Origin of the sequence: Duganella sp. OV510 (assembly GCF_900100205.1) — a bacterium.
Taxonomy (GTDB): Bacteria; Pseudomonadota; Gammaproteobacteria; order Burkholderiales; family Burkholderiaceae_D; genus Rugamonas.
On record NZ_FNEQ01000007.1, the window covers coordinates 57672 to 114879 of the forward strand.

Below are 57208 nucleotides of genomic sequence, written 5' to 3' on the forward strand. Positions count from 1 at the left end.
GGTCGAAGTCGGTATTGCCCAGGCCGCGAATGTAGAAGCGCGGGAACGCACGGCCGTAGTCCGACTCGATGTTCAGCGATGGCGTGCGGCCGGACAGGATACGGATATCGCCGGCGCCGGCGGTCAGCGTGTCCAGCTTGTCGCCCTTGATGGTGGCGATCGACATCGGCACGTCCTTGATGTTTTCCGCGCGGCGCTGTGCCGTCACGATCACGGTTTCCAGCTGGTCTTTATTGGTGGCGGTGGTGTCCTGGGCATGTGCCAGTGGAAAAGCGCTGGCGACAGCCACTGCGATCAGCGATGACCGCACGGTGATACTGCGTTGCTTGCTCATATGTCCTGCTCCCGTAAATTTAAGTGGTGACCTGTGGTTTTTGTTATATCGATATACACATTACCAATCATGCTAGCACGGAAAAAAATGCAGGAAAGTGAACTTTTGACGGTCTTGATTCATATCTATTTTGTATAAATAGCTAAGAAAAAACGAATTTGTCGTACATATTGGCGCTGGTGCATAGTCATGGATCGGCCTGAACAGGCTTGGTGACGGGCGTTGTCTATGAAACCAGGTGATCGGATGCGCGCGGTATTTTGTCCAGCGGGACAAAAAAGCAACGGCATAAAAATTTTTAATTCGGCGCGGCTTGTTGTTGCGTTGCGACATGCATCACGAAACCAGGCTAACGTTTAGCAATTGCGAAATTCACAATTTTTTAGCAAGTTGTCAGCACTTATTGCATGAAATCAGGGATTTAGAGGAATAATACGGCCGGTAACTACATGCTATAGCCAATAAAAATATACAATAACGATCTTCCAGGAGCCTATTCATGAAACTTTCACAACTTAGTTTGACGGTTGCAGCACTGTTTATCGCTGCCAGCGCGTCCGCGGCTGCTCCAAAACTGGGCATCGTGTATGACGCAGGCGGCAAGTTCGACAAGTCGTTCAATCAGTCCGCTTTCGAAGGCGCCACGCGCTTCAAAAAAGAGACCAACATCAATTTCATCGAGGTGCAAGCCTCCAGCGACACCCAGGCTGAACAGGTGATGCGCGGCCTCGCCCGCAAGAATCTCGACCTGATCGCCGCCATCGGCTTTGCCCAGCAGGCCGCCGTACAGAAGGTCGCCAAAGAATTCCCGAAAGTCCACTTCGTGCTGATCGACGGCGTGGCGCAAGGCGCCAACGTCAATTCCATCACGTTCAAGGAAGAAGAAGGTTCCTACCTGGCGGGCGTGGCTGCGGCCATGGCGTCGAAGTCGAAGAAACTCGGCTTCATCGGCGGTGTCGACATCCCGCTGATCCGCACCTTCGCCTGCGGCTACACGCAGGGCGCCAAGGCGGTGAACCCGAAAGTTGACGTGACCTCGAACATGGTCGGCACCTCGTCGGATTCGTGGAACAACCCGGCCAAGGGCGGTGAGCTGGCCCGTTCGCAATTCGACCGCGGCGTCGATGTGGTGTTTGCCGTGGCCGGCGGTTCGGGCCTGGGAACGCTGCAAACCGCCAAGGAAAAAGGCAAGCTGGCGATCGGCGTCGATTCCAACCAGAACAGCCTGTACCCAGGCAGCATCCTGACCTCGATGGTCAAGCGCGTCGACAACGCCGTGTATGACTCCTTCATGCAGATGAAGAACGGCACCTGGAAGGCAGGCGTCACCGCCAAGGGCCTGAAGGAAGGCGGCGTGGATTGGGCGCTCGACGAGAACAACCGCAAGTTGATCACGCCGGAAATCGAGAAGCGCGTGCTGGGTGCACGCAAGGATATTATCGATGGCAAGATCAAGGTCATCGACATCCGTTCGGGCGCAGCCTGCCCGGTCTAATACCTGTTTGAACATAGAGCGCGCCGCCGGGGATTGCCCCCTGCGGCGCGTTTTACTTAATTAAAAAACGATCCTATGCAGCCAGCAGTAGAATTTCGCGGCATCTCCAAGCATTTCGGAGCTGTGAAAGCGAACACGGACGTCAGCTTCGCCATCGCCAAGGGTTCCATCCATGGCCTGGTGGGCGAGAATGGCGCCGGTAAATCGACCCTGATGAGCATCCTGTACGGATACTACCGCGCCGACGGCGGGGAGATCCTGCTGGATGGCCAGGCGCGCCGCATCCACAACAGCCAGGAGGCGATTGCGCTCGGCATCGGCATGGTGCACCAGCACTTCATGCTGGTCGAGAACATGACCGTGCTCGATAACGTCATGCTGGGCAGCGAAGGCGGCTTCAAGCTGAATAAAAACCGTGCGCGCGTCGAGCAGGAACTGCGCGACATCTGCGTCCGCTACCGCCTGGATGTCGATCCGCTGGCCACCATCCATGACCTGTCGGTAGGTGCGCAGCAGCGCGTCGAAATCCTCAAGCAGATCTACCGCAGCGCCAACATCCTGATCCTGGACGAGCCGACCGCCGTGCTGACCGCGCAGGAAACCGCGTCGCTGTTCGAGATCCTGCGCCTGTTCAAGGAACAGGGCAAGACCATCATCCTGATCACCCACAAGCTGCAAGAGATCCTCGACATCACCGACACCGTCACCGTGATGCGCGGCGGCCGCGTGATTGGCGCCGTGCCGACTGCCGGCACCACCAAGGAAGACCTGGCCAATATGATGGTCGGCCGTCCAATTGAAAACAACCTGCCGCGCGCGCCGTACAATCCGGGCGCGCCGGTGATGCACGTCGAGAACCTGCAACTGCTGGACGACCAGGGCGTCAAGCTGCTGGCCGATATCGGCTTCACGCTGCGCGCCGGCGAGATCGTCGCGGTGGCCGGCGTCTCCGGCAACGGCCAGAGCGAGTTGATGGAAATCCTGTCGGGCATGCGCCTGCCGACTTCCGGCAAACTGGATTTCCTCGGCAAGCCGCTGCCCTTCGACGACCGCACCGACGCCGACGGCCTGCCGCGCACCTTCCGCGAGTTAGGTATTGGCCACGTCCCGGAAGACCGCCTGCGCGATGGCGTGGTCAAGGCCTTCTCGGTCATGCACAACACCATCTTCGGCTACCAGGACAAGCTGAAAAACAAATGGGGCCTGCTGGACTTCAAGGCCATCGCCGGCCGCTGCGCGGAATTGATGCGCAACTTCGACGTCCGCCCGAACAACCACGACCTGCGTATCGGCCTGCTCTCCGGCGGCAACCAGCAGAAGGTGGTGATCGCGCGCGAAGTGCTGGCGCAGCCGAAGCTGATGCTGGTCGGCCAGCCGACGCGCGGCGTCGACATCGGCACCATCGAGAGCATCCATACGCAGCTGCTCAAGCTGCGCGATGAAGGCGTGGCCATCCTGCTGGTCTCCGTGGAGCTGGAAGAAGTGCGTGCGCTGGCGGACCGTATCCTGGTCATGTGCGGCGGCCGCATCACCGGCGAACTGAAAATTGAAGAATTCGACACCACCCGCATCGGGCTGCTGATGGGGGGCATGCATAAATCATGAATAAAGACCTGCCACGCTGGGCAACCGCGTTTGTAATGCCCGTTCTGAACCTGCTGTCGGCACTGCTGGTGACCGCGCTGGTGATCCATCTGCTGGGCGAAAGCCCGACCGAATCGCTGGCGATCCTGGTCAACAGCGCCGTCGTCAATCCGGAGGGCCTGAGCTACACGCTGTTCTACGCCTCGACCTTCATCTTCACCGGTCTGGCGGTATCGATCGCCATGCAGGCCGGCCTGTTCAATATCGGCGCCGAAGGCCAGATGTATTTTGCGGGCCTGGGCCTGACCCTGGCCATGCTGGCCTTTGACAGCTCGCTGTCGCCATGGCTGCTGATCCCTGTCGGCATGCTGGGCGCGGCGCTGTTTGGCGCGCTGTGGGCTTTCGTGCCAGGCTACCTGCAAGCCAAGCGCGGCAGCCACGTGGTGGTCACCACCATCATGTTCAACTACATCGCCGCCTCGCTGATGAACACCGTGATCGTCAAGCTGGTACCGCCGGGCGAACAGAATCCGGCCAGCCGCGCCTTCAGCGCCGCCGCCGAGATGCCGCGCCTGAACGAGTGGTTCCCTGTCCTGGGCGAGACGCCGCTGAACATCAGCTTCTTCATCGCCATCCTCGCGCTGGTGATCTACGGCGTGGTGGTATCCCGTTCGGCATGGGGCTACAAGCTGCGCGCCACGGGCCTGAACAAGCACGCCGCGCACTACGCCGGCATCCGCATCAGCAAGATGATCATCATCGTCATGCTGATCTCGGGCGCGCTGGCCGGCCTCGGCTCGGTCAACTCCATCATGGGCTCGACCCACTACCTGTCGCTGAACTTCGTCGGCGGCGCCGGCTTCATCGGCATCGCGATTGCGCTGATGGGCCGCCAGCACCCGGTCGGCATTTTCCTGTCGGCGGTGCTGTTCGGCGCGCTGACGCAGGGTGGCTTCGACCTGTCGCTGGAGAAGCAGAACATTCCGCCGGAAACCGTGATCCTGATTCAGGGCTTGATTATCCTGTTCTGCGGCGCGATGGAAAACCTGTACGCGCCGGTCATCGCCAAAGCGCTGAAATTCAAGAAGTGAGGACGATATGACTTTAGACGACCTGCATATCGGCAGCATCCTGGTATCCACCGTGCGCAACGCGCCGGTGCTGATTTTCGCCGGCATGGCCGGCCTGTTCGCCGAACGCTCCGGCGTGATCGACATCGGCCTGGAAGGCAAGATCCTGGCGTCGGCCTTCGTCTCGGCGGCGGTGGCCTACACCACGCAGAATCCATGGAACGGCGTGATGGCCGGCATCCTGGTGTCGGTGCTGCTGGCAACGCTGCAAGCCTATGTGGCGATTACCCAGAAGGGCAATCAGCTGGTGGCCGGCATCGCCATCAACATCGCCATGAGCGGCCTGACTTTCGTCGTGGCGCAGTACATCTTCCAGCAGGGCGGCCGTACGCCGGACCTGGGCTCGGCGCGCTTGTTCGACGTGGTACTGCCTGGCTCCGCCGCAGTGGAGCACATTCCCTTCATCGGCTGGCTGTACGCGCACCTGATCGGCGGCCACTCGGTGCTGGTGTACCTGGCTTTCCTGCTGGTGCCGCTGGTGCACTGGGTGATCTACCACAGCCGCTTCGGCCTGCGCCTGCGCGCCTGCGGCGAGAACCCGCATGCGGCCGATGCGGCCGGCGTCAACGTCGAGCGCCAGCGCTATATGGCGATGATCATTGCCGGCGTGCTGTGCTCCTTCTCGGGCGCCTACCTGTCGATCGTGCAGAGCGGCTTCTTCCTGCGCGACATGTCGGCCGGCGCCGGCTACCTGGCGCTGACCGCCATGGTGTTCGGTAACTGGCGTCCGCTGTACACCTTCCTCGGCTGCCTGATGTTCGGCTTCTTCGGTGCGGTGCAGATCCAGATCGAAGGCGTGGAACTGCCAGTGATCGGCCGCGTGCCGGGCGCGCTGATCCAGATGGTGCCATACGTGCTGACGGTGATCGTGCTGGCAGGCCTGATGGCCAAGTCGGTGGCGCCAAAAGCGCTCGGCACGCCGTTCGTCAAGTCGCGTTAAAAACTCTTCATATAGGACAGCAGGTCGGCGACCTGCTGTTCATCCTTGATTCCCCAGAAGCGCATGCTGGTGCCTGGCACGACGTCGTGCGGCGCGCGCAGATATGCCGCCAGGTTCTTCTCGGTCCACACCAGGCCCGACTTCTTCATCGCTTCCGAATACTTGTAATCTTTCGTCGACGCCGCCTTGCGGCCGATGATGGCGTTCAGCTGCGGGCCGTAACCCGCACTCGCATACGGTCCCACCGCGTGGCAGGAAGCGCAGCGCTGGAACAGCCGGGCGCCGTTCTTCGGATCACCGGCGGCGTGGGCCTGGCTCGCGGCCAGCAGTGCAATCAACAACAGTCTTTTCATAACAAATGTAGCGCCGCGTATTGCAGCAGCATGATGGTTTTACCGTCGGCGATCTCGCCCGAGGCGATCATCTGGAGCGCGCGTTCAAACGGCAGCTCCAGCACCTCGATATCCTCGCCCTCTTCCGCAATGCCGCCACCCTGGCCGGCGCGCGAGGCGGCATCGTATTCCGCCACGAAGAAGTATAGGCGCTCTGTCACCGAACCGGGGCTCATAAAGGCTTCAAACACCTTGCGCACGTCACTGACGCGGTAGCCGGTCTCCTCTTCCACCTCGGCCTTGATGCGCTCCTCCGGGCTGGCCTGGTCCAGCAGACCGGCCGCCGTCTCGATCAGGAAGCCGTCATGGCCATTGCCATACGTCGGGAAGCGGAACTGCCGCACCAGCAGCACCGTGCGCTGCGCGCGGTTGTACAGCAGGATGGTGGCGCCGTTGCCGCGATCATAGGTTTCACGCGTCTGGCGCTGCCAGCTGCCGTCGCTGCGGCGATAGTCGAAGGTAGTCTTCTTTAGCAGGAACCAGTCGTCGGACAAGGTTTCTACCTGGTGGATGCGGACTCGGTCTTCGGGCATGGCGCTCTCCTGGTTGCGTTTTTTTACGATATCATGCAATATCGTGCAACATCAAGATAATTCGTGCATATGCTGACACGCCAACGCAAGGAACTACTGCTCGCCCGCCTGAAGCGGGACGGGCAGATCGTCGCCCGCTCGCTCAGCGAGGAACTGGGCTTGTCCGAGGACACCATCCGCCGCGACCTGCGCGAGCTGGCTGCCGAAGGCCTGCTGCAGCGGGTGCACGGCGGCGCGTTGCCGCTAGACCCGCCGCTGCCCCCCTCGCCGGCGCTGGGCAACTTCAGCGAGCGCCAACAGATCTCCAGCGACGCCAAGCCGGCCATCGCGCGCGCGGCTGCTGCCATGATCACCCCCGGCCAGGTGGTGTTCATCGACGGCGGCACCACCGCCGTGCAACTGGCGCGCGCGCTGCCGCCGACATTGCGCTGCACAGTGGTGACGCACAGCCCATCGGTGGCGGTGGAGCTGGCCGAGCATCCGCTGGTGGAAGTGATCCTGATCGGCGGCCGGCTGTTCAAGCACTCGATCGTGGCGATGGGGCCGGCGGCGCTGGAGGCCATCGCGCAGATCCGCACCGACATCTACTTCATGGGCGTGTGCAGCCTGCATCCGGAGTCCGGTATCAGCACAGGCGATTTCGACGAGGCTGGAGTCAAGCGCGCCATCAGCAATATGGCGCAACGCACGGTGGTGCTGGCGTCGCCGGAAAAGCTGGATACCGCCTCTCCGTATCAGATTGCACCGCTGTCGCAAGTCAGCGCCATCATTGTCAACGGCGATGCGCCGGAAACGCTGCTGGCGCGCTATCGTGAACTCGGTATCGACGTCACCAAGGCTTAACATTTGTATGGCAAACTGACTGGATGACGAAGTCTCACGCTTTAAGAAATACCTGGCGCATGCTGTTGCTGGCTTCATGGTTGACGGCTGCAAGCTGCGGCGCCGTGACGCGCGTGGTGTATCCCCTCACCAGCCTCGATGACGCCGACAGCCGCTACGAATACGACTGGGCTGTGTTGCGCGCGGCCTTGCAGAAAACCGAGCCACGTTATGGGCCGTTCGAGTTGCGCCAGTCGACGCAGGCGATGTCGCCTGCACGCGTGGCGCAGGAATTGATGATGCCCGGAGGCCGCATCAACGTCTTCGCGCGCGCCACCTCGCCGGAACTTGAGCAGCAATTCCTGCCGGTGCGGCTGCCGATCGACAAAGGCTTGCTGGGCTACCGCATGTTCCTGGTACGCGAAGAAGACCTGCCGCGCTTTGCCGCAGTGCGCACACTGGACGACCTGCGCAAGCTGCGCGCCGGTCAGGGCAAGGCGTGGATCGATGTACCACTGCTGCGTGGCGCCGGTTTTACGGTGGTGGAAGGAACCAGCTATCCGGGCCTGTTCGCAATGCTGAACGCCGGACGCTTCGACTGGTTCTCGCGTGGCATCGACGAGGCGCAGCGCGAATTGCAGGAGCGCCGGACGGCCTTCCCGCAGATGACCATCGAGCCGACCTTGCTGCTGCAATATCCGCTGCCGCTGTATTTCTTCCTGCGGCGCGACGCCGAGGGCAAGCTGCTGGCGCAGCGCATTGCCGACGGTATGGAGATAATGATTAAGGACGGCTCGCTCAACACCCTGTTCCAGCAATACAAGGGAGAGAGCATCAAAGCCGGCGGGCTGGCGAAACGGCGCGTGCTGCACCTGGATAATCCGCACCTGACGCCAGAGACACCGCTGTCACGCGGCGAACTCTGGTTCAATCCCATTAGCGGGAAGTGATTACGGCCAGATAGCCTTCAGCACGGCGGCCAGGTGGTAGCCGCCCTGGATCAGCTGCGCCTTGGCGGCGGCCGACGATGGCACCGGATAGTTGTCCGGAATCGCCAGCGGCCACACATTGTAGACTTCACCCTTCTTGCTGGTCTGCTGCGCCATCGCGCCTGGCACCACGTCGGTATAGGCCAGCTTGGCCACGGTCAGCGTCTGGTCGGCCCACTGGTATGGCCAGGTGACTGGATCGCCGCTATTTGGCGCGATTACCGGCTTGCCATCAATGACCATCTGCGCGAACTGCTCCGGCGTGCGTGCGCCGATACGGCGGAACGCGTAGTTGACTACCGTGGTGTCCCAGTACGAGTGAAATGCGCGCGTGGTCTGCGCCGGACGCGCAGGCGTCGCCGGCGTGGATGCCGGCTTGTCTTCCACCGGGCCAGCTGGAATCAGCGCCGAACTCTTGGCCGTCAGCTTGATGTCGTCCAGTTGCAGGTTGTTGCCGCCAGAGGTGCCGAAGGCTTCCTTGTCATCCAGCTGCTTCTGCGTCGGCACCATGAAGCCGCCGCTCTTGGCCACATAGCCTTCGCCCACGTGCAGCGGCTGTGCGATGTCGCCGGTCAAATGGGTCAGCATCAGCAGCGCCTGGCGTGGCGTGAAGTTGTGCGGATTGGTGGTGGCGTCGCCCTTCCCTTGCAGCACCGCGATGCACTGCTTCAGCGTCTGCACGATGTCGTGGCCATGGGTGCCGACAGCCTTGTCCTCGTAATGCGACAGCTGGAACGGCACGTCGGTGTAGTGGTACTCGCTGTGCAGCGGATTGGCAGTGGTGTACGCCACCATCTCTTCCGTTTGCGGGCCGCAGTAAGTGCCTTTTACGCAGTCGGCCCAGGAGGCGACACCGGCCAGGCTCTCGCCCGGCAGCAGCAAGGCCTGCACTTGCTTTTCAGCGTTCGAGCCCTTGATCAGCTGGTCGGCAATCGCGCCAACCGCGCGGTGGCCGTCATTGCCCCAGGCATGGGCGTTGATGGAGACGAAGGCGCTGCTCAGCGCCAGGATACATGCAAGCTTTTTCATTCAGGACTACCTTTCGCTGGCTTTGGATATTGTTTGTTGATGTCGAGCGGCTGTGCATACGACGAGTTCCAGGTCTGCTCCTGCAATGCCGCCAGGCGCTGCGCCATCTTCTCGTTGCGCATCACCACTTCCAGGTTGCGCGACAGGTCGAAGTAGCCACCGCTCCAGTTGCTGGTGCCCACCCACGCCACCTGGTTGTCGATCACCATGGTCTTGCTGTGGATGACGCGCGCGAACGGAATAAAGCCGGTCGACGCCACCGGCAGCGTCACCACGCGGATTTCCACGTTCGGCAGGATAGCCAGCGATTTCAGATAGACCTGCGCCGGCTGTTCCAGGTTCCAGTTGGAGACCATCAGCTTGATCTTGACGCCACGGTTGGCGGCGGCGCGCACCGCGTTGTCGATCACCGCATAGTAAGGACGCGTGCCTTTCGGGCCATAGCTCAGCGGCGCATAGTCCAGCAGCTGGATGCGCACTTCACTCTTGGCCTGCGCCAGCAGCGCCGGCAGGCCAGCCTCGGAGTCACCCACGCCGGCCGGATTGTATTGGTGGGGGCTGGACAGCAGAAAAGCGTTTTGCTGGATGTCCGGCGCAGTAGTAGCGGTGTTCAGGGCCGGCGCAACCTGGCCGGCTGATGTCAGCGCCTGCGCGCGCCAGTCCTGGTTGAAGATGGCCAGCACCTGGCCCACCACTTTTGGATCGGTGATGCGCAAGCCGGTTTCATGGATATGCTCAAACGAGCGCCAGTCGAAATTCTGGCTGCCGATGAAGGCGGTCGCGCCATCCACCACCAGGTACTTGGCGTGGATGATGCCGTTGCCGGTCAGCTTGTTGAAATCGAGGACGCGGAACTCCAGGTTCGGAATCGCTTTCAGGCGCTCGATGGTCGGCTTCTCCGACAGGCCGACGCCCTTCTGGTCCAGCAGGAAGCGGATCTTCACACCGCGCTTGCCGGCAGCTTCCAGGTGCTCGACCACCTTGTCGAACACGCTGCCCTGCCGGATCACCGCATAGAACTGGCCGATGACGATTTCGCTTTTGGCGTTATCAAACAGCTCGGTCCACACTTGCGCGGCGCTGCGCAGGTCATCGCTGTGCAGCGGCGTTTCGACCGGTGCGGTCTGCACCAGCTCATAGCCGGGAATCGAAAACTCGGCATGTGCCGGTGCGGCCAGCACGCCAGCCGCCATCAGGGCGGAAACTAAAATACGGCGCATCATCAATCCTTTTGCACATTGTTGTAGCGAACCTGTGGCGCGGCCGCGCCGGCAGGCCTCTTGTCCTGCTCGCGCTTGACCAGATACTGCGTCAGCGCGTCGATATCGCGGATATTGGTCGGCGCGCGGTTGGCGCCCTTCTTGAAGGTCGGGAAGCCGTCGCCGCCTTCGGCCAGGAAGTTGTTGGTCACCACGCGGTAAGAGGTGTTCATGTCCAGCCGCACGCCATTCAGCTTGACGCTGTCCGGCACCAGCTTCAGCCCTTCCGGCTTGAACTCATCCCACTCGTAGCTGAAGCCATCCGACACCTGCAGCAGGCCGCGCTTCTGGTCACGGCCGCCGATCCACTGTTCTTCCAGAAGTTCGACGATCTGCGATCCGCGCAGGTTCATCGCCACCAGCGTGTTCCCGAATGGCAGCACCGCCATTGCGTGCCCCAGCGTCACCACATTGCCCGGCGCCGTCTCCAGATCCTGGCGGATGCCACCCGGATTCTGCAACGCGATCTGCGCGCCGAACGGACGACCGGCGGCCAGCATCGAATCGGCCACCAGGTCGCCCAGCGCGGATTCGCGCTTGTGGTCCTTGTCGCGCTTCACGCTCGGCACCGAAATGCTGGCCACCGGACGCGCCAGCGCGGCGAGGCTGCTGGCGCGGGCTTTCTTCAGGTAGTCGTCCAGCGCAGGGTCGGCCGGCCATTTGCCCGGCACCATGACTTCCTGCTGGGCGCTGACATCGCGCACGCTATTGCTGGCGGTATCCACCGACAGCTTGATGCGGCCCATGACGTGGCCGCCCATGTCGGACTGCGTCACCAGGCGGCCATCCACCTTGCACATATAGCCCTGGTGCGAGTGGCCGCTGATGACCAGGCGGATGGCCGGATCGAGACGCTTGACCACGTCGACAATCGGCCCTTGCAGATTGGCGCAATCCTGCTGATCGAATTTATCGGTGGTGCGGCCGCCCTGATGGATCAACACCACGAACACGCCCACGCCTTCCTTGCGCAGTTCCGGCAGCTGGCGGTTGATGGCGTCCGCCTCGTCGACAAATTCCAGGCCGGCGATGCCGGAAGCCAGCGCCGATTCCGCCGTCTCGCGCAGCACGGTGCCAATGAAGCCGATCTTCACGCCGTGCGCGGTTTCGATTTTATACGCCGGCAGCACCGGCTTGCGGGTGGCCATGTCGATCACGTTCGCCGCCAGGTACTGGAACTGCGCCCCCTGGTAAGGGCCGTCAAATTTGCAGGCCTTGTCGGCGCGCGGCGACATGCAGCCGCCCTTCTGCTGGCGCAGCAGTTCGATGCGGCCCTGGTCGAATTCGTGATTGCCGACCGAGGTGGCGCGCATGCCCAGCAGGTTCATCGCGCCGATGGTCGGCTCGTCGGCCCACATCGAAGAGATGGCCGGACTGGCGCCGACCAGGTCACCGGCGCCGACCAGCAGCAGCTCGGGATCTTCCTTGCGCCACGCCTGCAACGCCGCTCCCAGCGTATCGATGCCGCCGGCGGTGATGACGCGCTCGCCGCCGCCCTTGGCGCTGTCCCAGGTGTATTTGCTGGCTTCCAGGTTGCCGTGGAAATCGTTCAGCGCCACCAGCTGGATCTCGGTCACGCCAGGCGGCAACGGCTGCTTCGGTCCCAGTGCGCAACCGCCCAACAAGGCAGCCAGCACCAGGCCGGCAAGCGGGCTCAAATGTTTAGTCATTGCTGTAAATTGCTGTGGTGAATCGGTCATTGTACCGTCCAAACCGCCTTGCGCAGAGCGGAAAATAATACGTTACAAAATGCGGCGCCAAATGAAAAACACCCTATAAGTACAGGACTTATAGGGTGTTGTGCGTGCATCAGAGGCGGGCCGCAACCCGCCGCGATGAACGATTAGAAGTCAACCGACAGGGTCGCCGAGACGAAGCGTGGCGCGCCCAGGTAGTAACGCTGGGTGTCGAACGTGGTCGTCAGGCCAGGTACCGCGTTGGCGTTCTTGACCGTGGTCGAGGACGGGTTGCGGTATTGCTTGTCGGTGATGTTGCTCAGGTTGACGGTCAGCTTCGGACGCTTGACCCAGCCAAAGTTCGCGAAGGTGTAGCCGCCATCGATACCGAAGGTGGTGTAGCCTGGTGCGACTTCGTCGTTCAGCATCGAAGCCTGCTGTTTGCCGGTAGCGCGTGCCTTCAGACGGGCCCAGAAAGCGCCGTCCTGATACTCGACCGACAGACCAGCTTTGCGGCGTGGCGCGTTGATCATTTCCTTGCCGGCGGTTGGCAGGTACACGCCATTACCAATCAGCATGTTCTCCTTGATCTCGCTATCCATGAAGCCCAGCGAGCCGTAGAACGCCCAGCCGTTGATCGGCGTATTACCAATTTCAACTTCCAGACCTTTGTTGGAGACTTTACCGACGTTGGTATAGCTCGAAGCCTGGGTGATCGGATCGAAGGTGGTTGCCTGACGGTTTTTGAAGTCGACGAAGAAGGCAGTCACGGTAGCGATGAAATTGCTGTCCTGGTGACGGTAGCCGATGTCGGTGTTCCACGACGATTCTTCTTTAACGTCGCCGACGAAGTTCGCCACGCCGTTGGTCACTTTCACGCTGGTGCCGATGTTACCGAACACGAAGTTAGGTGGTGCTTTCACGTTCTTGGCGACCGACATGAACAGTTGGTCGTCGTTGGTGATGCGGTAACGGGCGCCGAACTGCGGCAGGATGTCGTTGTAGTTCTTCACCAGGTTGTATGGCTTGACGGTGTTGTTTTCGTCGCCGTAGTTGGTGAAGTCACGTTTCACGCGCGGGTTACGCACACCGACGTTGATCTTCAGCTTGTCATCCATGAAGCTCATGGTGTCTTGCAGGAAGAACTGATAAGCGGTCGAAACCGACATCCAGTCGCGGCTGGTGGCATAGTGACCGTTAGGACGCAGGATGCGGTCGTCTTCCAGGTATTCGTCGGCGGTCGAACCATCGTTACCCAGGCGCAGCATCGGGCCGGTTTGCTGGTGGCGAGCGCGCTCGTACCAGAAGCCACCCAGGATTTCGTGGTTGTCCACGGTCCAGGTCAGCGACGAGGTAACACCAGGACGGAAGGTCTTGGTCACGCTGGCGCTGGCAACCAGGATGGTGTCGGCGGTGTCGCCGTCGCCGTTCAGGTCGACCTTGCCGGTGCGGGTACCGGTGCTTGGATCGTAGAAGGCGCTTTCCGACTGGGCGCGCTGTTGTACGCCGCCGTTACCGAAGCCGTACCAGATGTATGGCAGGATCTTCAGGTCCAGGTTGTCGTTCAGACGGAATTTCGCGGTAGCCGAAGCAATCGCGTTTTTGAATGGGTTGATGCCCAGCTTGTAGTAAGCCGGCGACTGGGTGGTTTCAACTTGCGCGCCAGGGCCTGGGGTCAGGTGGCCTTTGAACGTCTCGGCGAAGTCGAAGTAATAACCGTTCTTGTTGATTTCCGACAGGGTCAGGTTATTGATGTTGTTGTTGACGGCTTCGTTATACAGCAAGGTTGCCTTGATGTAGTTGAAGCGGTCCCAGTTGTAGTCGAAGCCGACGTCGACGTGATCGCGCTTGGCGCGGCCTGGGCCTTTCCATTTGTCTGCTTCAGCGTGCGACGCCGAGATGAACATCTTCGAGCGGTTGTCCGACAGCAGGCCGGTATCGTAGCGCACGAAGGTTTTCAGCATGCTCAGCTGACCAACGGTCTGCATGACGCGGAAGCGCTGCTTGTCTTCTGGCGAGCAGGTGTTGATACCAAAATTGCCGCCGGTGGCGCCGACTTGTGGCGAATCCGCATCGGTCGAACCCTGGGTCACGAACTGCGAGCAGGTGTTCTCCTGGTCCACATACTCTTGTGGGTAGATCGCGAAGTTACCGGAGTCGTTGACTGGCACGCCGTTGATGGTGGCGCCGATCTGGTCCGAGTTGAAGCCGCGCAGCGTCATGCCGCCACCGAACAGGCCGGTTGCGTCGTAGTTGTAGCTGTTAACTGCTGGCAGCATTTCCAGTGCTTCATAAGCATTGCCGGTTGGGCGCTGCTTTTCCAATTCTTCCGCAGTAATGGTCGAACGTGCTTTTGGCGCGTCTTCCGTTACCATCAGGCCCATACCCAGTTTTTTACCGGTGATGACCACCTCAGCCTTGCCTGGAGTGGCGGTAGCTGCCTCCTGTGCAAAAGCGGCACCTGCCGACAGCGCGGCCAAGTGAGCCGCTACGGCGATGACGCTCAAGCGCAAGACCGGAGATTGTTTGGATTGCATTAAAAACCCCTTAGAGTGTTATTGTGAAAACCGTAACGAGAACTACTGAAATCGTGTGTGAAGAGCAACTTTTCCTCTGCACCAAAGCGAGAGTGTAAATGCCTTAAATGACACTGGTATGACATTAAAAGTTGTCAAATTGCTCTAACTGCCAATAACTATTGCATGTCGCCATACCCGCGACAAATACGTTTTTACTAAGCAATTAAGTGGAAAAACATATAAATGAACGTGGAATGATTGCAGATTTACAATTTCCACAGGTCGCAGAGGCGTAATTTCGGCGGAATTATAAGAGAGTCAGGTGCCGATGAATTTCGTTCATGGCAAGTATTGATGATTAAATCTAGAAATGTAGTAAAACTGCCACAGAAATGTAGTGGAACTTTGACAAAAAGCAAAGCCGGCGCAAAAGCGCCGGCTTTTTTTTGCGGAAAAACTTTATTTATCGTTTGGATTGCGCAACAGCGCCAGCGATATCCGCTTCAAATTTGGTGAATTTACCGTCCAGCGCTTTCAAAAGACGCTGTTTGTCGGCATCAGCCAGGAAAGAATAACGAATACTGTCGTATGACAGTTTTTTCACCTCCGCGTAATCCGGCTGGTAGCGCGCTGCGTACAACACATATTCGCCAGATAAATTGTTGCGGGAAACGCCAGCGTCGTCAGTAGACAACACATATGGCACGCCATATTTGCGGAACAGCGTTACCGGATGGGCCTGGTCCTTGATGCCGAGGATGAAGTCATTGCTGCTCAGGTTCACCTCGACCGGGATCTTCTGATCACGCATTTTTTTCATGATGGCCAGCGGATTGCTCTCATGCGCAATGTCCATGCCGTGGCCGATGCGGCTGGCGCCGGCGACCTCAATGGCATCCTTGATATGGAAGGTCAGGCCCTCCGGCTCCACCATGCCCAGCGACAGCTCGCCGGCGTGCAGCGCCAGCTTCACCTGCGGGTATTTGGATTTCAGGAATTTGAACATCTGCATGTGCAGCGCGTAATCGCGCATCGACACATGCACGCTTTCCTGGCCGACGATGTTGACGCCGACGATCTTCGGATTCGAGGTCGCCAGCTTGAAACTGGAAACGATCTGCGAGTACACCTGCGACGGCGACAGAAAGCGCAGCGCGAACGGCTGGTAGCGCAGCGTGAAGTTGGCGTCATCCAGGCCGACGCTGACCGTGTCCACATTCTTCAGGTAGGAGCCGATCCAGCCCTGGAAGGCCTGGTCTTTTTCCAGCTTGGCCGACAGCGCGGCGAAGTCGGTGTCGGTAACGCCGGTGGACAGCGCTTTCTTGTCGAAGTCCGCATCCTGCGCGATCGGCGCGATCTCGTAGATGGTTTCGATGTAGCTGACGTTCTCCTGGACCGCGCGCTGCTTCAGGCGCTGCAAGCCGTCCACCGCGTTGGTCGATGCCACCGGGTTGAAGTAGGCGAAGGTGTCGAAGAACTGGCGGTCCGGCGGCGACTGGATCGCGCTGTGGTTGTAGAAGTCCTTGTCCGACCAGCGTTGCAGCAGGTTGGCCAGGAAGGTGTTGTCTTGCAGCGTATCGACGCCGGACAGGCAGGCGCGCTCCGCCAGCGGCTTGGCCTGTTCCTCTTTGGTCAGCGTCTTGCTGGTGTCGATCTGGTAATTGCTCTTGTTGACGCAATAGCCTTCCTTGTCCACCCACTGCAGGTACTGCTCGGCGTAGATTGCGCCCGAGTAGTGGTGGTGCAGGTCGCCGCCCTTCGGCATCAGCGTGAAGAACATCGTCAGTTCGGCCAGTTTCGGCTCCTTGCCCGTCGCGACCAGCGCGGCGAAGTGGCGCTTCGTGGCTTCCTCGTTGGCATTGGCGGCGTGTGCCTGCGGCATGGCGCAGAACACGGCGGCGGCCAGTGCAACGGCTTTCAGGCTGGCGATGTTTTTCTTCATGGTGGGTCCTTGGTTAATTCATTTCACGGGCATGCACCTGACGGCCTGCCGCATACGTCGCCGCGATGGCACGGTCGTCACCCAGCAGCGCCAATGCGAACAGCAGCTCTTCCAGGCTGTTGCTGCGCGAGGTACGGCGCTGCAGCAGCGGCGTCGCCTGCGGATCGATGACGATGAAGTCCGCCTCCGTCCCGGCAGCGAAATTGCCGATGGTGCCTTCGAGCTGCATGCTGCGCGCGGCGCCCAGCGTGGCCAGGTAGAACATGCGCAAAGCCGGCAGGTAACTGCCCTTCAAGCGCGCTACTTTATAGGCTTCATTCATCGTTTGCAACATGGAGAACGAAGTGCCGCCACCGACGTCGGTGGCCAGCGACAGCAGCACGCCGGCATCGTCGGCACGCTCGAAGTCGAACAGGCCGCTGCCGAGGAACAGGTTGGAGGTCGGACAGATGGCGGCGGCCGACTGGGTTTCCGCCATGCGGCGGCGGTCGTGTTCATTCAGCCAGATGCAATGGCCGTACATGGCGCGCGGGCGCATCATGCCATAGCTGTCGTAGACGTCGATGTAGCTGCGCGAGTTGGGGAACAGTTCGCGCACCCACGCGCATTCGGCTTCGTTTTCCGATACATGGGTCTGGATATAGGTGTCCGGGTAGGCGGCCGCCAGTTCGCCGGCCAGTTGCAGCTGGCGTTCGGTGGATGTCGGCGCGAAGCGCGGCGTGATGGCGTACAGCGAGCGGCCGCGCTTGTGCCAGCGCTGGATCAGCGCTTCGGTGTCGCGTGCGCTGGTTTCAGCGGTGTCGCGCAGGAAGTCGGGGCAGTTCCGGTCCATCATCACCTTGCCGGCCACCATGCGCAGGCCGCGCTGTTCGCTGGCGGCAAAGAAGGTGTTCACCGATTGTGGATGCACGGTGCAGTAGACCATGGCGGTGGTGGTGCCGCAGCGTAGCAGTTCGTCGAGGAAGAAGTCGGCCACGCTGGCGGCGTGCGTGCTGTCCTCGAACTGGCGCTCGGATGGGAAAGTGTAGGTCTCCAGCCATGGCAGCAGGCCTTCCGACGGCGAGGCGATCATGTCGGTCTGCGGGTAGTGGATATGCGTGTCGATAAAGCCCGGCATCAGCAGCTTGCCGCTGTAGTCGTGCACCACGGCGCCAGGCGGCAGCGTAGCGTGCAAGGTGGCGTAATCGCCCGCGGCTTTGACTTTGCCGTCTTCGACGATCAGCAGGCCATCTTCGTGCCAGTCGTGCGACTGCTCGTTGAAGGCCGGATCGGCGAGAAAGTGCAGCAAGCTGCCACGATAGGCTTGCAGGTTGGTGGTCATATTGGTCTTTCTTGAATCTGAATGCGTAGTTTAGCTTGCGACGGCCAGCCGTGCCGGCGCGTTGAGTGCAGCGATTTGCTGCTGTTCCCACACCATCAACAGCTGCGCGCACACGGAGGCGGCGATGGCGGCGGGGAGCTTGCTGGAGATGCCCGGCAGGCCGATCGGGCAGACCATGTTGTCAATCCGGTCTTGCGGTAGCCCGCGCGCGGCCATGCGGCGCTCGAATTGTACCCGTTTGGTGTGGGAGCCGATAAGCCCGAACCAGCCGACGTCTTCTCTTGCCAGGATGGCTTCGGTCAGGCGCTGGTCCAGTGCGTGGCTGTGGGTCATGACCAGATAGCTGGCGTCTTTGGGCGCCGCGCCCACGCAGGCTTCCGGCATATCGGTGGCTTCCACGGTGACGTTGGCCGGCAGGTCCACAGGGAACATGTCTTCGCGCTCATCGACCCAGGTGACGGTACACGGCAATTCACCGAGCAGACGGACGATGGCCGCACCGACGTGTCCCGCACCGAACAACACCAGATGCGCACGCGGCGCCAGACAGGGATCGACCAGCCAGCGCCGCCCATCCGCATCGCGCAGCACATGCGTCCCGCGCTCGCGGTCGACGGTCGGCACCGACGCCGACGCCACGCCCATCACGCGCTCACTGCCGCTGCCGCCGGCGACATCGCTGCGCGGTCCGCGCTGCCCGTATGAGACGCCTTCGCCAGCCTTGCCGGGGGCGGCGACTACGCCGTCGGCGCCGAGCAGCAGGGGGGCGGCTGGGCCGTCGGCGCCGAGCAGCAGGGCTGTGGCTGGGCCGTCGATGGCGCTCAAGCGCCAGCTGTCTTCGCGTTGGCGCGTACGCAGGCCGGCCAGGACGGCGGCCAGTTCAGCGCCGACCAGCTCAAACGCCAGGTGCACCACGCCACCGCAACACTGGCCCAGCGTTGGCCCCAGCGCATAGCGCTCCAGCCGCGCCGTCGCAATGCATGCCGCAGCCGCATCGCCCGCAGCCACGTCCTTGCTGGCCGCGCCTTGCAGCATCTCGCGCGCCAACTCCACTGCGCATAGCTCCAGATGCCCGCCGCCGATCGTATCGTGCTGGCCGCGCGCCGTCACCAGCATCTTGGCACCGGGCTCGCGCGGGCCGGAGCCCTCCACGATCGCCACAGTCACCAATACTGCCGGTTCCACCACCCGCGCTGTCAGCCACGCATTCATCACGCCATCACTTCCACAATCGACACCGCCCGCAAGATCTCCTCGCTGGTGGCCGGTGCATTCAACGGCGGATTGAAACGATGCCCGCCCACCGCCGAAATCGCATCGCGAATCGCGAAAAATACAGAAAACGGCAACAACAGCGGCGGCTCCCCCACCGCCTTCGAGCGATGAATACTGTCCTCCACATTGCCGTTATCAAACAAGCGAACGCGGAAATCCTCCGGACAATCCGAAATTCCCGGAATCTTGTAAGTGGAAGGCGCATGCGTCATCAGCTTGCCGGCTGCGTTCCACCACAACTGCTCCGTGGTCAGCCAGCCCATGCCTTGAATGAAAGCGCCCTCCACCTGACCGATATCGATGGCCGGATTCAGCGAACGGCCCGCATCATACAACGCATCGGCACGCAACAGTTTCCACTCGCCAGTCAGCGTATCCACCACCACCTCGGAAACCGCCGCCCCATACGCATAGTACGAGAACGGATGCCCGCTCATCGTCTTCGGGTCCCAATGCAAGCCAGGCGTCGCATAAAATCCATCGGACCACAACTGTACACGTGCCAGATAAGCCTTCTGAACCAGCTCCGCGAACAATACAGTGTGCCCGTTCACGTGCACATGGTTATCCAGGAAGCGCACCGGTTGTCCATCTTCATCGCCATACAGCTTGACCGCATACGCCGCCAGACGCTCGCGGATCTGCCGCGCCGCATCCTGCGCCGCCTTGCCATTCAAATCCGCGCCGGTGGAAGCCGCCGTGGCCGAAGTATTTGCCACCTTGCTGGTATCCGTCGCCGTAATGCGCACATGCGATAGATCCAGGCCCAGTTCATGCGCCACCACCTGCATCACCTTGGTGTTGATACCCTGCCCCATCTCCGTGCCGCCATGATTGACCAGCACCGAGCCGTCGACATACACATGCACCAGCGCGCCCGCCTGATTCAGGTGCGTGACATTGAACGCGATGCCGAACTTCAGCGGCGTGAACGCAATCCCCTTCTTCAGCACCGGACTGCTTGCATTGAACGCTTCAATCGCCTTGCGGCGTGCGCGATACGCGCTGGTCTGCTCCAGCTCCGCAGTCAGCTTCTCGATCACATTGTCGACAATCACCTGGCCATACGGCGTCACATTGCGTTCGCTGGTGCCATAAAAATTCAATCGGCGGATATCCAGCGCATCCTGCCCCAGGTTGCGCGCAATCTCGTCGATGATGTACTCGATCGCAATCGCACCTTGCGGACCGCCGAAGCCACGGAATGCCGTATTCGACTGCGTATTCGTCTTGCCGCAACCAGCGCGGATATCCACGTCCGACAGATAGTAGGTGTTATCGAAGTGGCACACCGCGCGTGTCGCGACAGGTCCAGACAAGTCAGCCGAAAAGCCGGCGCGCAAGGTCATGTCAACGCGCGCCGCCAGGATCTTGCCGTTGTTGTCGTAGCCAACCTCATATTCATAGTAGAAGCAATGACGCTTGCCGGTAACCAGCATGTCATCATCCCGATCCGCGCGCAGCTTAACGGGGCGGCGCAACTTTGACGCCGCGATACCAGCCGAAGCCGCCCACAAAGCCGACTGCGACTCCTTGCCGCCAAAGCCGCCGCCCATGCGGCGGCACTCCACCTGCACCTTGTGCGAATGCACGCCGATGGCATGCGCCACCACATGCTGCATCTCGCTCGGGTGTTGCGTCGAGCATTGCACCAGCAAGCCGTTATCCTCCTTCGGAATCGCGTAGGCGATCTGGCCCTCCAGATAGAACTGTTCCTGGCCGCCGACAAACAGCTGGCCCTTGACCACGTGCGGTGCGGCTGCGAATGCGGCTTCATAGTCGCCGCGCTTCAACTGCATCGGCGGCAGCACATACGAACCGGCGGCCTTGGCCTCCTGCGGAGTCAAGATAGCCGGCAGTTCTTCGTACGTGATGGCGGCGCGGCGCGCGGCACGGCGCGCGTGATCGTGCGTGTCCGCCACCACGATGAAAATCGGCTGGCCGACGTACAACACCTCACCGGCTGACAGAATCGGATCGTCATGAATGATCGGCCCGCAATCATTGGTGCCGATGATATCGGCAGCCGTGTAAACCGCCACCACGCCAGGCGCGCCGCGCACCGCCGCCAGATCCATCGCCGTAATCCGCGCATGCGCCTTCGAGGACAAGCCTAGTGCAGCGTGCAGCGTACCTTGCAGTTCGGGGATATCGTCCGTGTAGGTGGCCTGCCCCAGCACATGCAGTTCGGCCGATTCATGCGCGCGCGATACGCCCACGGATTTCCATGCCGAGCCGGCAATCGCGGATGGCGCAACAGGTTCGTTCATGATGGCTCCTTTCAGGCGCGGCAAGCGAAGGCGTTGACGGCGTCCGCCGCAAGTGGCGCATCGGCGCGCGTCTCCAGCCAGAATCGGCGCAACAGGTTCTGCGCCGTCTGCATGCGATAGGTGCTCGATGCACGCATGTCGGACAGCGGTGCGAAGTCTTGCTGCAACTGATCCATCGCCACGCGCAGATTGGCCTCGTTCCAGCGCAAGCCGGTCAGCGACGCTTCCGCACGCGGCGCGCGGCGTGGCGTCGCCGCCATGCCACCAAACGCAATGCGCGCCTCCTTCACTGTATCGCCGTCCAGCGTGAACGCGAATGCCGCGCACACCGCAGAGATATCCTGGTCGAAGCGCTTGGCCAGTTTATAGGTACGGAATTGTACTTCCGCGCGCGGAAGCGGCACGCGCACGGCGGCGACGAATTCGTCGGCCTGCAAATCCTTTTTCTGATAGTCGAGATAGAAGGCTTCCAGCGCCAGCACGCGGCGGCCGGAGGGACCTTGCAGCACCACTTCGCTGCCCAACGCGATCATCCATGGCATCGAATCACCGATCGGCGAACCGTTGGCGATATTGCCGCCCAGCGTACCGGCATTACGAATCGGCAGCGATGCGAAGCGCTGCCATAAATCGCTCAGCTCCGCCGGATACAGTTCGCACAAGGCTCCATAGGCATCGTTCAGTGACACGCCGGCGCCAATTTCCAGCATGCCGTCATGCTGCTGCACGCTTTGCAGGGCGGTGACATGGCCGAGGTAAATGATGTCACCCAGCTCGCGCATCTGCTTGGTCACCCACAGGCCGATGTCGGTGGAACCAGCCAACAGCGTGGCTTTCGGATGCGCGGCGCGCAACGCCACCAGTTCTTCCAGCGTGCGCGGTGCGTGGAACGATTGTCCTTGCGCGGTGTAAGTCGAACCGGCTTCGCGCTGCAAAGCCTGCAACTGCCCCGTCAGCGCGGCGCGGTCGAACGCCACCTTCGGCAACTCCGTCATGCGCTGCGCCGCGTCGATGATCGGGCGGTAGCCGGTGCAGCGGCACAGGTTACCGGACAGGCAGTCGTCGATCTCCTTGCGCTGCGCCGGCTGGCCATCCTTGTCGAGGTACATGCCCCACAAGGACATCACAAAGCCCGGCGTACAGAAACCGCATTGCGAGCCATGACATTCCACCATCGCCTGCTGCACAGGATGTAGCGCGCCATCCGGCTGCTGCATGTCCTCCACTGTGAACAGCGCCTTGCCGTCCAGCGTAGGTGCGAACTGGATGCAGGAATTCACCGCCTTCATCTCCAGCTGGCCGGCCGCATTCAGGCTGCCGACAACCACCGTGCAAGCGCCGCAATCGCCCTCGGCGCAACCTTCCTTGGTGCCGGTGCAATGCAAGTCCTCGCGCAGGTGCTGCAGCACGGTGCGGGTCGGCGCGGCGTTGTGGATTTCCTGGACAGCGCCACGGAAGTAAAAGCGTATCGGGTCGGACATCAGAATCTCATTCAGCAAATGGGTGAAGCTTGCGCCAGTGTTCGGCGATATCAATGCGGCGGGTGATCCAGACCTTGTCGTGGCTTTGCACATAATCGAGGAAACGCGCCAGCGCCGCCGCGCGCGCCGGCCGGCCGACGATGCGGCAATGCAGGCCGATGGACAGCATCTTCGGCTGATTCAGTCCGTTCGGATCGCCCTCGGCATACAGCACGTCGAACGCATCTTTCAGGTAATCGAAGAACTGCGTGCCCGAGTTGAAGCCCTGCGCGGCGGCGAAGCGCATGTCGTTGGTGTCCAGCGTGTACGGTACGATCAGCTGCGGCGCGCTGGCCGGCTGGCCGTCGGCGCCAGTGAAATTAACCTGCTGCCAGAATGGCAAATCGTCGCCGTAGTGATCGGCGTCGTAGCGGAAGCCGCCGTGCTCCATCACCAGTTTGCGGGTCTGCGGCGAATCGCGGCCTGTGTACCAGCCTTGCGGCGCGCTGCCGGTCAGTTCGCGGATGATGTCCACCGCTTCCTTCATGTGGGCGCGCTCGGTGGCTTCGTCCATATTCTGATAGCTGATCCAGCGCAGTCCGTGGCAGGCGATTTCATGGCCGAGCTGCTGGAAAGCCGCCACCGCTTCCGGATTGCGCTTGAGCGCCATCGACACGCCAAACACGGTCAGCGGCAGCTTGCGTTCCTCGAACATGCGCAGCAAACGCCACAGGCCAGCACGTGAACCATATTCGTACAGCGACTCCATGCTCAGGTGGCGATTGCTGAACGAGGCCGCGCCGATGATCTCGGACAGGAAGGTCTCCGAACCCGCATCGCCGTGCAGCACGCTGTTTTCGCCGCCTTCTTCGTAATTCAAGACGAATTGCAGGGCGACGCGGGCCTGGTTGGGCCACTGCGCGTGCGGCGGCTTCGGGCCGTAGCCGATCATGTCGCGCGGGTAGTTGTCGTAGGTGGTCATGGCGCTGGCAAGCCTATGGGGAATATAACGCTAATCATATATGCCCAGATCCGTGGCGGTATATGATTTGCACAATAGATACCTGTTACAAGCAAATATAGGACCAATCATGGGCAAACTCAGTACGCACGTTCTTGACATCACCCAGGGCAAGCCGGGCGCCGGCGTCAAAGTGGCTTTGTATGCAGTGGGAGCGGACGGCCGCGCGCTGCTGAAAACCGACGTGACCAACGCCGATGGCCGCTGTTCCGCCCCGCTGCTGGAAGGCGATGCACTAAAACAGGGCAAGTATGAACTGGTATTCAGCGCCGGCGATTACTTTGCCGCAGAGGGCGTGGCGCTGCCGGAGCCGCGCTTTATCGACGAGGTAACGCTGGCGTTCGGCGTCGCCCACGCGGATCAGAATTACCATGTGCCGCTGGTGGTGTCGCCGTGGGCCTATTCAACTTACCGGGGAAGCTGAAATGATAAGATGCGGGCACTATGACTGAAACCCTGGCCGCATCCTTACTTCAACAAGCCGTCGAACTGCACCAGCAGGGACGGCTGCAGCCGGCGCAGGCGCTGTACCGGCAAGTCCTCGAACTCAATCCCCAACAGTTTGATGCGCTGCATCTGCTGGGCGTGATCGCGCGCCAGCAGGGCGACGCCGCCGGCGCCATCGAACTGATTTCGCGCGCGATTGCCATCAGCGACGGCCAGGCCAACGCCCATTGCAACCTCGGTGTGGCCTTGCTGGACGTCGGTCAGGCTGGCGAAGCGCTGGCCAGCCATGAGCGCGCGCTGGCTTTGAATCCATCGTATGCGCTGGCTTGGAGCAATCGCGGCAACGCGCTGCGCCGGCTTGGCCGCCTGGATGACGCGCTGGACAGCTACCAGCGCGCGCTGGCCATCCAGCCGCAATACGCTGAGGCCCATTGCAATCGCGCCATCGTGCTGCAAGACCAGGGCCGTTATCTCGACGCGCTCGGTGCGGCCGAGGATGCGCTCAACCTCAAGGACCGCTACGCCGATGCATGGCTGGCGCGCGGCCACGCGCTGCACTGCCTGCGCCACCTGCCGGAAGCGGTGGAGAGCTTCGACCGCGCCATCCACCTGCGTCCCGACTGGGCGCAGGCCTACGGCGCGCAAGGCGCCTCGCTACAACGGCTGGGCGAATTTGCGGCGGCGCTGGACAGCTACGACCAGGCGCTGAAACACCAGCCGGATTACGCGCTGGCGCACTACCAGCGCGGCAACGCGCTGCGTTCGCTGGACCGGCGCGAGGAAGCCATCGCCGCTTATCGCGCCGCGCTGGCGCATGGCGATAATCCGGAAACCATCGCCTTCGCGCTGGCCTCGGTCGGCGAAGGTGAAACGCCGGCCTCGCTGCCGAACGATTACGTGCGCTCGCTGTTCGACCAGTATGCCAATTACTTCGATCAGCATCTGACCGAAGTACTGGGCTATAAAACGCCGGCCGTGCTGGATGCGCTGCTGCGTCACGTCGCCCCCTCGTCCGAGCTGTCAACGGTAGACCTGGGCTGCGGCACCGGCTTGTGCGCGCCCTATCTGCGCGCCTACTCGCGCAAGCTGTACGGCATCGACCTGTCGCAGCAGATGCTGGACAAGGCGGCCGAACGCGGCCTCTATGACGAACTGGCGTGCGCCGACCTGCTGGCCTATCTGCATGGCCGCGACGCCGCCTTCGACCTGGCGGTGGCCGCCGACGTCTTCGTCTACATCGGCGACCTGGCGCCAGTATTCCGCGCAGTGCATGCGACGCTACGTCCGGGCGGCCGCTTCTGCTTCTCGGTCGAAGCCGGCGAAGGCGCAGACTACATGCTGCGTCCGTCCAACCGCTACGCTCACACGCTGGAATACCTGCAACGCCTGGCAACGCAAACCGGCTTCAAGGTACTGGCCACGCAAGCACTCGACGCGCGCGAAGAAAACGGCGCGCCGATAGCCGCACATGCGCTGGTGCTATGCAAATAGATCACATCTTCATCCGCGCCACCGTCGGCGCACCGGAAGCCGAAGCGCTGCGTGCCTTCGGCCTGACCGAAGGCAGCGGCAACGTGCATCCCGGCCAAGGCACGGCCAACCGCCGCTTCTTCTTCGCCAACGCTTTCCTTGAACTGCTGTGGATAGCCGACGAAACGGAAGTCAGCAGCCCGCTGACCGCGCCGACCAGGCTGCACCAGCGACTTGCTGCCGGCAGCGACGCTTCCCCATTCGGCATCTGCTTCCGAGGCGCGGATGTCGTGCCGTTCCCGGTATTCGATTACCAACCGGGCTATCTGCCGTCAGGCATGCGCATCACCATCGCCAGCGACGCACCACTGTCTGAACCGATGTGGTTCCACCTCGCCGGAAGCAAAGGTCTGCCGCCGGCACCCGATCATGCGGCGGCCCTGAAGCGCATCACCGCCATACGCTGCATACAAGCATCCGTCGCCGCGTTATCGTCGACAGCCCGGGCGAGCGGCATTTCTTTCACTGAAGGTAAAGACCACCTGCTGGAAATCAGCTTTGACGACGAAGCGCGCGGCATTGTCCACGACTTCCGCCCTGCCCTGCCACTCATCTTTAAACTATGACCGCCGCCATCAAGCAATTTATTAGAGATGCAGCTCTGCACCGTGACGCAATCGGCGAATCGCCGTGCCAGGTGCGCAGCTTCCGGCGCGGGAACGCACTTTATTTTCTGAAAACCTCACCGGCGATATATGCCAACACGACGTACAGCGTGCTGCGCGAGGCAGCGGTATTGCAATGGCTCTCCGGTAAAGTGAACGTGCCGGAAGTGATGCTCACCGCTCAGGATACGCAACAGGAATACATGATCACCCGCGCCGCGCCCGGCGTACCGTTAGCCGAACATCTCGATGACGAACAGCGCGCGCTGGCGCTGTTCCGGGAAGCGCTGCGACAACTGCAAGCCATCGACATCACCGACTGCCCATTCGATTCCAGCGCCGCCGTCCGCCTACGCGAACTGGAATTCCTGATCAGCGAGGGACTGATCGACGCAGACTACGATTTCGACGCCTGGCCCGGACTACACACGCCGCAAGACCTGCTGGCCCGTCTGCACGCCACCATACCGGACGAAGACCTGGTGTTCTCGCACGGCGACCTCGGCGACAGCAACGTCTTTGTCCACAACAACGAACTCTATTTCATCGACCTCGGCCGAGGCGGCAAGGCCGACCGCTGGCTCGACATCGCCTTCGCCCACCGCAACCTGCGCGACGACGTCTCCGAAGCAATCGCCACCCAACTCCTCCCCACCGACGCCCCCACCAAGCGCACATTCTTCGAACAACTCGACGAACTGTTCTAAAAAGCCGCAGAGTTGCATGCAACGCATCATTGGCTTAGAATTTGAGCTATCGCTTTCTGCTGGCGCCTGACCGGGTTGCCATTTCCCCTTGGATACCGTTCCCCTTTGGGTGCAATTTCTTGCACTCTTCTTCCTGATTCTCTGTTCTGCCTTCTTTGCGATGGCCGAAACCGCCCTGATGGCGGCCAACAAGTATCGCCTGCGCCATGAGGCCAAGCGCGGCAGCCGTAAAGCCATCACTACGCTGTGGCTGCTCGATCGCACCGACAAGCTGCTGTCGCTGGTGCTGATCGCCAATACGCTGTTCAACGCCGCTGCTACCGCGCTGGTGACGTCGATCGCCATCCAGTCCTTCGGCCACGACGACAACGTGATCACCGTCTCCACCGGCGCGGTCGCCTTCCTGCTGATCGTGTTCGCCGAGATTTCACCCAAGGTCATCGGCGCCACCTTCCCGGAAAAAATCGCCCTGCCGACCAGCATGGTGCTGAAGCCGCTGATGTCGCTGGCCAAGCCGATGATCTGGTTCGTCAACCTGTTCGTGTCGCAATTGCTGAAGGTGTTCGGCATCAAGGCTGGCGCGCACAACCACGATCCGCGCCTGTCGCCGGAAGAGCTGCGCTCGATCGTGCTGGAAGGCGGCAACTTCATCCCGCAAAAGCACAAGAGCATCCTGCTCAACCTGTTCGACCTGGAAACCATCTCGGTCGAGGACATCATGACGCCACGCTCGCAGATCGAGGCGCTGAACCTGGAAATGCCGGTCGACGAAATCAAGCGCGAGCTGACCACCTGCTACCACAACAAGCTGCCAGTCTACGAAGGCGAGATCAACCGCATCGTCGGCATCCTGCATGTGCGCAAGGCGGTCGCCCTGCTGAACCAGGAAGAGGAACTGACCACCGAGCACTTCCGCGAACTGCTGACCACACCGTATTTCATCCCGCAAGACACGCGCCTGTTCACCCAATTGCAATACTTCCAGGAGAACAAGGAACGCCTGGGCATCATCGTCGATGAGTACGGCGAGGTGCAGGGCCTGGTCACGCTGGACGACATCATTGAAGAGATGATCGGCGAATTCACCACCTCGACGCCAAGCGCCTCCAAGGCGGAAAGCTTCGGCTGGGACGCCAATGGCGAATGCCTGCTGGACGGCACCACGCCACTGCGCGACGTCAACAAGCGCCTCGGCCTCGGCTTCCCGCTCGACGGTCCCAAGACCCTGAACGGCATGCTGCTGGAACTGTTGCGAGAAATTCCAGACGCGCCGATCAGCCTCAAGGTCGACCAGTGCATCGTGGAAGTCGTGCAGGTGCACGACCAGGCCATCAAAGTCGTCAAACTGCGGCGCGCCGGCAACAAAGCCACGGCGTAAAAGCCGGCAAACGCGTGGGCGCACGCAACAGAGCGGAGTACACTGCTGATAACGGCTTTACAAACGTAATGCCGGGGAGCATCATTTACTGAGCAGCCCTCCTCCAACCTGACCAGACGTTTCTATGGCAACTGTCCTACCGAACGCAGTCTCAGGCGCCCCGATGCCGGGGCTGGCGCGGGCGTTGATGCAAGCCGGGCGGCTCACCGCCGTCCAGGCCGATGCCTTGCAAAAAAAGTCAGTTGCCGAGAAGCAGGCGTTCATCGATGTGCTGCTGTCCAGCGGTGCGATCGAATCCCGCGCGCTGGCCGCCTTCTGTGCTGAAACCTTTGCCTATCCCTTAATGGACGTCAATGCGCTGAATATCGATGCGTTGCCGCCCAAAATCATTGACAACAAACTGATGCAGTCGCAGCGCGTGATCGCCCTGGCCAAGCGCGGCAACAAGATGTCGGTGGCGATTTCCGATCCGACCAACACGCAGGCGCTAGACCAGATCAAGTTCCAGACCGAATCCACCGTCGAGCCGGTCATCGTCGCCCACGACGCGCTGCTGCAACTGCTGGCCCGTCTCAACAAGAGCAGCGAGCAAAGCATCGCCGACCTGGCCGGCGACGAGGGCGATATCCAGTTCGCCGAGGAAGAGGAAGCCCCCACGCCAGGCGCCGAAGCCGCCGCCAATGAAGTCGAGGATGCGCCGGTGGTGCGTTTCCTCAACAAGATGCTGATGGACGCAGTCAACCTGGGCGCCTCCGACCTGCACTTCGAGCCGTTTGAAAAGTTCTACCGCATCCGCTTCCGCGTCGATGGCGTACTGATCGAACATGCGCAGCCGCCGATCTCGATCAAGGAAAAGCTGGTCTCGCGCATCAAGGTGCTGGCCAAGCTGGACATCTCGGAAAAGCGCGTGCCGCAGGACGGCCGCATGCGCCTGATTGTCTCGCCGACCAAGACCATCGACCTGCGCATCTCGACGCTGCCGACGCTGTTCGGCGAAAAAACCGTGATGCGGATACTCGACGCCACGCAGGCACAGATGGGCATCGACTCGCTCGGCTACGATCCCGATCAGAAGGAATTGCTGCTGGACGCCATCCAGCGCCCCTACGGCATGGTGCTGGTGACCGGGCCGACCGGCTCGGGCAAGACGGTGTCGCTGTACACCTGCCTCAACATCCTCAACAAGCCAGGCATCAACATCTCCACCGCCGAAGACCCGGCCGAGATCAACCTGCCCGGCGTCAACCAGGTCAACGTCAACGACAAGGCCGGCCTGACCTTCCCGGTGGCGCTAAAGTCCTTCCTGCGCCAGGACCCGGACATCATCATGGTCGGCGAGATCCGCGACCTGGAAACCGCCGACATCGCCATCAAGGCGGCGCAGACCGGCCACATGGTGTTCTCCACGCTGCACACCAATGACGCGCCGTCCACCCTGACGCGGCTGATGAACATGGGCGTGGCGCCATTCAACATCGCCTCGTCGGTGATCCTGATTACCGCGCAGCGGCTGGCGCGCCGGCTATGCAGTTGCAAGCAAGCAGTCGACATCGCGCCCGAGCTGCTGGTCAAGGCCGGCTTTACGGAGGAAGAAACCGATGGTAGCTGGAAGCCTTACGGCCCGGTCGGTTGCGAGCGCTGCAACGGCGGCGGCTACAAGGGCCGGGTCGGCATCTACCAGATCATGCCGATCACGCCGGCAATCGAGGCGCTGATACTGGCCCACGGCAATGCGATGCAGATCGCCGCCCAGTCCGAGGCGGAGGGTGTGAAGTCGCTGCGCCAGTCAGGACTGGTCAAGGTCAAGGCTGGGCTGACCAGCCTTGAAGAAGTGCTGGGTTGCACCAACGAATAGGACAGCGAACATGGCGATATCGCGCAACGCGGGCAACCAGGTCAAGGAATCAGTGTTTGCCTGGGAAGGCAAGGACAAGACCGGCAAAACCGTCCGCGGCGAGTTGCGCGCCGGCGGCGAGGCGGTGGTCAATGTCACGCTGCGCCGCCAGGGCATCCTGGTCACCAAGGTCAAAAAGAAAGCCTACCGCTCCGGCAAAAGAGTCACCGACAAGGACATCACGCTGTTCACCCGCCAACTGGCGACCATGATGAAAGCCGGCGTGCCGCTGCTGCAATCGTTCGACATCGTCGGCAAGGGCCACGCCAATCCGTCGGTATCCAAGCTGGTGATGGACTTGCGCGCCGATATCGAGACTGGCACCAGCCTGAACCAGGCGTTCCGCAAGTTCCCGCTGTACTTCGATCCGCTGTTCTGCAACCTGGTGGGCGCCGGCGAACAGGCCGGCATCCTGGAAGACCTGCTGACGCGGCTGGCGATCTACAAGGAAAAGACGCAGGCCATGAAGGCCAAGATCAAGTCGGCGCTGACTTATCCGGTGTCGATCCTGGCGGTGGCCTTCCTGGTGACGGCAGTGATCATGATCTGGGTGGTGCCAGCCTTCAAGGAGGTGTTCACCAGCTTTGGCGCCAACCTGCCGGCGCCGACGTTGTTTGTCATGGCGCTGTCGGAATTTTTCGTGCAGTGGTGGTACGTGATTTTCGGCGGCCTCGGCGCGGCCATCTATTTCTTCTTCCGCGCCTGGCAACGCTCGCTGAAAATGCAACGCTTCATGGACAAGCTGCTGCTCAAGCTGCCCGTCTTCGGCGAGGTGATACGCAAGGCCACCATCGCCCGCTGGACGCGCACATTGGCGACCATGTTTGCCGCCGGCGTTCCGCTGGTGGAATCGCTGGACTCGGTGGGCGGCGCGGCCGGCAACGCGGTGTACCTGGACGCCACGCGCAAGATCCAGACCGAAGTCAGCACCGGCACCAGCCTGACCGTGGCCATGCAGAACGCCGATGTATTCCCCAACATGGTCACGCAGATGGTCTCCATCGGCGAGGAATCCGGCTCGCTGGACGCCATGCTGGGCAAGGTGGCCGACTTCTACGAGGACGAGGTGGACGAGGCGGTGGCCTCGCTTTCGTCGCTGATGGAGCCAGCCATCATGGTCATCCTCGGCGTGCTGATCGGCGGCCTGGTGGTGGCCATGTACCTGCCGATCTTCAAGCTCGGCTCGGTGGTCTAGGAACGGCGCAGCCAGGCCGCGATCCGGTGACGCCAGCCCGTGTGGCGCGGCGTCTGGTAGCACACCTCGCCGGGCACCTTGAGGATCACTTCCGTGCCCTGCTGCGGCAGGCTGCGCACTTGCAGGCTGCCAGCCATGCCAGCGGCGCGCGGGTTCAGCGCTGCCAGCTTGGGCGGCAGCTCGATCATGCCCTTGCCGTCGTCGCGCACATGCAGCGACAGGAATTCGCAGCCGTAGACCAGCTCCAGTTCGATCTCGCTGGCCTGCGCATGCTGGAAGGCGTTGTACAGCGCTTCGCGGACGATGGCGTAGATTTCCTCGGCACGGTCGCCGTTGACCGGCGCCGGGTCGCCGCTGATGACCATGTGGAATGGCGTGTCGAACTGTTCCTGTAGCGATTGGCCGGCGGCCGCAAACGCCTGGCTCAGCTTGTCACCGTAGACTACCGGCACGCGCAACGCCAGGATCTGGTGGCGGCCTTCGGCCAACACCTCGTCGGCCTGATCCAGTATCTGCTCGATGGCGGCGCGCTCCGCGCTGTCGGCCGCCAGCCGGTGACCAACGCTCTGAAAACGCAAGATCATGCCCTGCATGCTTTGCAGCAGCGTATCGTGCAAACTGACAGCCACGCGTTCGCGTTCGGCCAGCAATTGCAGGCGGGTTTGGTAGGCGCGCTGTAGCCGGCGCAGGCAAAGCCGGAACGCCGCGCCAAGCGCCAGGCACACCAGCAACAGCCCGAGCAGCCAACATAACGGTGTCTGGAAAAACGACGACAAGGAGCGCTCCGAGCGGAAAAACAGAGCTATCACCTTGCCATTGTTCCAATGTTCTGGCTATCTCCCCGACGAGGGAGTGCAATCGGAAAAAGCGACCGCAACGCTGTGCGAATGCTTTAATATGGCCCCGTGATGACTCAAGCCTGACAACCATGCTGCAAACCACCCTGTTGTTCGCCCCTGCCGGCGACCTCGCCATCAGCCTGATCGCCGGCATCTTCGGCCTGCTGTTTGGCAGCTTCCTCAACGTGGTGATCCACCGCCTGCCGATCATGATGCAGCGCGAGTCCGACAACTACGTGGCAGAGGAATCCGGCAAGCCGCCGCCGCACACCGGACGCTACAACCTGATGGCGCCGCGTTCGGCCTGCCCGCACTGTCAGCACCAGATCACCGCGATGGAGAATATCCCGGTCATCAGCTGGCTCGCGCTGCGCGGCCAGTGCAGCCACTGCAAGGCGAAGATTTCAGCGCGCTATCCGCTGGTGGAACTGCTGACCGGCGCGTTGTCGGCGCTGGTGGTCTGGCGCTTCGGCAGCGGCTATGCCGGGCTGGCAGCACTGTTCTTCCTGTATTCGCTGATCGCCATGACTTTCATCGACGCCGACACCCAACTGCTGCCGGACGACCTGACCTATCCGCTGCTGTGGGCCGGCCTGCTGGTCAACATCAACGGCACCTTTGTGCCGCTGCAGGATGCGGTGATCGGCGCGGCGGCCGGCTACCTGGTGCTGTGGTCGGTGTACTGGCTGTTCAAGCTGGCGACCGGCAAGGAAGGCATGGGATATGGCGACTTCAAGCTGCTGGCCGGCCTGGGTGCGTGGATGGGCTGGACCATGCTGCCGGCCATTGTGCTGCTGTCGTCGCTGGTGGGTGCGGTGGTCGGCATCGGCCTGATCGTGTTTGCCAAACGCGCGCGCAACAATCCTATTCCGTTCGGCCCTTACCTGGCGGCGGCCGGCCTGATCGCCCTGCTGTACAGCGGGCCGCTGCTGGACCTGACCATGAGCCTGGGCCGCCCATGAGCAAGCCGCCCTTCGCCATCGGCCTGACCGGCGGCATCGGCAGCGGCAAGAGCACCGTGGCCGATATGTTCGCGGCGCGCGGCGCCACCATCGTCGATACCGACCTGATCGCCCACAGCATGACCGCGCCGGACGGACCGGCGATGCCGGCCATCCTGCGCGAGTTCGGCGCCGAATTCGCCGACGCCAACGGCGCCATGGACCGCGCCCGCATGCGCGCGCTGGTGTTCACCGACGCTGGCGCCAAGGCGCGGCTGGAAGCCATCCTGCATCCGCGCATCCGCGATGCCGCACTGGCCGCCGGCGCGGCCGCCAACGGCAGTTATGTGATCTACGCGGTGCCGCTGCTGATCGAATCCGGAACGTGGCGTGCGCGGGTGACCCGTGTGCTGGCGGTAGACTGTCGCGAGGAAGTGCAAATTGCCCGCGTGATGGCGCGTAACAATTTGCCGGAAACACAGGTCCGCGCCATCATGGCGGCGCAGGTGAGCCGCGAGCAAAGGCTGGCGGCGGCGGACGATGTCATTGTCAATAATGCAGGAATCGCAGATTTGGCAGCCCAGGTCGAGCGTTTACACACGCTATATCTGCAAATTCGCTGGTAATTTCGCGGATTAGGGCAATAATGCCTTCGCAACGTTTGTAATTTTGCTTGGCTTGCTTCAAAATCACGAGAATTAATTGCTGCATGTCCATCTATAAGGGATGTTATTTTGATCGTCTACGAATATCCTTTCAACGAGCGCATCCGCACGTTGTTGCGCCTGGAGGATTTGTACGAGAAATTCAAGTTCTTTGTGCATCAAGAACATCCGATGCAGCACCATGTTGCGCTGTCCACCATCTTTGATATGCTGGAAGTGGCCGGCCGCGCCGACCTGAAATCCGACCTGCTGCAAGAACTGGAGCGCCAGCGCCAGACGCTGCTGGGCTACCGCATGAATCCCAACGTGGAACCGCAGATGCTGGACGCCATCCTGGCAGAAGTCGACAGCGTCAGCAGCGCGCTGGTCGCGGCCCAGGGCAAGACCGGGCAGAATGTACGCGAGAACGAGTGGCTGATGAGCATCCGCGGCCGCACCATCATTCCTGGCGGCGCCTGCGAATTCGACCTGCCGTCGTATTACGCCTGGCAGCAGCGCCCGGCCGAGGCACGCTTCAACGACATCATCAACTGGTTCACGCCGCTGGCGCCGCTGTTTGACGCGCTGGCCCTGGTGCTGCGCCTGCTGCGCGATTCAGGCGGCCCGGTGAAGATGATTGCGGTGGCGGGCAGCTATCAGCAGATGCTGCAGGGGAAGGTGTATCAGATGCTGCGCCTGACGCTGGATGCGTCGCAGGGCGCGATCCCGGAGATTTCCGCCAACAAGTACATGCTGTGGGTGCGCTTCACCTCGCAGGGCGGCGACCTGAAACCCAAGCCGCTGGAAGATGATGTACCATTCGAGCTCACCCTCTGTAACTTCTGACGAATCTCATGACCACTGTAGTTGAATGCCCGACCTGCTCCGCCAAGGTGGAGTGGAAGCCGGAAAACAAGTTTCGCCCGTTCTGCTCGGAACGCTGCAAGAAGATCGACCTCGGCGCCTGGGCCGAGGAAAAGTATGCGATTCCGGCGGCCCCGCCGAAAGATCCGAACGACGAAGAGTAAGCCTCACATCACCTTCACCGCTTTGCCGATGTACAGCACCGGGCCGGTCGGCTTGCCGGTCGGCGAGCCCGTGACCGGTTCCAGTGTGATTTCAAACAGCTGATCTGGCTGCACCGGCGGCAATTTATCCAGCGCCAGCTTCAGCGAACGATTCGACTGCACCAGTCCCAGCGACACCGGCCCGCTCCAGCCCGGTGCCTTGGTCCAGAATTGCAGCGCCTTGCGCTCCGGCACGACGGTATCGTGCAGCGGTGTCAGCGTCAGTTGGCGCTTCATGCTGGTCTGCACCACCCAGCCGGCGCCCCGGTCCTGCGGCGCCGCCAGCACCACCATGTAGGCGGTCTCCGGTGCGGAAGGGCGCGACACCAGCAACAGGGCCAGCACCATACTGGCCGCCACCGCGCCCCCTGTCAGACCGCGCCACAGGCGCAAATCGTCCCACCAGCGATGCCAGCGTTTCACCGGCACCGGCACTGTCGCGCCGCGCAATGCCGCCGTCGCAGGACGCGCCTGCACACTGGCGGCGATGCGCAGCCACAATCCGGTTGAGGGCTCGGCAGGCGCTGCAAGCGACGTCAGCGGCAGCAAGCGGCGTTCCCATCCTTCCACCTCGGCGCGCAGCAGTGGTTCGCGCGTCAGCCGTTGCTCGACCTCTTGCCGCGCCGCTGCCGGCAGCGTACCCAGCACATACTCGCCAGCCAGCTGCTGTAATTGATCCGGTGTTTCATTCATCCCATGCACTCCCGCAATGCGGCGAGGCCGCGCTTGAGCCAGGCCTTGACCGAGCCCAGCGGCGCCTTCAGGCGCTCCGCGATTTCGCTATGGCTGCAGCCGTCGACATACGCACAGATGATGCTGTTGCGCTTGGCGCTATCGAGATGCGCCAGGCAATCATGCAATCGGCCCATGCTGGCCTGTAGTTCAAACTGTTCGGCCACCGTATCGGCCTGCGCTTCCTGCAGCGCATCGAGCGCGTCGCCGTCCACCGCGATTTCGCGCTCGCTGCCGCGCAAGGCGTTCAGTGCCTGATGCCGCACCACGCTGTAGACCCAGCCCCGGCCAGCGCCACGCCCGGCGTCAAAGCTCGCCGCCTTTTGCCAGATGCTGACGAAGGCATCGTGCAGCACATCTTCCGCCACATCGCGGCGGCGCACGATGCGCAGCGCCACGCCAAGCAAATGCCGCCCGTCGTGCTGGTACAGGCGATGCAGGGCCTGCTGGTCGCCTTGGGCACAGGCGGCCAGCACGGCATCGTAGTCGAACAAGTCGGCGCTGTCGGGCATCAGCCGATTATAGCCGTACTCATGCGGCCTTCCAGAAGATATAGTCGGCCTGGTACTGAACTTTTTCCTTGCTGCCAGCGTTGGCTGCGGCGCAGGCGCTGGCCGGGGCCACGCCGCCCTTGGTGGCGACGCGCTGGATGTAGGCCACGCCAAACATGGCGCCGCTGCCTACCGATGGGTTGGCCCGGACCAGTTGATGTGGAATATTGCCAGCCCCGGCGGGCGCCACCGCGAGCTGGGTGGCGGTGACCTTGGAGCCGTCATTGCTTTCCCAGGTGGCCGGTGGGCCGAAGTATTTTCCAACAGCTTTGCCGCTGCGGTCATTCAGCACCGCGTCCGGTCCGATGAAGGTCCATTCAAACTGGCCGGCAGCATCCTTCCTGGCCTTGCATTCATAGGTAATATCACCGGCGCCGACGGTTTCCATGGCAACCCGATGGCCGGCAGGCACCTGCACGGCTTGCGCCAGCGTCTGCTGGTCGAACTGCGGCCCGCTGGCGCAGGCGGAAAGCATCACGAGGACGGCGGCGGCAACGACGGTATGGGTGATTTGCATGACTGGCTCCTGATAGTTGGAAGGGATCAGCAAGCGAAAATCGCTGCTGATGCCTGTACTACCCGCCAGCGCGCCGTTTGGATGCAGCGCGATGAAAAAATATTTAGTAGCGTACCTGCTCCAGCCATTCCAGCAAGGGAATGGTGGCTGGCAGCAGCGGTTCCACGCCCACCGTGCCTTGCCAGGCGAAAGCCTGCCCTTCGAGGCTTTGCGGCTCTCCAGACCAGTCGCGGCTGATGAAGAAATGCAGCCGCACATGCGCGTGCGGATAGACGTATTCCACACCGCACCACTCTTCCGCGCTGTGGATACGCAAGCCCAGTTCTTCCACAAACTCGCGCTTCAAGGCTTCCAGTATCGTCTCGCCCGGATCGACTTTACCGCCGGGGAACTCCCAGTAACCATCATATGGCTTGCCGGCCGGGCGCTGGCCCAGCAGCACGTCGCCATTCGGCTTGACCAGAATGCCGACCGCGACATCAACAGGCTTCTGCGTCATGCCAGCTTCCCCGCGTAATCCTTGGCGAACTGCCACGCCACACGGCCCGAACGCGAACCGCGCTGCAAGGCCCAGCGCAAGGCGTCGGCGCGCGCCGCCTCGATCTGCGCCTCGCTGCAGCCCAGCGTCGACAGCCAGTGCGCCACGATGGTCAGGTAATCATCCTGCTTGAACGGATAGAAGGTCAGCCACAGGCCAAAGCGCTCGGACAGCGAAATCTTCTCCTCCACCGTTTCGCCCGGATGCAGGTCGCCGTTTTCGTCGTGCTTGTAGCTCATGTTGTCGGACATGCGCTCCGGCAGCAGGTGACGGCGGTTCGAGGTCGCGTAGATCAGCACATTGTCCGACTGCGCCGAGATGCTGCCGTCCAGCGCCACCTTCAGCGCCTTGTAGCCGCTCTCGCCTTCCTCAAACGACAGGTCGTCGCAGAAGATGATGAAACGCTCCGGCCGGCCCGCGACCAGGTCGACGATGTCCGGCAACTCGGCCAGGTCGACCTTGTCCACCTCGATCAGGCGCAAGCCATCCCTGGCGAACTGGTTCAGGCAAGCTTTGATCAAAGACGATTTGCCCGTGCCACGCGCGCCGGTCAGCAGCACATTGTTGGCCGGCTTGCCCGCCACGAACTGACGGGTGTTCTGCTCGATCTGCTCTTTCTGCGGGCCGATGTGCTGCAAGTCGTCCAGCGCGATATTGGACACATGCGCCACCGCCTGCAGGTAGCTGGCGCCGTTGACACGCGGGCGCCAGCGGAAGGCGAACCCGCGCTCCCACTCCGGCTGCGGCGCGGCCGGCGGCAGGATGGCTTCCACGCGCGCCAGCAGCGCCTCGGCGCGCGCCAGGAATTGTTCGAGGGCGGCCGACATCTCAGGAACGGTAGTCGGCGTTGATCGACACGTAATCGTGCGACAGGTCGCAGGTGTACACGGTGGCCGTGGCCGCGCCGCGCGCCAGCTTGACGCGCACGGTGATCTCGGCCTGCTTCATCACACGCTGGCCATCTTCTTCCTTGTAGTCCGGATTGCGGCCGCCGTTCTTGGCCACCCATACATCATCCAGGTACAGGTTCAGCTTCGATACATCCAGGTCGTCGACGCCGGCGTAGCCGATGGCAGCCAGGATGCGGCCCAGGTTAGGGTCGGACGCGAAGAAGGCGGTCTTGACCAGTGGCGAGTGGCCGATCGAATAAGCGATCTTGCGGCACTCTTCCACGCTGCCGCCCTCTTCCACGATGATGCTCATGAACTTGGTCGCGCCCTCGCCGTCGCGCACGATGGCTTGCGCCAGGAACAGCGACAGTTCGGTGACGGCGTCGCGCAGCTGCGCGTATTCCGGCTGCTCGACCGAAGTGATCTCCAGCGCGCCGGCGCCGGTGGCGATCAGCATGAAGGAATCGTTGGTCGACGTATCGCCGTCGATGGTGATGCAGTTGAACGAGTGGTTGGCGGCGTGCCTGACCAGCTCATCGAGCACCGGCTGCGCCACCTTGGCGTCCAGCGCCAGATAGCCCAGCATGGTTGCCATGTTCGGCTTGATCATGCCGGCGCCTTTGGAAATGCCGGTCATGGTCACGCTGTGGCCGCCAATGGTGACGGTGCGCGAGCCGGCTTTCGGCTGCGTGTCGGTGGTCATGATAGCTTCGGCGGCGTTGTACCAGTTGTCGGCCTTCAGGCCGGCGATGGCTTGCGGCAGGCCGGCGATCACTTTGGCGGCCGGCAGCGGCTCCAGGATCACGCCGGTCGAGAACGGCAGGATCTGCGCCGCGTCCACGCCCAGCTGCGCCGCCAGCGCCACGCAGGTTTCGTTGGCCAGCGACAGGCCCAGCTCGCCGGTGCCGGCGTTGGCGTTGCCGGTGTTGACCAGCAGCGCGGCAATCGGCTTGCCGCTGGTTTTGGCGGCGGCCAGGTGGGCCTTGGCGATCTGCACCGGCGCTGCGCAGAAGCGGTTCAGCGTGAACACGCCGGACACGGTTGCACTTGGCGCCAGTTTCATCACCAGTACGTCCTTGCGGTTCGGCTTCTTGATGCCGGCTTCAGCGAAGCCGATTTCAACACCGGCGACAGGCTTCAGTTCGGAGGCGATGGGCAGAGGGGAATTGACGGCCATAGTGTGATCTCAGTGGGTGGAAAGAGGAGCCGCTATTGTAATGCGTAATGCCTGATCCGCCAGACGCGCAGGATTGTGACTAACGGTCAGCGCGTGCCAGAACATCAAATTTGCTTAAAAATTACTGCAAGGATGTCGTACAACCTGCTGTTTTTACAGTGTTTTTTGCAGAAAAGCCACAGAAAATTAGTACGTTCGTTCGGTTTATCGTTTTCCATTTCATGCCGTCAGGAAATTGGTCTAAGGTAACAACCAAATGCCGCGCCCCCGCATTGCCCTGTCAGACCAAATAAAACCCCATAGGATTGAACTCATGAAAAAGCAACTGTTAGTCGCTGCCGTATTGGCTGCCACCGCCGCCGTGCAGGCGCAAGCTGGCGCACTGGATGACGGCAACCTGAGCATCAGCGGCTTCGGCACGCTGGGCGTGGCCCAAACCAACACCGACGACGCGAAATTCGCGCGCTACAACCAGGCCGACGGCGTCGGCAACAGCGCCCGCCTGGGCCTGGACACCAACCTCGGCCTGCAAGCCACCTACAAGTTCAACGACTGGCTGTCCGGCACCGCGCAGGTATTGACGCGCAACGCCACCGAAGGCACCTTCACCACCGACCTGACCTGGGCCTTCCTCAAAGCCCGCATTAACGATGAAGTCTCGGTGCGCGTCGGCCGCGTGGTGGTGCCAACCTTCCTGATCTCGGACTACCAGAACGTCGGCTACGCCAACAACATGATGCGTCCGCCGATTGAAATGTACAGCCAGGCGCCGATTGAAAACTCGGATGGCGCCGACATCAACTTCCAGCGCGCCTTCGGCGACCTGAACTTCACCGCGCAAGCCTTTGTCGGCGTCAGCCGCGGCAAGCTGTTTGTCTCGTCGGGCAGCGGCTCGACCGCCACCTACCGCGCGCCGGCGGCCGGCATCAGCCTGGCCGGCGAATACGGTCCCTTCCTGCTGCGTGTGGCCCACGCCCGCGCCGACATGAAGATCAACGACATCCAGCCGATCAATGCGCTGACCACCACGCTGAACGGCGTTGGCCTGACCCAGCTGGCGTCGGACATCACCTTCACCACCGGCAAGAAAATCGCCTTCACCTCGATCGGTGGCACGATGGACTGGAACAACATCGTCGCCCAGGCCGAATACGCCCAGCGCCGTGCCAAGGAACCGGTCTACCTGCCGGACACCAACGCCTGGTACACCATGGTTGGCTACCGCTTCGGCAAAGTGCTGCCGTACTACATGCACGCTTCGGCCAAGGGCGCAGGCAGCTCGGTCACCAAGCCGGCCGCGCTGTCGCGCATTCCGGCGCTGAACGCCGCCGTCACCAACCTGCTGACCGCCGCCGAGCAAACCTCGGATACCGTCGGCGTGCGCTGGGACTTCGCCAAGCAGGTCGCGCTGAAGGTCCAGGTTGACCGCGTCAAGCCGGGCGCCAAGTCGGGCCTGCTGATCAATCTGCCGGCCGCCGGCTACAACAAGAACGTCACCGTGGTTGCGGCCGGCGTCGACTTCGTATTCTGATCTCCGTGGGACTAAAACAATGAAAAAGATAATGAGTGCTCTGCTGCTGTCCGCCCTGGGCGCAGCCACCCTGCCGGCATCGGCGGCGGAAATCGTCGTCATCGTCAGCAAGCAGAATCCGGCCACGCGCATGTTCTCGGAACAGGCATCGCAATTCTTCCTCGGCAAATCCAGCCTGTTCACGCCGGTGGATCAGGCGGACGGCTCGGCCATCCGCAACGAGTTCTACCACAAGGTGGCGGACAAGGATGCGGCCCAGGTCAAGGCGCTGTGGTCCAAGCTGGTGTTCACCGGCAAGGCCACGCCACCGAAGGAATACGCCAGCAGCGCCGAGGTAAAAAAAGCAGTTGCTGCCGATCCGAAAGCAATCGGGTATATTGACAAATCGGCAGTTGACGATACCGTCAAAGTGATTCTGACCCTGCCTTAACCCAGGTCCCTGCCGGCCCGCCGCGTCATCCACGCGGCGGGCGCGTGAGCTCCTGGCCTCGTCCAACAAGGAGTGAACGTTTTGAGTTTATCGCTACGCGCGAAGTTCCTGATGCTCAGCGCCGTGATCCAGGCGCTGGTGGTCGGGCTACTGATCTGGAACAGCCTGCGGCTGATGAACCACGCGGTCAACACCAACGCCGAACGGGTGGCGCAGGAATACGCGGTCACCCTCAACCTCTCCCTCAGTCCCTACGCCACCCGTGGCCGCCTTCCCGAGCTGAACAGCTACCTGGCCGAAATGCTGGCCGATCCCGACGACAGCTTCCTGCGCTACCTGACCATCCTTGACGACAAGGACATGCCCATCATCGCCGTCGGCAAGCGCGACGAACCGTTGCCGCCGGTGCTGCGCGATGGCGGCGGCGCCAGCGTCAAGGGCGTGCGCACGCTGATCAGCGGCGCCACGCTGCACGCGCGTTCGCCGCTGCTGCTGGCCGACAACCGCATCGGCAGCATCAACTTCGGCCTCACCACCAGGGAGCTGAAACAGGCGCGCGACGAAGTGCTGGTACAAGGCAGCGTCATCGCGCTGATCGGCTTTGCGCTGGGCGTGCTGATGTTCTACGTGTTCACGCGCGGCATCGGCCACCGGCTGGCGGCGCTGACCGGCGAATCCAAACAGATGGCGTCCGGCGACTACAGCAAGGCGCTGCCGGTGCATGGCGACGACGAGATCGCCGTCTTCACGCACACGCTGAACGCCATGAGCGCAGCGCTGCGCGAGCGCATCGCGCAGCTGGAGCAATCGCAGCGGCGGCTGTCGGAATCGGAGGCGCGCTTCAAAACCCTGTTCGACATGGCGCCGCTGCCGCTGACGGTATCGGACCGCGACGGCCGCATCGTCGCCGCCAACCGCGCGGTGTTGCACACCTTCGGCCCGGCCGCCGGCAACCTGGTCGGCAAGCGCAGCGACGAAGTCAGCTTCTGGGCCAGCACGCGCGAGCGCGAACGCATCTGGGAAATGTACCGCGACGACGGTGCCGTGCATGGCGCGATCGCCGGTGTGCTGCTGCCGGATGGCAGTGTCGGCAGCGTGGCGATCTGGTCCTCGACGTTGATGCTGGATGGTAAACCTTCGATCATCTGGGCGCTGCTGGACCTGACCGAAGAACTCAACGCCAAGCGCGAACTGAAAGACCTGAACGTCTCGCTGGAAAGCCGGGTACGCGACCGCTCGGCAGCACTGGAGCGCGTCAACACGGATCTCAGCGCCGCGCTGGAAACGCTGCAGCACACGCAGCACGAACTGCTGGCGTCGGAAAAGATGGCATCGCTGGGCTCGCTGGTAGCCGGTATCGCGCACGAACTGAACACACCGATCGGCAACAGCCTGCTGGCATCGACCGCGCTGCGCGACCGCGTGCACGACTTCGAGCGCCACGTGGCCGCCGGCGCGCTGCGGCGCTCCGAGCTGAGCGCGCACCTGGACGAAGTGCGCACCGCAAGCGAGCTGATCGCCGGCTCGCTGCACAAGGCGGCGGAACTGATCTCCTCCTTCAAGCAAATCGCGGTCGACCAGACCAACGACCAGCGCCGCCAGTTCGATTTGCTGGCGGCGGTGCAGGACAGCATCGCCACCTACATGCCGCGCCTGCGGCGGGTGCAATGCGACGTCGCGCTGCGGATTCCCGCCGGGCTGCTGCTGGACTCCTACCCGGGCGGCCTGTACCAGGTGCTGACCAACCTGCTGACCAACGCCCTGACGCACGCCTACGAGCACCGCCGCGACGGCCGCATCGACATCCGCGCCGAGCTGGGCGCCGACGACATCATCGACCTGCAATTCAGCGATGACGGTTGCGGCATGACCGAAGACGTGCAACGCCACGTGTTCGACCCGTTCTTCACCACCAAGATGGGCCAGGGCGGCACCGGCCTTGGCATGAACATCGTCTACAACATCGTCACCGGCGTGCTGGGCGGCCGCATCCACCTCGACTCCGCGCCCGGCGTCGGCACCACCATCCGCCTCCTGATCCCCCGCACCGCCCCCCAACACTGAATCCGGGGTCAGTTCTGCCAAACGTACACGAGCTCATGTACTATTGGCAGAACTGACCCCGGTTTTGCAGGACTTTGTCGATCAGGCCGTATTGGGCGGCTTCGTCGGCGGACATGAAGTTGTCGCGGTCGGAGTCTTTTTCGATGTGGGCCAGCAGCTTGCCGGTGCGCTCGGCGAGGATGGTGTTGAGGCGGTGGCGCTGATACAGCATTTCGCGCGCCTGGATTTCGATGTCGGCGGCGACGCCTTTCGAGCCGCCATGCGGCTGGTGGATCATGATGCGGGCGTTCGGCAGCGCGTAGCGCTTGCCGGCGGCGCCCGCCGCCAGCAGGATCGATCCCATGCTGGCGGCAAAGCCGGTGCACAGCGTGGAGACATCCGGCTGGATGAATTGCATGGTGTCGTAAATCGCCATGCCGGCATATACCGATCCGCCGGGTGAGTTGATGTACAAGGAAATGTCTTTATCCGGCTGATCCGATTCGAGAAACAGCAGCTGTGCGACGATCAGGTTGGCCGACTGCTCGGTCACCTCGCCAACCAGGAAAATCACCCGCTCCTTCAGCAGGCGCGAATAAATGTCGAAAGCGCGCTCGCCGCGCGACGTTTGTTCGATGACGGTGGGGACCAAGGCGTTCATGATGCTCCTTTCGCGGTAAAGTACGCCTATGACGCTCCGCGCCGCACCATCCGTGACAGGAAAAAAATATTCCGCCGCCGTGTCACATCCGGCCGCCGTCCAGCGTCAGGTGGGAACCAGTCCTTTGAGGAGATTTGCCATGCCACCTGTCGATACCGACGGTACGCTGTTCGAGCAGCTACGCCCGCGCCTGAAGGCGATCAGTTTGCGCATCATCGGCTGCGAAGCGGAAGCCGAGGATGTGGTGCAGGATTGTTTCCTGAAGTGGCATGGCGCCGAGCAACAAACGCTGGTCACGCCAGCCGCGTGGCTGACCACCATCGTCCAGCATCACTCGATTGACCGCCTGCGCAAGCGCACGCGGGATATGCAGGCGGCACATGCGGCGACCGAGCTGGCAGCCGAAGCAGATCCCGCGCCACCGGAATCCACGCTACTGCTGCGAGCGGAACTCGCCGAAGCGCTGGCCCGCCTGCTGGCCTTGTCGCCCGCCGAACGGCTGGCCCTGGTGCTGCATGATGTGTTTGAATGCGCCCATGCCGACATCGCGGCAATCCTCGGTGCAAAGGAAGCAACCGCACGCCAGCATGTATCCCGCGCACGCCGCCGCTTGCGCGAACATCATGAGCCGGCGCCCGAGGAAAAGCTGAACCGCGACCTGGTGCGCCGCTTCCATGCCGCCTTGCACGGCCTGGATACGCCAGCGGTGGTGCGGCTGCTCACCGACATCCAGCCGCAAGCCTGCGCCAACGACGCCAGCTACGCTTTGGCGGCATAACCGCCTATTTCTCCGGCGCGTCGACGTGTTCGTAGCTGAAGATGCGCGACACCTTCCACGCGCCGTCCTTCAGCACCATCAGCTGCGTGAAGTAGGCGCGGCCGACGGCGAACGCCGGCTTATCTTTCGGTATCACAAAGAACTGGTGCTCACCGCTGACCAGCGCGCCATAGATGACGTCATCCTTGCGCATCGGGAAGAAATGCACGCTACCCGGCAGCGCTTCGCGGCGCAGCTTGTCGCCGTCCGATTTCATTTCATCGTTGACGGCAGCCAGCGCTTTCTTGCCGATCAGCGCGCCGCCACGGTCGTGATAAAACTCGACATCATCGGCCAAAAAAGAATTCATCTTGTCGGCATCGGCCCGGTTGTAGGCGGCCCAATAGGCATCGTCGGTCTGGCGCGCGCCTGCCTCCCAGTCCGCCTGCGCCCAGACCTGCGACACCATCATCACGCATGCTGCAAAAACCGGCCAACGACTGCGCATTGCTTATCCCTTTTTGTTTGGAGAACGATAGGTAAATGTCGTGGTGTTGTCGCTGGACACCACTTCCAGCACGCCGCCATGCGAGACGGCGATTTCCGATGCGATGAACAAACCCAGCCCCAGTCCTTGCCCGGAATCCGTCTGCTCGGACTGCCAGAACGGCTTGAACAGCTGCGCCTGGATGTCGGCCGGAATCGCCGGTCCGCTATTTGTCACCGAGAGCTCGAAGATATCGTCCACTTGCCGCACCCTGACCTCCACCGGCGTTGACGGACTGCCATGGATGATGGCGTTCTTCAGCAGATTGGACAGCAACTGCGCCATCCGCGCGGCGTCGCATCGCAACACAATCCCGGCCGGCAACGCGGCGACGATTTGCCGTTGCGGATACACGCTGCGCAACTCATCGATCGCCTGCTGCAGCGATGCTTCCAGATTCTGCTCATGGCGCAAATTCAGCGAGATGCCGCCGCCCATGCGCCCGCGCGCGAAATCGGTGACGTCGTCGACCAGCGCGGCAATCCGGTGGCTGCTACGATGCATCATGTCCAGCAGCGGCGTCAGCGACGCCGGCGCGCGGTAGCGCAGGATTTCGGTGCCATTCATGATGGTGCTCAGCGGCGTGCGGATGTCGTGCCCCAGCATGGCGATGAATTGCTCGCGCAGCCTGGCGGTCTTCATTTCGTCACTGAGCGCGGCCTGCGCTTCGTCCAGCACCACCTCGTTGGCCAGCTGGCGGCTGATCAGTTCCGCAAACAGCATCAGCGTCTTGCGCGTCGCTTCACGCGTCAGCTCGGCCTTGTGTGGATCGAAGCCGAACAGCGAGCCGAAATACTCGCCGCTGGGACGGTACAGCGCGATCGAGAAATAGCTCTGGAAGCCGTACCGGCGCGGCGTATGATGGTCGCGGTATTGTTCGCTGTCCTGCACCGAGTCGATGATGACCGCGCAGCCGGTGTGCTGCACTTCCTCGCACAGCGTGGTCTTGAGCTCCAGCTCGCTGCCAACAGACATGCCGTAGTTCAACTTATCCAGCATCGCGCACAAGTGCCAGGAACTTGGCGTTACCCGGGCGATGCCGACAAAGCCCAGCCCGGTCAGCTCGGCCACCGCCTCCAGTATCGTCGGCACAGCGCTGATCTTCGCAATGGTGGCGATATCCGCGTCCAGACTCTGCTGCATGCCGTGCCTCCGTGATCGACGTAAAAAAACCCGTAAAGTCTTGCAACTTTACAGGTTCATTGTCTACCAGACTGCTTCGTTACGCCAGCTTGCCGTGGCAAGCCTTGTACTTTTTGCCGCTGCCGCATGGGCACGGATCATTACGGCCGACCTTCAGGCCCAGCTCCATCAGTTGCTCGCCGGACAGGTTCTGCAGTTCCGGCGGCAGGCCGCTGAATTGCGGTGGCGCCAGCAGCTCTTCCGGCGCCGCGTTCGGGTTGAAGTCGGCGTGCTGGTAGCTGACGTTTTCCACGTGCGACTGCTGCATCGCCGCTTCCGCCGCATCGATCTCTTCACGCGACTGGATGCGCACGGTCATGATCAGTTTCACGACTTCGTTCTTGATCATGTCCAGCATCTGGCCGAACAGCTCGAACGCTTCGCGCTTGTATTCCTGCTTCGGATTCTTCTGCGCATAGCCGCGCAGGTGGATACCCTGACGCAGGTGATCCAGCGCCGCCAGGTGTTCGCGCCAGTGCGAGTCCACCGATTGCAGCATGACGTTGCGTTCGAAGCCGCCGAACGATTCCTTGCCGACGATCTCGATCTTCGACTGGTACAGCGCATCGGCTGCGGCAATCACGCGCTCGACGATTTCCTCGTCGGTCAGATTGGGCTCGTCCTGAATCATCTTGGTCAGCGGCACCTCGATCTGCCATTCTGCCGACAGCGCGGCTTCCAGGCCTTTCAGGTTCCACTGCTCTTCGACCGATTCCGCCGGCACGTATTCGCGCACCAGGTCGGTGAAGGCGCCGTGGCGCAGCGACTGGATCAGTTCCGAAATATCGGTCGCTTCCAGCAACTCGTTACGCTGCTGGTAGATGACTTTACGCTGGTCGTTGGCGACGTCGTCGTATTCCAGCAGCTGCTTGCGGATGTCGAAGTTGCGCGCCTCAACCTTGCGCTGCGCGGTTTCGATCGAGCGCGAGACGATGCCCGCTTCGATCGGCTCGCCTTCCGGCATCTTCAGGCGGTCCATGACGGCGCGCACGCGGTCGCCGGCGAAGATGCGCAGCAACGGATCGTCCAGCGACAGGAAGAAGCGCGACATGCCCGGGTCACCCTGACGGGCGGCGCGGCCACGCAGCTGGTTGTCGACCCGGCGCGATTCGTGGCGTTCGGTGCCAACGATGTGCAGGCCGCCCGCAGCCACCACTTGTTCGTGCAGCGCTTGCCAGCCGTCGCGCAACGCCTGGGCTTGTGCGGCCTTGTCGGCGTCGCTCAGATCCGGATTGGCTTCGATGAACTGGATTTGTTTTTCAACGTTACCGCCCAACACGATGTCGGTACCACGGCCGGCCATGTTGGTGGCGATGGTGATGGCTTTCGGCGAACCTGCCTGGGCGATGATTTCCGCTTCGCGGGCGTGCTGTTTCGCGTTCAGCACATTGTGCGGCAGATTGGCCTTGGTCAGGATGCTCGACAGCAGCTCGGAGTTCTCAATCGAGGTGGTACCCACCAGCACTGGCTGGCCGCGTTCGTAGCATTCGCGGATTTCCAGCATCATGGCGTTGTACTTCTCCTGCGCCGATTTGTACACCTGATCCTGGCGGTCTTTACGCGCCGATGGACGGTTAGGCGGCACCACCACGGTTTCCAGGCCATAGATTTCCTGGAATTCGTAGGCTTCGGTATCGGCCGTACCGGTCATGCCGGCCAGCTTGGAGTACATGCGGAAGTAGTTCTGGAAGGTGATCGAGGCCAGCGTCTGGTTCTCGTTCTGGATCTTCACGCCTTCTTTCGCTTCGACTGCCTGGTGCAGGCCGTCGGACCAGCGGCGGCCGGTCATCAGGCGGCCGGTGAATTCATCGACGATCACCACTTCATTGTTCTGCACCACGTAGTGCTGATCCTTGAAGTATAGCGCGTGCGCGCGCAGCGCCGCGTACAGGTGGTGCACCAGCGTGATGTTGGCCGAGTCGTACAGCGAGGCGCCTTCCGCCAACAGGCCCATCTGGGTCAGGATGGCTTCGGCTTTTTCATGACCGGCTTCGGTCAGCAGCACCTGGTGGGCTTTTTCGTCCTTGGTGTAATCGCCGGGCACTTCGATCTTGCCCTTGCCGTCGGCGGTTTCTTCGCCAACTTGCAGCGTCAGCAGCGGCGGCAGTTCGTTGATCTTGTAGTACAGGTCGGTGTGATTCTCGGCCTGGCCGGAAATGATCAGCGGCGTACGCGCTTCGTCGATCAGGATCGAGTCAACTTCATCGACGATGCCGAAGTTCAGCACGCGCTGCACGCGGTCCTTGGCGTCGAACACCATGTTGTCGCGCAGGTAGTCGAAGCCGAATTCGTTGTTGGTGCCGTAGGTGATGTCGGAAGCATACGCCGCCTGCTTGGTGGCGTGCTCCATCTGCGACAGGTTGATGCCGGTGCTCAGGCCCAGCCAGCTGTACAGCTTGGACATGGTTTCCGCATCGCGCTGCGCCAGGTAATCATTGACGGTGACGATGTGCACGCCCTTGCCGGACAGTGCGTTCAGGTAGGCTGGCAGGGTGGCGGTCAGCGTCTTGCCCTCGCCGGTGCCCATTTCAGCGATTTTGCCGTAGTGCAGCACCATGCCGCCGATCATCTGCACGTCGAAGTGACGCATTTTCATCACGCGCTTGGATGCTTCGCGGCACACCGCGAAGGCTTCCGGCAGGATCTGGTCAAGTGTCTCGCCAGCGGCGATACGCTCCTTGAAGGCGGGCGTCTTGGCTTGCAGCTCGGCGTCCGACAGTTTTTCCATGGCCGGTTCGAGCGCATTGATCTCGCGTACCGTTTTTTGGTATTGCTTGAGCAGGCGCTGGTTGCGGCTGCCGAAAATCTTGGTCAGAAAAGACATGCTTGAATTCTTGTAAAAACGCCGTTAAAAAAAGCCCTGCGCCTTGCTGCACGGAGTTGGACTGTGGCAAAAGACGGTGATTTTATCACGCGTCCGGTGCCAGATTGGGTTATTAGCCTATATAACAATAGCCCAAAGGTGAACAATGTCACAAAATCAAGCAATTTTAACCGGTGGTGACGATTTTTGGGCGCTGTGATATGTTTCGCCGCATGCGATTCAACTCCTCAAACATCTCGCTCAAGCGCGTGACCGCCGTGGGCGCCACCGATTTCCTGCGCCGCCACGACAAAATGGCTGCCCTGCTGCCGGCCGTCGAGCGCATGGCGCGCCTGCAAAAGGATTGCGCCGATTGCCTGCCAGCCATGTTCAAGCACGCCGAGATCCTGTCGTTCGAGGACGGCCAGTTGCTGCTGTCGCTGCCGACCACCGCGCTGGCGGCCAAGCTGAAGCAGCAGCTGCCAAAATTACAAGATACATTGGCGCGACGCGGCTGGCAGGTGACTGGCGTGCGCATCAAGGTGCAAATGACCAAGGCGGCCGAAATCAAGGAAAAGATGCGCGCGCTGGAATTGCCGCCAGCGGCGGTGGATGCCTTCGACCAGCTGGGCGCCTCGTTGGAGGCCAGCCCGCAGAACAGCGCGCTGATCGACGCCGTCAGGGCCATGGTAGCCCGGCGCCGCGCCGGCGGCGGCTAGCTTAAGTTAGCGCCCACTCACGCGCCATCTGGCGCACATAGGACTGCGGCGCCACGTCCTGGTCCTCGAATGTGACGATTTCATAGGCATCCGGATGTTTGAGCAGTTCCAGCAGCAGCTGGTTGTTCAGCGCGTGGCCGGACTTGTGCGCCTCGTAGCTGGCCAGCAGCGGGTGGCCGACCAGGTACAGGTCGCCGATCGCGTCGAGGATCTTGTGGCGCACGAATTCGTCTTCATAGCGCAGCCCATCCGAATTCAGGATGCGGTACTCGTCCATGACGATGGCGTTTTCCAGCGAGCCGCCGCGCGCCAGGCCGATGCCGCGCAACATCTCGACATCCTGCATGAAACCGAAAGTCCGCGCGCGCGCCACGTCGTGCACATAGGAGACGTCGCCGAAATCCACCTGCGCGCGCTGCTGCGTGCCGTCCACCGCCGGGTGGTTGAATTCGATGAAGAAATCCAGCTTGAAGCCGTCGTGCGGCAGCAGGCGCGCCCATTTTTCCTTGTCGCCCGTGCCTTCGCGGATTTCCACCGGCTTCAGCACACGGATGAACTTCTTGGCCGCTGGCTGCTCCAGCACGCCCGCCTGTTGCAATAAAAACACGAAAGACGAGGCCGAGCCGTCCATGATCGGAATTTCCTCGGCGCTGACTTCGATATACAGATTGTCAATGCCCAGGCCGGCGCAGGCCGACATCAGATGCTCGACGGTCGACACGCGGGCGCCATCCTTGACCAGCACCGAGGCCATACGGGTATCCCCCACCGCCATCGCGCTGGACGGAAACTCGACCATCGGCGACAAGTCGACGCGGCGGAACACGATGCCGGTATCCGGCGCGGCCGGGCGCAGGGTCAGCTCGACCTTGGTGCCGGAGTGCAGGCCGACACCCGTGGTGCGGACCAGTTCTTTGATAGTGCGTTGTTTTAACATCAGGCGATTATAGCGAACTGTGATTAAGGGTGCTCGGCTTCAACATGAACCGCTTCGCGCCGCACCAGGTAGATGCCGCTGGCGATGATGATACCGGCGCCCAGCAAGGTGTAGCCATCCGGCAGCGTCTGCCACAACAACCAGTCGATCGCCACGCCCCAGGCCAGCGCCGTGTACTCGAACGGCGCCACAATCGACGCCTTGCCGGTGCTGAAGGCCTTGGTGATCGCCAACTGGCCGAAGAAGCCGGACAGGGCCAGCGCCAGCAAAATCCAGCCGTGCTCGGCGCGCACCGGCACCCAGATCTTCCACGCCAGCGTCACCGAACCGATCGACATCAAGGTCAGCAGCCAGAACATCATCGACTCGGTGCTATCGGTGCGCGCCAGCACGCGCGCGCTGATGGCCGACACCGCATAGCAGGCGGCGGCCGCCAGCACCGCCAGCCCGCCCATCGACAGGAAGCCGGTGCCTTCGGGACGCAGCACCACAATCACGCCCAGCAGGCCGACACCGATGGCCACCCACTGTCCGGCGACTACATGCTCTTTCAGCACCCACACCGACAGCGCGGTAATCAGCGCAGGCGCGATGAAGAAGATCGAATACGCCTCCGCCAGCGACAGCGACTTCAGACCAAAGGCAAACGTGGTCAGCATGGCGATGCCGAGCGCGGCGCGGAACAAATGCATCGGCCAGCGCACGCGCAAGATGCCCTTGAACGCACGGCGATACAGCACGTAGCCGCACAGCAGCGGCAGCGAGCTGAGCGAACGCAGCGCCGTCACCTGCATGGCGGGATAGTGGGCGGACAACAGCTTCATGGTGGTATCCATGAAGGAGAACATGGCAACAGCAGTCAGCATCGCATAGATGCTGTGCAGATTTTCTTGACGAGAGGACAGAGGAAGCTCCCTGACGACAGGCCCGGGGCGAGCCAACAAGACGTCATTGTGGCGACGCCCGGAGCCAGGACAGCGCATTGCGCGCCGTCGCTGCCATTATAGCAAGCCGCACCTAGTTGATCAGCTTTGCCGCCGCGACGGAAACGGTAGCCATGACACTCGTCATGGCAAACCCGGTGCCAACAAACCACTTCAGGATACGGGTTTCCATCTGATGCATTTCGCCGCGCAGGTTGGCGATATCTTCCTTCGAGGCCGTATTTTTTAACTGTTCCTCGATGCGCACCAGCCGTTGCCGGGTGTCGTCAGCAAACGACTCCAGTTTTTCCACTCGTTGCTCGGTATCCATCATCCCTCCCTCGTAAAGGGCAATGATCAATCCTAGCGCGTTTAACCTTCGCAGGTCTGCGCTACATCAAACCGTATCAAGCAGGTAGCAGCATCACCAGCTTCAAGTCGTGGCGCCTGGCGAGGTGCAGGGTGATCTGGTTGAAACCAAGTTCGCCAGCGCGCGGGTGCAGGAAGCGGCGCAGGCCGCCTTCGCGGTGGACCACGTCGTGCGAGGTCCACAGTGCACGGAACTCTTCGCTGCCCTGCGACAGTTCGGCGATCAGCGCGGCCAGCGATGGATCGCTGGCGTGCTTGCCGATGTCGGCGCGGAATTCCGCCACCAGCCGGCGCGCGCGGTCTTCCCAGCCGATGATCAGGCCACGGGCGGCGGGATTGCGGAACATGAAGCGCAACAGGTTGGGTTGCGCAGGTTCAGCCTCTTCCACATCAAGCCAGCCGCCGAACAGGGCGGCAGCGTGTTCGTTCCACGCCAGCGCATCCCACTGGCGGTCGAGGATGTAGGCCGGGCCGTCGATTGCCGCGACGATCTCGCCCAGCGGCTCGCTGGCATCGGCCGCTTCGTCATCATGCTGCGGCTCCAGCCGCTCCGCCAGGCTGAACAGGTAGGTGCGCTCGGCCGCGCTCAATTGCAGCACCTCGGCGATGCGCGCCAGCAGCTTGCCGGACGGCGCCACTTCCCTGCCCTGCTCCAGCCACGTCAGCCAGGTCGGGCTGACATCGCAAAGCTGCGCCAGCTCCTCGCGCCGCAAGCCGGGCGTGCGCCGCCGCCCGCCGGCTGGCAGCCCGACGCTGACCGGCGTGGTGCGCTCGCGATGAGCACGGATGAATTCGCCAAGCTTGTTTTGCATAGTAGTGCCTTATACCAGGATAAAACCTTGTCTTGTTACAGGATAAAAACCCTCCTATTCTGCACTGACTCAACCATCTTTTGGAGAAAACCTCATGCAACAGCCAGCCCTTGTCGCCCAGCAGTTCGGCAATACCGCCAGCGCCTATCTCACCAGCACCGTCCATGCACAAGGCGCCGACCTGGCACAGCTGCGCGACATCGCCGCCAGCCTGCCCAAGCGTCCGGTAGTGCTGGACCTCGGCTGCGGCGCCGGCCACGCCAGTTTCGCGGTGGCGCCGGTGGCGGAATCCGTCACCGCCTACGACCTGTCGCCGCAGATGCTGGAGGTGGTGGCCGACGCCGCGCACGAACGCGGCCATCACAACCTCGGCACGCAGCAGGGTAACGTCGCCGCGCTGCCGTTCATCGACTCGTCATTCTGCATGGTGGTCACGCGCTTCTCCGCCCACCACTGGCTGGACGTGCCGGCCGCGCTGCGCGAAGTCAGGCGCGTACTGAAGCCAAACGGCGCATTCGTCGTCATCGACATCACTGCGCCGGAAGTACCGCTGCACGACACCACACTGCAAGCAGTCGAACTGCTGCGCGACGGCTCGCACGTGCGCGATTACCGCCCGTCGGAATGGACGCAGATGTTGGCCGACGCTGGTTTCGCCAGCGAACCTGGCCACAGCTGGAAACTGCAAATGAAATTCGATGAATGGACCGCGCGCATGCGCACGCCAGCGGATCGCGTCACCGCCATCCGCAGCCTGCTGCGCAACGCACCGGAGGAAACACGCCACTACTTCGCAGTGGAAGCCGACGACTCCTTCACCATCGACGCCACCATGTTCAAGGTGGCGCCAGTAAACCTCATCTAGATCAAGTCTGCGGCATGCGCCGCAGGCCTGTCCTGAATTGCTTGATCCACATCAATTTTTTTTCGAAAAGATGCATCCAGAATGCGTGTTGAATAAATTCGCAACGATGGAGAACGAGAGATGGACAGCAAGAAGATGGATACCACCAACGAAACGCCGTCAACACGCCGCGGCTTCCTGGGCAAGAGCGCAGCATTGGGCCTTGCCGGCGTCACGCTGGGCCTGGCCGGCTGCAAAGAGGAAGCAGCCGCTGGCGGCAAGGCCGCCGCCGCACCAGGCGCCCACAAGGGCGGCGAAGTCGCGCCAGGCCAGCTGGACGATTACTATGCCTTCATCAGCTCCGGCCACTCCGGCGAAGCGCGCGTGCTGGGCTTGCCGTCCGGCCGCGAACTGAAGCGCATCCCTGTGTTCAACATCGACTGCATGGTCGGCTGGGGCATCACCAACGAATCCAAAGCCATCATGGGTACCAGGCCAGATGGTTCGTTGAAGTACACCACCGGCGACACCCACCACGTGCACGGCAGCTACAAGAACGGCACTTATGACGGCCGCTGGCTGTTCATCAACGACAAGCTGCACTCGCGCGTGGCCCGCATCCGCATGGATACGATGGAAACCGACAAGATCACCGAGCTGCCCAACGTGGCCGGCTTCCACGGCATCTTCCCGGACAAGCGCGACCCGGTCGATCCGAAGATCGACTACACCACCCGCGTGTTCTGTGGCGCCGAATTCCACATCCCACTGCCGAACGACGGCCGCGACCTGGAAGACCCGACCAAGTGGGGTGCACTGTTCAGCTGCGTCAGCGCCGAGACCATGGAAGTGATGTGGCAGGTGCGCGTCGACGGCAATATGGACTTGTGCGCCACCTCGTACGACGGCAAGCTGGCCGCCTGCAACCAGTACAACGTGGAAAACGCCGCCGACCTGAACGGCATGATGGCCGCCGAGCGCGACGCTTGCGTCTTCTTGCACATCGAGCGCGTTGAAGCGCTGGTCAAGGCCGGCAAGTTCACCACCATCGGTAGCTCGAAAGTGCCGGTGGTCGACGGCCGCAAAGCCGCCAACGCAGATCCGAAAACCGCCATCTCGCTGTACGTCCCGGTCGGCAAGAACCCGCACGGCGTCAACGCCAGCCCGGACGGCAAATACTTCGTTTGCTCGGGCAAGCTGTCGCCAACCGCCACCGTGATCGAATTGAGCAAAGTGCTGCAATGGTTCGACGGCAGCGTCAAAGATCCACGCGACACCGTGGTCGCGGAACCGGAAATCGGCCTGGGCCCGCTGCACACCGCCTTTGACGGCAAAGGCAACGCCTACACCTCGCTGTTCCTCGACAGCCAGGCAGTGAAGTGGAATGTCGACGCCGCCATCGCCCAGTTCAAGGGCGACAAGAACGCCAAGGTGGTGCTGGAGAAATTCGACGTGCACTACCAGCCTGGCCACAACTACTCGTCGATGGGCGAAACCACGCAGGCGGACGGCAAATACCTGAACTCGGGCAACAAGTTCTCCAAGGACCGCTTCCTGCCGGTCGGCCCGCTGCATCCGGAAACCGAACAGCTGATCGACATCAGCGGCGCCAACATGACGCTGGTGGCCGATCACACCGCCTACTCGGAACCGCACGACGGCATCATCGTCCGCCGCGACGTGGTGAAAACGCGCCAGATCTACAACATGACCGACTTCCCGAACGCCGTCACGCCGGAAACTGCCGGCATCGAGCGCAAGGGCAACAAGGTACACGTGCGCCTGATGTCGCAGGCACCGGCGTACAGCATGCCGGTGATCAAGGTCAAGAAAGGCGACGAGGTCACCATCACGCTGACCAACTACGACAAGGTGGAAGACCTGACGCACGGTTGCGCCATCCCGACCTACAACATCAACTTCATCGTCAATCCGCAGGAAACCAAATCGGTCACCTTCAAGGCCGACCACGCAGGTGCGTTCTGGATGTATTGCACGCACTTCTGCCACGCCCTGCACCTGGAAATGCGTAGCCGTTTCCTGGTTGAAGCCTGAGTTTTAGCTTAGTTGCAAAGTAAGTCCCTGCCGGCTGGTACGCCAGCCGACAGGGCGCATTCTCATGACGTTTATTCAAAAAAATCTGTTGGCGTGGCTGGCAATGCTGCTGGCCGTGCTGACGGCGCCACTGGCCGGCGCCACCATCTACGACGCCGAACTGTCACCTGAACTGCTGCACGGTCCCGATCTGTGCGCGCATGCCGCGTGCGCCGATGTGATGCCGACGGCACAGCGCTTTTCCAGGCGCATGGGTTCGCCGCAATACGTGCAGGCGCTGGACGCTGACGGCAAGGTAGTCGGCTACGTCTTTCTGTCCACCGACGTGGTGGACATTCCAGCCTACTCCGGCAAGCCGGTGATCACGCTGATCGGCATGGACACCAAGGGCATCATCACCGGTGTGCGCGTCATCAAGCATTCCGAGCCCATCCTGCTGGCCGGCATACCGGAATCGGCGCTGCTAAAGTTCATCGACCAATATGTCGGCCTGCGCGGCGACGCCAAGCTGGAAATCGGCCGTGGCGGTGACGGCAGCGTTGGCCTGGACGCGATCAGCGGCGCCACCGTGACGGCGATCGCCGAGAACCAGGTGATTTCCCGCAGTGCCTATGAGATCGGCCGCCAGGTCGGTATCTTCAGCACCGCAGCACGGCCGCCGGCACATTTCACGCCGCTCGACGAGCGCCTCAACTGGGCAAAGCTGGCCGACGAAGGCTCGGTCGGCCGCCTGAAGATTTCAGCCCGCGAAGTCGGCGCCGACAGCGCACGCGGCGAGTACATCGACCTGTATTTCGGCTATCTCAACACGCCGACACTGGGCAACAGCCTTCTGGGCGAGGACAACTACCAGCGCCTGATGCGCGACCTCAAGCCCGATGAACACGCGATCTTCGTCATCGCCAGCGGCCAGACCTCGTTCAAAGGCTCGGGCTTTGTGCGCGGCGGTATC

General features: G+C 62.0%; 53 protein-coding genes (2 of these 53 only partly in view). 25 read left to right on the plus strand and 28 right to left on the minus strand.

Features of this window, described 5'->3' with window-relative positions; genetic code table 11:
- Positions 1–334 carry the beginning of a TonB-dependent receptor gene (locus tag BLS51_RS18585; RefSeq protein ID WP_090186157.1) on the minus strand. It extends 1946 nt beyond the left edge of the window, so only the first 334 of its 2280 coding nucleotides appear in the window; its start codon is at positions 332–334; the stop codon falls past the left edge of the window.
- 499 nt (positions 335–833) lie between these two features.
- Here BLS51_RS18585 and BLS51_RS18590 point away from each other — a divergent pair, with 499 nt between their 5' ends.
- The 4 genes from BLS51_RS18590 (at position 834) to BLS51_RS18605 (ending at position 5483) form a co-directional block, all read left to right on the plus strand.
- Positions 834–1829, plus strand: a complete 996-nt coding sequence (locus BLS51_RS18590) for a BMP family lipoprotein (protein WP_090186160.1) — start codon at positions 834–836, stop codon at positions 1827–1829.
- Positions 1830–1904: 75 nt separating this feature from the next.
- The gene (locus tag BLS51_RS18595; protein ID WP_090186165.1) at positions 1905–3434 is read left to right on the plus strand and encodes an ABC transporter ATP-binding protein; all 1530 of its coding nucleotides are present in this window, start codon (positions 1905–1907) and stop codon (positions 3432–3434) included.
- Positions 3431–4504, plus strand: coding sequence for an ABC transporter permease (locus tag BLS51_RS18600; RefSeq protein WP_373994338.1), 1074 nt, complete (start codon positions 3431–3433; stop codon positions 4502–4504). The genes BLS51_RS18595 and BLS51_RS18600 overlap by 4 nt, the downstream gene beginning before the upstream one ends.
- 7 nt (positions 4505–4511) lie before the next feature.
- Positions 4512–5483 (plus strand): ABC transporter permease, encoded by a 972-nt coding sequence (locus BLS51_RS18605; RefSeq protein WP_090186173.1) that lies wholly within the window; start codon positions 4512–4514, stop codon positions 5481–5483.
- Here the strand turns inward: BLS51_RS18605 and BLS51_RS18610 are convergent.
- Together BLS51_RS18610 and BLS51_RS18615 are read right to left on the minus strand one after the other, a co-directional pair.
- On the minus strand, positions 5480–5836 hold the full coding sequence (locus BLS51_RS18610; RefSeq protein WP_090186178.1) for a c-type cytochrome: 357 nt from the start codon (positions 5834–5836) through the stop codon (positions 5480–5482). The genes BLS51_RS18605 and BLS51_RS18610 overlap by 4 nt on opposite strands.
- Positions 5833–6408 (minus strand): NUDIX domain-containing protein, encoded by a 576-nt coding sequence (locus BLS51_RS18615; protein WP_090186182.1) that lies wholly within the window; start codon positions 6406–6408, stop codon positions 5833–5835. The genes BLS51_RS18610 and BLS51_RS18615 overlap by 4 nt, the downstream gene beginning before the upstream one ends.
- Before the next feature lie 69 nt (positions 6409–6477).
- Between BLS51_RS18615 and BLS51_RS18620 the strand changes: the two genes are divergently transcribed.
- Both BLS51_RS18620 and BLS51_RS18625 read left to right on the plus strand, forming a co-directional pair.
- Positions 6478–7251 (plus strand): DeoR/GlpR family DNA-binding transcription regulator, encoded by a 774-nt coding sequence (locus BLS51_RS18620; protein WP_090186186.1) that lies wholly within the window; start codon positions 6478–6480, stop codon positions 7249–7251.
- A gap of 23 nt (positions 7252–7274) precedes the next feature.
- Positions 7275–8180: an ABC transporter substrate-binding protein gene (locus tag BLS51_RS18625; protein ID WP_090186190.1), complete on the plus strand. Its 906-nt coding sequence runs from the start codon at positions 7275–7277 to the stop codon at positions 8178–8180.
- On the opposite strand, the gene BLS51_RS18630 is transcribed toward BLS51_RS18625, so the two are convergent.
- From BLS51_RS18630 to puuE, 10 genes are all read right to left on the minus strand, one after another.
- Positions 8181–9248 (minus strand): S1/P1 nuclease, encoded by a 1068-nt coding sequence (locus tag BLS51_RS18630; RefSeq protein ID WP_090186194.1) that lies wholly within the window; start codon positions 9246–9248, stop codon positions 8181–8183.
- Positions 9245–10468, minus strand: coding sequence for a phospholipase D-like domain-containing protein (locus BLS51_RS18635; protein WP_090187251.1), 1224 nt, complete (start codon positions 10466–10468; stop codon positions 9245–9247). Before BLS51_RS18635 ends, BLS51_RS18630 begins: the two co-directional genes overlap by 4 nt.
- Positions 10469–10470: 2 nt before the next feature.
- On the minus strand, positions 10471–12177 hold the full coding sequence (locus BLS51_RS18640; protein WP_090186197.1) for a bifunctional metallophosphatase/5'-nucleotidase: 1707 nt from the start codon (positions 12175–12177) through the stop codon (positions 10471–10473).
- Positions 12178–12350: 173 nt separating this feature from the next.
- Positions 12351–14720 carry a TonB-dependent receptor gene (locus BLS51_RS18645; RefSeq protein ID WP_090186201.1) on the minus strand — a complete coding sequence of 790 codons (2370 nt, stop codon included), beginning with the start codon at positions 14718–14720 and terminating at the stop codon, positions 12351–12353.
- A gap of 445 nt (positions 14721–15165) precedes the next feature.
- On the minus strand, positions 15166–16644 hold the full coding sequence (locus BLS51_RS18650; protein ID WP_090186204.1) for an amidohydrolase family protein: 1479 nt from the start codon (positions 16642–16644) through the stop codon (positions 15166–15168).
- Between the two features lie 13 nt (positions 16645–16657).
- Complete coding sequence (guaD, locus tag BLS51_RS18655; protein WP_090186208.1) at positions 16658–17965, minus strand: guanine deaminase; 1308 nt, start codon at positions 17963–17965, stop codon at positions 16658–16660.
- A gap of 30 nt (positions 17966–17995) precedes the next feature.
- The gene (gene xdhC, locus BLS51_RS18660) at positions 17996–19177 is read right to left on the minus strand and encodes a xanthine dehydrogenase accessory protein XdhC (protein ID WP_090186213.1); all 1182 of its coding nucleotides are present in this window, start codon (positions 19175–19177) and stop codon (positions 17996–17998) included.
- Positions 19177–21510, minus strand: coding sequence for a xanthine dehydrogenase molybdopterin binding subunit (xdhB, locus tag BLS51_RS18665; protein ID WP_090187256.1), 2334 nt, complete (start codon positions 21508–21510; stop codon positions 19177–19179). The genes xdhC and xdhB overlap by 1 nt, the downstream gene beginning before the upstream one ends.
- A gap of 11 nt (positions 21511–21521) precedes the next feature.
- Positions 21522–22991 carry a xanthine dehydrogenase small subunit gene (gene xdhA / locus BLS51_RS18670; protein ID WP_090186215.1) on the minus strand — a complete coding sequence of 490 codons (1470 nt, stop codon included), beginning with the start codon at positions 22989–22991 and terminating at the stop codon, positions 21522–21524.
- Positions 22992–22998: 7 nt separating this feature from the next.
- Positions 22999–23952 carry an allantoinase PuuE gene (puuE, locus tag BLS51_RS18675; RefSeq protein WP_090186218.1) on the minus strand — a complete coding sequence of 318 codons (954 nt, stop codon included), beginning with the start codon at positions 23950–23952 and terminating at the stop codon, positions 22999–23001.
- A 109-nt stretch (positions 23953–24061) separates the two neighbouring features.
- Here puuE and uraH point away from each other — a divergent pair, with 109 nt between their 5' ends.
- The 7 genes from uraH to BLS51_RS18710 all read left to right on the plus strand — a co-directional run bounded on the left by uraH (position 24062) and on the right by BLS51_RS18710 (position 31747).
- Complete coding sequence (gene uraH / locus BLS51_RS18680; RefSeq protein WP_090186221.1) at positions 24062–24415, plus strand: hydroxyisourate hydrolase; 354 nt, start codon at positions 24062–24064, stop codon at positions 24413–24415.
- Positions 24416–24435: 20 nt separating this feature from the next.
- Positions 24436–25929 (plus strand): tetratricopeptide repeat protein, encoded by a 1494-nt coding sequence (locus BLS51_RS18685; RefSeq protein WP_090186224.1) that lies wholly within the window; start codon positions 24436–24438, stop codon positions 25927–25929.
- A complete protein-coding gene (locus tag BLS51_RS18690; protein ID WP_090186226.1) occupies positions 25920–26534 on the plus strand; it encodes a VOC family protein in 615 nt (204 codons plus the stop codon). Before BLS51_RS18685 ends, BLS51_RS18690 begins: the two co-directional genes overlap by 10 nt.
- Positions 26531–27280 (plus strand): APH(3') family aminoglycoside O-phosphotransferase, encoded by a 750-nt coding sequence (locus BLS51_RS18695; protein WP_090186229.1) that lies wholly within the window; start codon positions 26531–26533, stop codon positions 27278–27280. Before BLS51_RS18690 ends, BLS51_RS18695 begins: the two co-directional genes overlap by 4 nt.
- Before the next feature lie 88 nt (positions 27281–27368).
- The gene (locus tag BLS51_RS18700; protein ID WP_090186232.1) at positions 27369–28658 is read left to right on the plus strand and encodes an HlyC/CorC family transporter; all 1290 of its coding nucleotides are present in this window, start codon (positions 27369–27371) and stop codon (positions 28656–28658) included.
- Positions 28659–28782: 124 nt separating this feature from the next.
- The gene (pilB, locus tag BLS51_RS18705; RefSeq protein ID WP_090186235.1) at positions 28783–30513 is read left to right on the plus strand and encodes a type IV-A pilus assembly ATPase PilB; all 1731 of its coding nucleotides are present in this window, start codon (positions 28783–28785) and stop codon (positions 30511–30513) included.
- Positions 30514–30523: 10 nt separating this feature from the next.
- On the plus strand, positions 30524–31747 hold the full coding sequence (locus BLS51_RS18710; RefSeq protein ID WP_090186239.1) for a type II secretion system F family protein: 1224 nt from the start codon (positions 30524–30526) through the stop codon (positions 31745–31747).
- Here BLS51_RS18710 and BLS51_RS18715 read toward each other — a convergent pair.
- Positions 31744–32523, minus strand: a complete 780-nt coding sequence (locus tag BLS51_RS18715; protein WP_175472626.1) for a sensor histidine kinase — start codon at positions 32521–32523, stop codon at positions 31744–31746. The two genes, BLS51_RS18710 and BLS51_RS18715, sit on opposite strands and share 4 nt — an antisense overlap.
- A 152-nt stretch (positions 32524–32675) precedes the next feature.
- Here BLS51_RS18715 and BLS51_RS18720 point away from each other — a divergent pair, with 152 nt between their 5' ends.
- From BLS51_RS18720 to yacG, 4 genes are all read left to right on the plus strand, one after another.
- Positions 32676–33548: a prepilin peptidase gene (locus BLS51_RS18720; RefSeq protein ID WP_090186248.1), complete on the plus strand. Its 873-nt coding sequence runs from the start codon at positions 32676–32678 to the stop codon at positions 33546–33548.
- Positions 33545–34153 carry a dephospho-CoA kinase gene (gene coaE / locus BLS51_RS18725; protein ID WP_090186252.1) on the plus strand — a complete coding sequence of 203 codons (609 nt, stop codon included), beginning with the start codon at positions 33545–33547 and terminating at the stop codon, positions 34151–34153. Before BLS51_RS18720 ends, coaE begins: the two co-directional genes overlap by 4 nt.
- A 108-nt stretch (positions 34154–34261) precedes the next feature.
- Positions 34262–35017, plus strand: a complete 756-nt coding sequence (zapD, locus tag BLS51_RS18730; protein WP_090186258.1) for a cell division protein ZapD — start codon at positions 34262–34264, stop codon at positions 35015–35017.
- An 8-nt stretch (positions 35018–35025) separates the two neighbouring features.
- Complete coding sequence (gene yacG / locus BLS51_RS18735) at positions 35026–35199, plus strand: DNA gyrase inhibitor YacG (RefSeq protein WP_090186261.1); 174 nt, start codon at positions 35026–35028, stop codon at positions 35197–35199.
- 3 nt (positions 35200–35202) lie between these two features.
- Here the strand turns inward: yacG and BLS51_RS18740 are convergent, their stop codons facing one another.
- The 6 genes from BLS51_RS18740 to argJ form a co-directional block, all read right to left on the minus strand.
- Positions 35203–35931 carry an anti-sigma factor gene (locus BLS51_RS18740; protein WP_090186267.1) on the minus strand — a complete coding sequence of 243 codons (729 nt, stop codon included), beginning with the start codon at positions 35929–35931 and terminating at the stop codon, positions 35203–35205.
- Positions 35928–36482: a sigma-70 family RNA polymerase sigma factor gene (locus tag BLS51_RS18745; RefSeq protein ID WP_090186271.1), complete on the minus strand. Its 555-nt coding sequence runs from the start codon at positions 36480–36482 to the stop codon at positions 35928–35930. The genes BLS51_RS18740 and BLS51_RS18745 overlap by 4 nt, the downstream gene beginning before the upstream one ends.
- Positions 36483–36501: 19 nt before the next feature.
- Positions 36502–37038: a DUF3455 domain-containing protein gene (locus BLS51_RS18750; protein ID WP_090186274.1), complete on the minus strand. Its 537-nt coding sequence runs from the start codon at positions 37036–37038 to the stop codon at positions 36502–36504.
- Positions 37039–37141: 103 nt separating this feature from the next.
- Entirely contained in the window at positions 37142–37537 is a 396-nt protein-coding gene (locus tag BLS51_RS18755) for an NUDIX domain-containing protein (protein WP_090186277.1), read from the minus strand.
- On the minus strand, positions 37534–38403 hold the full coding sequence (locus BLS51_RS18760; protein ID WP_090186280.1) for an ATP-binding protein: 870 nt from the start codon (positions 38401–38403) through the stop codon (positions 37534–37536). The genes BLS51_RS18755 and BLS51_RS18760 overlap by 4 nt, the downstream gene beginning before the upstream one ends.
- Before the next feature lies 1 nt (position 38404).
- Positions 38405–39643 carry a bifunctional glutamate N-acetyltransferase/amino-acid acetyltransferase ArgJ gene (gene argJ / locus BLS51_RS18765; protein ID WP_090186283.1) on the minus strand — a complete coding sequence of 413 codons (1239 nt, stop codon included), beginning with the start codon at positions 39641–39643 and terminating at the stop codon, positions 38405–38407.
- Positions 39644–39956: 313 nt separating this feature from the next.
- Between argJ and BLS51_RS18770 the strand changes: the two genes are divergently transcribed.
- The 3 genes from BLS51_RS18770 (at position 39957) to BLS51_RS18780 (ending at position 43668) form a co-directional block, all read left to right on the plus strand.
- Positions 39957–41174, plus strand: a complete 1218-nt coding sequence (locus tag BLS51_RS18770; RefSeq protein ID WP_090186286.1) for a porin — start codon at positions 39957–39959, stop codon at positions 41172–41174.
- A gap of 31 nt (positions 41175–41205) precedes the next feature.
- The gene (locus tag BLS51_RS18775; protein WP_373994339.1) at positions 41206–41604 is read left to right on the plus strand and encodes a type 2 periplasmic-binding domain-containing protein; all 399 of its coding nucleotides are present in this window, start codon (positions 41206–41208) and stop codon (positions 41602–41604) included.
- An 81-nt stretch (positions 41605–41685) separates the two neighbouring features.
- Complete coding sequence (locus tag BLS51_RS18780) at positions 41686–43668, plus strand: ATP-binding protein (RefSeq protein WP_090186293.1); 1983 nt, start codon at positions 41686–41688, stop codon at positions 43666–43668.
- A gap of 40 nt (positions 43669–43708) precedes the next feature.
- Here BLS51_RS18780 and clpP read toward each other — a convergent pair whose 3' ends face one another.
- Positions 43709–44308 (minus strand): ATP-dependent Clp endopeptidase proteolytic subunit ClpP, encoded by a 600-nt coding sequence (gene clpP, locus BLS51_RS18785; protein ID WP_090186298.1) that lies wholly within the window; start codon positions 44306–44308, stop codon positions 43709–43711.
- 139 nt (positions 44309–44447) lie between these two features.
- Here clpP and BLS51_RS18790 point away from each other — a divergent pair, with 139 nt between their 5' ends.
- Positions 44448–45086, plus strand: coding sequence for a sigma-70 family RNA polymerase sigma factor (locus BLS51_RS18790; RefSeq protein ID WP_175472627.1), 639 nt, complete (start codon positions 44448–44450; stop codon positions 45084–45086).
- Positions 45087–45090: 4 nt separating this feature from the next.
- On the opposite strand, the gene BLS51_RS18795 is transcribed toward BLS51_RS18790, so the two are convergent.
- The 3 genes from BLS51_RS18795 to secA all read right to left on the minus strand — a co-directional run bounded on the left by BLS51_RS18795 (position 45091) and on the right by secA (position 49618).
- A complete protein-coding gene (locus tag BLS51_RS18795) occupies positions 45091–45573 on the minus strand; it encodes a nuclear transport factor 2 family protein (protein WP_090186307.1) in 483 nt (160 codons plus the stop codon).
- A gap of 3 nt (positions 45574–45576) precedes the next feature.
- Entirely contained in the window at positions 45577–46755 is a 1179-nt protein-coding gene (locus BLS51_RS18800) for a sensor histidine kinase (RefSeq protein WP_090186310.1), read from the minus strand.
- A 79-nt stretch (positions 46756–46834) separates the two neighbouring features.
- A complete protein-coding gene (secA, locus tag BLS51_RS18805; RefSeq protein ID WP_090186313.1) occupies positions 46835–49618 on the minus strand; it encodes a preprotein translocase subunit SecA in 2784 nt (927 codons plus the stop codon).
- Between the two features lie 212 nt (positions 49619–49830).
- On the opposite strand from secA, the gene BLS51_RS18810 reads away from it, so the two are divergent.
- Positions 49831–50316: a DciA family protein gene (locus tag BLS51_RS18810; RefSeq protein WP_229207643.1), complete on the plus strand. Its 486-nt coding sequence runs from the start codon at positions 49831–49833 to the stop codon at positions 50314–50316.
- Between the two features lies 1 nt (position 50317).
- Here BLS51_RS18810 and lpxC read toward each other — a convergent pair whose 3' ends face one another.
- From lpxC to BLS51_RS18830, 4 genes are all read right to left on the minus strand, one after another.
- Complete coding sequence (gene lpxC, locus BLS51_RS18815) at positions 50318–51253, minus strand: UDP-3-O-acyl-N-acetylglucosamine deacetylase (protein ID WP_090186322.1); 936 nt, start codon at positions 51251–51253, stop codon at positions 50318–50320.
- A 23-nt stretch (positions 51254–51276) separates the two neighbouring features.
- Positions 51277–52119, minus strand: coding sequence for a DMT family transporter (locus BLS51_RS18820; protein WP_090186326.1), 843 nt, complete (start codon positions 52117–52119; stop codon positions 51277–51279).
- A 151-nt stretch (positions 52120–52270) separates the two neighbouring features.
- Positions 52271–52510 carry a hypothetical protein gene (locus BLS51_RS18825; RefSeq protein WP_090186331.1) on the minus strand — a complete coding sequence of 80 codons (240 nt, stop codon included), beginning with the start codon at positions 52508–52510 and terminating at the stop codon, positions 52271–52273.
- A gap of 73 nt (positions 52511–52583) precedes the next feature.
- Positions 52584–53357 carry a helix-turn-helix transcriptional regulator gene (locus tag BLS51_RS18830; RefSeq protein ID WP_090186335.1) on the minus strand — a complete coding sequence of 258 codons (774 nt, stop codon included), beginning with the start codon at positions 53355–53357 and terminating at the stop codon, positions 52584–52586.
- Between the two features lie 94 nt (positions 53358–53451).
- On the opposite strand from BLS51_RS18830, the gene BLS51_RS18835 reads away from it, so the two are divergent.
- The 3 genes from BLS51_RS18835 to BLS51_RS18845 all read left to right on the plus strand — a co-directional run.
- Positions 53452–54222: a class I SAM-dependent methyltransferase gene (locus BLS51_RS18835; protein ID WP_090186339.1), complete on the plus strand. Its 771-nt coding sequence runs from the start codon at positions 53452–53454 to the stop codon at positions 54220–54222.
- A 120-nt stretch (positions 54223–54342) separates the two neighbouring features.
- Positions 54343–56256: a TAT-dependent nitrous-oxide reductase gene (nosZ, locus tag BLS51_RS18840; protein ID WP_090186344.1), complete on the plus strand. Its 1914-nt coding sequence runs from the start codon at positions 54343–54345 to the stop codon at positions 56254–56256.
- Positions 56257–56320: 64 nt separating this feature from the next.
- On the plus strand, positions 56321–57208 hold the beginning of the coding sequence (locus tag BLS51_RS18845; protein ID WP_090186348.1) for a NosR/NirI family protein. 1281 nt of this gene lie beyond the right edge of the window; the window shows 888 of its 2169 coding nt (coding positions 1–888); the start codon lies at positions 56321–56323; the stop codon falls past the right edge of the window.

Bases quoted from the DNA above. Each gene is read 5' to 3' on its own strand.
- BLS51_RS18590 (WP_090186160.1), top strand. From the start codon at position 834: ATGAAACTTTCACAACTTAGTTTGACGGTTGCAGCACTGTTTATCGCT.
- BLS51_RS18595 (WP_090186165.1), top strand. From the start codon at position 1,905: ATGCAGCCAGCAGTAGAATTTCGCGGCATCTCCAAGCATTTCGGAGCT.
- BLS51_RS18600 (WP_373994338.1), top strand. From the start codon at position 3,431: ATGAATAAAGACCTGCCACGCTGGGCAACCGCGTTTGTAATGCCCGTT.
- BLS51_RS18605 (WP_090186173.1), top strand. From the start codon at position 4,512: ATGACTTTAGACGACCTGCATATCGGCAGCATCCTGGTATCCACCGTG.
- BLS51_RS18610 (WP_090186178.1), bottom strand. From the start codon at position 5,836: ATGAAAAGACTGTTGTTGATTGCACTGCTGGCCGCGAGCCAGGCCCAC.
- BLS51_RS18615 (WP_090186182.1), bottom strand. From the start codon at position 6,408: ATGCCCGAAGACCGAGTCCGCATCCACCAGGTAGAAACCTTGTCCGAC.
- BLS51_RS18620 (WP_090186186.1), top strand. From the start codon at position 6,478: ATGCTGACACGCCAACGCAAGGAACTACTGCTCGCCCGCCTGAAGCGG.
- BLS51_RS18625 (WP_090186190.1), top strand. From the start codon at position 7,275: ATGACGAAGTCTCACGCTTTAAGAAATACCTGGCGCATGCTGTTGCTG.
- BLS51_RS18630 (WP_090186194.1), bottom strand. From the start codon at position 9,248: ATGAAAAAGCTTGCATGTATCCTGGCGCTGAGCAGCGCCTTCGTCTCC.
- BLS51_RS18635 (WP_090187251.1), bottom strand. From the start codon at position 10,468: ATGCGCCGTATTTTAGTTTCCGCCCTGATGGCGGCTGGCGTGCTGGCC.
- BLS51_RS18640 (WP_090186197.1), bottom strand. From the start codon at position 12,177: ATGACTAAACATTTGAGCCCGCTTGCCGGCCTGGTGCTGGCTGCCTTG.
- BLS51_RS18645 (WP_090186201.1), bottom strand. From the start codon at position 14,720: ATGCAATCCAAACAATCTCCGGTCTTGCGCTTGAGCGTCATCGCCGTA.
- BLS51_RS18650 (WP_090186204.1), bottom strand. From the start codon at position 16,644: ATGAAGAAAAACATCGCCAGCCTGAAAGCCGTTGCACTGGCCGCCGCC.
- guaD (WP_090186208.1), bottom strand. From the start codon at position 17,965: ATGACCACCAACCTGCAAGCCTATCGTGGCAGCTTGCTGCACTTTCTC.
- xdhC (WP_090186213.1), bottom strand. From the start codon at position 19,177: ATGAATGCGTGGCTGACAGCGCGGGTGGTGGAACCGGCAGTATTGGTG.
- xdhB (WP_090187256.1), bottom strand. From the start codon at position 21,510: ATGAACGAACCTGTTGCGCCATCCGCGATTGCCGGCTCGGCATGGAAA.
- xdhA (WP_090186215.1), bottom strand. From the start codon at position 22,991: ATGTCCGACCCGATACGCTTTTACTTCCGTGGCGCTGTCCAGGAAATC.
- puuE (WP_090186218.1), bottom strand. From the start codon at position 23,952: ATGACCACCTACGACAACTACCCGCGCGACATGATCGGCTACGGCCCG.
- uraH (WP_090186221.1), top strand. From the start codon at position 24,062: ATGGGCAAACTCAGTACGCACGTTCTTGACATCACCCAGGGCAAGCCG.
- BLS51_RS18685 (WP_090186224.1), top strand. From the start codon at position 24,436: ATGACTGAAACCCTGGCCGCATCCTTACTTCAACAAGCCGTCGAACTG.
- BLS51_RS18690 (WP_090186226.1), top strand. From the start codon at position 25,920: ATGCAAATAGATCACATCTTCATCCGCGCCACCGTCGGCGCACCGGAA.
- BLS51_RS18695 (WP_090186229.1), top strand. From the start codon at position 26,531: ATGACCGCCGCCATCAAGCAATTTATTAGAGATGCAGCTCTGCACCGT.
- pilB (WP_090186235.1), top strand. From the start codon at position 28,783: ATGGCAACTGTCCTACCGAACGCAGTCTCAGGCGCCCCGATGCCGGGG.
- BLS51_RS18710 (WP_090186239.1), top strand. From the start codon at position 30,524: ATGGCGATATCGCGCAACGCGGGCAACCAGGTCAAGGAATCAGTGTTT.
- BLS51_RS18720 (WP_090186248.1), top strand. From the start codon at position 32,676: ATGCTGCAAACCACCCTGTTGTTCGCCCCTGCCGGCGACCTCGCCATC.
- coaE (WP_090186252.1), top strand. From the start codon at position 33,545: ATGAGCAAGCCGCCCTTCGCCATCGGCCTGACCGGCGGCATCGGCAGC.
- yacG (WP_090186261.1), top strand. From the start codon at position 35,026: ATGACCACTGTAGTTGAATGCCCGACCTGCTCCGCCAAGGTGGAGTGG.
- BLS51_RS18740 (WP_090186267.1), bottom strand. From the start codon at position 35,931: ATGAATGAAACACCGGATCAATTACAGCAGCTGGCTGGCGAGTATGTG.
- BLS51_RS18745 (WP_090186271.1), bottom strand. From the start codon at position 36,482: ATGCCCGACAGCGCCGACTTGTTCGACTACGATGCCGTGCTGGCCGCC.
- BLS51_RS18750 (WP_090186274.1), bottom strand. From the start codon at position 37,038: ATGCAAATCACCCATACCGTCGTTGCCGCCGCCGTCCTCGTGATGCTT.
- BLS51_RS18755 (WP_090186277.1), bottom strand. From the start codon at position 37,537: ATGACGCAGAAGCCTGTTGATGTCGCGGTCGGCATTCTGGTCAAGCCG.
- BLS51_RS18760 (WP_090186280.1), bottom strand. From the start codon at position 38,403: ATGTCGGCCGCCCTCGAACAATTCCTGGCGCGCGCCGAGGCGCTGCTG.
- argJ (WP_090186283.1), bottom strand. From the start codon at position 39,643: ATGGCCGTCAATTCCCCTCTGCCCATCGCCTCCGAACTGAAGCCTGTC.
- BLS51_RS18770 (WP_090186286.1), top strand. From the start codon at position 39,957: ATGAAAAAGCAACTGTTAGTCGCTGCCGTATTGGCTGCCACCGCCGCC.
- BLS51_RS18775 (WP_373994339.1), top strand. From the start codon at position 41,206: ATGAGTGCTCTGCTGCTGTCCGCCCTGGGCGCAGCCACCCTGCCGGCA.
- clpP (WP_090186298.1), bottom strand. From the start codon at position 44,308: ATGAACGCCTTGGTCCCCACCGTCATCGAACAAACGTCGCGCGGCGAG.
- BLS51_RS18790 (WP_175472627.1), top strand. From the start codon at position 44,448: ATGCCACCTGTCGATACCGACGGTACGCTGTTCGAGCAGCTACGCCCG.
- BLS51_RS18795 (WP_090186307.1), bottom strand. From the start codon at position 45,573: ATGCGCAGTCGTTGGCCGGTTTTTGCAGCATGCGTGATGATGGTGTCG.
- BLS51_RS18800 (WP_090186310.1), bottom strand. From the start codon at position 46,755: ATGCAGCAGAGTCTGGACGCGGATATCGCCACCATTGCGAAGATCAGC.
- secA (WP_090186313.1), bottom strand. From the start codon at position 49,618: ATGTCTTTTCTGACCAAGATTTTCGGCAGCCGCAACCAGCGCCTGCTC.
- BLS51_RS18810 (WP_229207643.1), top strand. From the start codon at position 49,831: ATGCGATTCAACTCCTCAAACATCTCGCTCAAGCGCGTGACCGCCGTG.
- lpxC (WP_090186322.1), bottom strand. From the start codon at position 51,253: ATGTTAAAACAACGCACTATCAAAGAACTGGTCCGCACCACGGGTGTC.
- BLS51_RS18820 (WP_090186326.1), bottom strand. From the start codon at position 52,119: ATGCTGACTGCTGTTGCCATGTTCTCCTTCATGGATACCACCATGAAG.
- BLS51_RS18825 (WP_090186331.1), bottom strand. From the start codon at position 52,510: ATGATGGATACCGAGCAACGAGTGGAAAAACTGGAGTCGTTTGCTGAC.
- BLS51_RS18830 (WP_090186335.1), bottom strand. From the start codon at position 53,357: ATGCAAAACAAGCTTGGCGAATTCATCCGTGCTCATCGCGAGCGCACC.
- BLS51_RS18835 (WP_090186339.1), top strand. From the start codon at position 53,452: ATGCAACAGCCAGCCCTTGTCGCCCAGCAGTTCGGCAATACCGCCAGC.
- nosZ (WP_090186344.1), top strand. From the start codon at position 54,343: ATGGACAGCAAGAAGATGGATACCACCAACGAAACGCCGTCAACACGC.